Below are 51,681 nucleotides of genomic sequence, written 5' to 3'. Positions count from 1 at the left end.
GTGACCACCAGCGTCAGCCATACTCTGGCGGCCGGGAAAACGGACCTGACCGCCACCGGGTCCGCCTCGATCAGCCTCACGGGCAACACCGGCAACAACACGATCACGGGCAACACCGGCAACAACAAGATCATCGGCAACGCCGGCAACGATACGCTCAAGGGCGGTGCAGGCAATGACAAGCTCTACGGCAGCACGGGCAACGACACGCTCACCGGCGGCACGGGCAACGACGCCTTCGTGTTTCACACCAAACCGTCCTCTGGCAATGTCGACAAGGTTACGGACTTCAATCCAGTGTACGACAGCATCTGGCTTGACAACGCGGTGTTCACCAAAATCGGCAAGGTCGGCTCATCAACCCAGCCTGCGACCCTGAACAAGGCCTACCTGGCTTTGGGCACCAAGGCGAAGGATCAGAATGACTTCATCGTCTATGACAAGGGCACCGGCAAGCTGTTCTACGATGCGGATGGATCGGGTCAGGGAGCAGCTGTGCATATTGCGACCCTGACCAACAAGCCGACCCTGACCAACTTGGACATCTTCGTCATCTAAGTTGGCTCTCTCATGCCCTCCTCAAGCTCCACTCGAGGAGGGCATGTCGATTCCAAAGGGCAGACGCTCACCTGAACCGGTAGAGAATGTTTCCGACCGTCGCTCCCACCGGGTTTGAGCATACCAATGATGCCCAGAAATACGGAAGAGTGTGCGCCACGGGCGCGCTGAAGCGGCGTCTCAGATCGGCCGCATGCCGCCAATTCCCCCAAAGTCCCAAGATGCAAGCGGTCTTATAGGCACGAATGGCCAGGATCTTGCGCAAGAGGGGCTTTAGCTCTTCGGGGCAAGAGCGTTCGATTTCCTCTGGCTCGCTCAAGAAGGGCTCGACGGGGCGGGAAGCGGCCAAATTGCTACTCAGCTCGGATGCGTCTCGATGATACCTGACGGCCGGATTCAAGCTGAAGAAGACCGGCTCGTTCAGGAGAACCTTCAGCCACAGGAACGCATCCTCTCCGTACAGGCATCTGTTCTTTTCGTAAAAGCCTCCGTGCTTGCGCAGAGCATCGATGCGCGCGACCGTCGACCAGGGCGACATATAAGCCAACATGTGGACGGCCAGCATGGGATCCGTCCGGGGGTCGAGGCGGTGAAGCCCCGGGCGGATCCCCCGGTTACGCCACATGGGCTCGGTGGATGATCCGCCCGGCATTTCGTAATAACCGGAGGAGACCGTCGCAGCGTCAGGATTCTCAGTCAGAAGCCGGATGCTCTCGGCCAGATACGATGGGAGCCACTCGTCATCGGCGTCGAGGAAGGCGACAAGCTCACCGCGAGCAGCCTCGACTCCGCGGTTCCTCGCATGCCCAGGCCCGCGGTTCGCCTGCGTCATCACTCTCACGCGGTCGTCGGGAAAACGGCTGACCTGCGCCGCTCCATCGTCCGTGGAGCCGTCATCCACCACGATCACTTCGAAGTCGGTGTAGGTTTGCGACGCAATCGATTCCAGGGTCCGGGTGATATAAGGGCCCTTGTTGAAGAGCGGAATGACCACTGAGACCAGCACGACGGCTCCTCGTCAATCATTGTCTGCCAAATCGCCGGCAGCGCCCTTGCCTTGTCCGGGGCTGCAAGCATGTACGAACCGGAATGCGCAATGTGGGCCTCAGCCCGCGCGATCCGCGGCGCGGGTCTGGTATGCGGGTGAATGAGGCGGCGGAAGCAGCCAGTCCCTCAATTCTCCCGGCTCGCCATCCAGACCCGCCTCGGCCGCTGCGATGAGGTTGTACATCTCCCGGGCGGTCACGTAGTGAAGCCTGAACCGTTCGCCATCATTGTACCGCGCTTCGGCATCCGAAAAGAGAGCTTCGAGGTCCCTGCCCAGCAAGGCTTCGCGATCCCCGTCTGCCGCTCCATGGCACGAAAGCTTGATGAACAGCCAATCGGGACGTCCTTGCACGTGAACCCTCGCCTGAACCCAGCGATCAAGGCGTTCGGGGCTGTAACCGAGATTCGTGGTCAGTGTCCCGTCATCCATCGCCGGACGGGGCAGGCCTCCTTTGCCGGGCTTCCAATGCGGCACGAGGGGACCCTCGACCAGCACGACGCCTGACGCGCGCGGAGACATATGCTGCGCCGGAACGCCTCTGTCGTAGCATTTGGGGCATGTCGGATCGCCCGATGCGTAGTAGATGCTATTCAGCTGGCGAGGTTGAGCCGTCGTCCTCCATGCCGGGAACGTAAAATCCGCATAGCAGCCTTCTTGCTCCAGCACGGCGAGCTCATTGTTCACACCACAGAAATTGACGCCTCCCTCGCACCGGGAATTGGCCAAGGCGAAATTGCCGTGGATGAACCCCCAGGCCGGACGCCCGCTGGGCCATGCGGATAGTGCGCCGTGAGCCTGGAAGGTTTCAATCCCCTGTCGAATCTTTCGATGAAGGGATTCTTCGGTGTCGTCGCGATGATGGAGATGGAATTCGATTTCACCCCATCCCCCGGCGCAGAGCTCCACGAGGCGCGAGAACTCCCATTCATCGAACTCGTCCCACGGATAGAAGAAGCCATGCGCAGGTGGGCGCCCCTCGCAGTCCCGGTGCCTTGCCGCGATAAGCGGATATTCCCGAAGCCATTGCTCAAGCCGCTTCCGCGCGATGTGCTGTCCGGGTTGGTGAACCTGCGGCTCGAAATGATCAGTGATCGCCAAGAAAAGATGAACCGGGCCCTTTCCTGGCGATGCAGGCTGGCCAAACGCCCGCCTCGCAGCCGCACGAAGGGTGATGTCAAGCATATGAAAGCGATTGCCCCCGTTCATGCCTTGGACGCTCTCACGATAAGATGGCGGGATTGATGAGTGGTGAGAGGCTGCAACCCTTCCGCAGCCAGAATGCGCTGCATTCCCGAGTAGGTTTGCACGGTCTCGCAGAACTCACCGATGCGGAACTGCCGTCCCAACATATGAAGCATGAGGCTGTTGACGCCGATGTACCCGCAGACCGCGAGGTCCTTTATTCTTCCTGATCGGACATTTTGGCGGGCCCGGTCCCACAGCATGCTGGGAGGGTGCAGCATGGCCCAGAACTCGCCTCGGGGCCGCAAAACGCGGGCGACCTCGCCAATGACCTTTGGCACGTCCATGTACGGCAGGGCGACGCGAGAGAAAACGAGATCGAAAGACTGATCGGGGAATGGGAGAATTTCACCGGTCGCGACGAGAAGGTGGACATTCTGCGGAACGAACCGGGATCCCGCGGCGATGGCCGTGGCATCGCAGTCGATGCCCCACGCCTCGACCTGGGCTGTCAACGGCAGGGCCATGAGGCTCTGCCCCATGCCGCACCCGATATCGAGAATGTGACGGTAGTCAGGTCGGATTGGCGGCAAGGCGTGGCTGGGATGCGCTGGATCCTTCGCAATATCTAACTCTCCGTAGTGATATTGCAGCACAGGATCCATGGAAGTCTGTGACGCTCCGCTCGTTTCGTTGCAGCCGCTCGTCATTGGCATTCACCCCCTCTTTCCTTCGCGTGCCGCCCCTGCAGGCCATAAGAGCTCACCATCCCGCCGTAACGGCAAAGCTCACGCTCAAGCCGGCGTTGAGACATCACAGCCTCAGGACGATCTGGACCGAGCACAGGGTTCAGCAACCTGTTCGCGGGACAAGCACCATAGATATGCTTTCCGAGATAGCCGCCAATTGAACGAAACAGCCTTGGCGCTTTCTATTGAGAGGTACCCTTTCAGGGCGGTGTCAGGACCATTTCCCCTCACTCGATGCTCGCTGGCCCGGAGGTGCCAGACCTTGCTCATGATGGGTCAGCCAGGCTCGCCTTTCAGCCCATATTGATCCCGCTCGCCTGAAAACCGCAGTCGATTCGAACCATTCGCCCCTGTGGTATGCCCCTTCCCGGAGAGGTTGACGGCTTACCCCCGCAATCCTCAGCCTTTCTTGTCGACTGCGGCTAGCCTTGCCGTTTCCGGCATGATAATTGCAGTCTATTGGTCCATCTTCTCGAACCAAATCTATCAGGCGGGCGAGAGTGATTATTCTCTACGGCGTCCTTGCGATCTGCTCAGGATTTCTCACAGCGGCCTTCCTGTGGACGTCTGGGCCTTATCTTGCTCTCATCGCAGGCATCTTTGCAGGTGCCTTGGCTATCCTCGGAACTGCCATCTTACATTACGTTGCAACGACCGTTTTTGCTCCGCGAAAGACCCTCCCCGGCGCAGCCGTGCATCAGCCTCCTCGAGCAGAACCGGAAAGATACCGGAGCCCCTGAAGCTGGGCAGCAGAACAGCAGGCGACTCCCCGGAGGAGCGCCCCCGCAGTCTCAGATTTAAAGGCGAGGATCGCGTGCAAGCCCCTGACGTGGCGGCGTTCAGGGATCTGGGTTGTGAGGCTGTGGTTGCGGCGCTGTGGTGTTGGAGCGCCGGCAGCTCCGTGGGTTCCGTCGCAAACAATTTGTTTCAGAGTTTCAGCTACTGAGACCGTAGTCACAGGAGCGGAGACAGGGATGTTCAAGGGCAGGCATTTTGATCGTTCGGTAATCCTGCTCTGCATCCGCTGGTACTTGGCTTACAATTTGAGTCTGCGGAACCTTGAGGAGATGATGGCTAAGCGCGGCATCTCAGTCGACCACGCGACCATTCACCGATGGGTCGTTTGGTACTCGCCTGAATTTCTTAAGCGCCTCAATGCACGCAAGAGGGCCGTCACCAGCAAGTGGCACGTCGAGGAAACTTACATCAAGGTCAGAGGTCGCTGGATGTACCTTTACCGGGCGATTGACAGCAATCGGCGACACGGTTGAGTTCTGGTTCAGTGAATGGCGTAACCTAACTGCTGCCAAGCGGTTCCTGCGCAAGGCGCTCAAGCGGCACGGTCGCCCCGAGCGGATCGTGATCGACGGCAGCCAGACGAACCGGGAAGCCATCCTGTGCTGCGGTACCGCTGACCGGCTCCAGGACAGTTCAGGGTGCAGGCTGAAATTTATTAGGATCAGGCAGAGTCAATATCTCAACAACCGCATCGAGCAGGATCACCGTGCCGTCAAACGCCGTGTGCGTCCGATGCTCGGCTTCAAGTCTGCTTGCAGTGCCCGGTTGATCTCAAGTGGCATCGAGTTGATCCACATGATGCGTAAGCAGCAGATGATGCGTAAGCAGCAGGCGAAATATGCTTGCAGTCAGCAGTTGTCGCTGGCCGAGCAGTTTCACCTGCTTGCCGCGTGAGGGCGGCACGATGAACCTGCTGCTTTCTCGTCCCTATCCCGGATTTGCGACAGAACCTGCGGAACAGCACCGCGCCTGATGCATCCGCCCCATGGACTTGGAACACGTTCTTCGCCAGATCCACGCCGATTGTGCTAACCTCTCCCATGGACGGCTCCCTCAAGTGGTGCTCAACACCTCCACTTTGGCACACCAAGGCCGTTGGGGGCGTCCACCCCATCAGAGCCGGTCCCGTGGGGGACGCGGTTGTTCCTGAGTCCGAGGTAGGCCAAGGGCGGACTCCCGAAAGCGCGCCTGAACATGATCGTGAATGCCGCCGGGTTCTCGTACCCTAGATCCATCGCGACCGTGGTCACGGGTTCGCCGGCAGCCAAGCGCGGCATGGCGCACAGCAGGCAGGCTTGCTGCCGCCACGCCATGAAGCTCAGCCCAGTTTCGCGCCGGAAGAGCCGTGTGAAGGCGCGCCGGCTCATACCGATCGCCGTGCTCCAATCGTCGATGGTCTCGTGGACGGATGGCCGCTGGATGAATTGCCGACAGCGCTCCGCCAGGGGGCCGTCGGTGGGATAGTGCAGCGACAACGGCAGGACCGGGAGTTGCTGCATCTCATGCCGGATCAGCTCCATCAGCGCACCGGCGCGACTGTCCAGCTCGTACTCCAAAGGCAGGTTCAGGGCCTCGGTCATGAGGCTGCGCATGAACGGTGAGATGCCCACCACCTGGCAGCGGTCTGACATACCGGGAACCGCATCCGGCTCCGAATACAGGCTCTGCATGCTGACCGTTCCGACCATCCGCACGTGGTGCACGGTCCCGGGCGGGATCCACATCCCCCTCTGCGGCGGCATGACGTAGGTACCCTCCGGCGTCGTCAGCACGATCACGCCTGACGCGCTGGAGATCAGTTGGCCGCGCCGGTGATGGTGCGGCTCGATGATGAACCGATCCGGATAGACGCGGCCGAGGGCAAGGATCGGCTGGGGCACGCGGTCAACCGTGTCAATGCGGAGGTCACGCATTTGGCCCACTCTCGTAGTACATAGGCCCAACAGTGGTGGCAGGCCCTATCTGAGTTCTGTATCGTCGTGTCACATCGGCCGCAAGTGCCTTGCCCAAGCCATCCCATAATCGAGAAAAGAACTGAACGTGTCCAGCCAAGCATTACCCGTGAGCGCGAAACCAAAAGGAACGGTTTTCCCGGTTCTTATCTCTGCCAGCGTCTGCCATATGCTGAACGATATGCTGCAGGCTTTGCTGCCTGCCGTGTATCCGACTTTACAGGGTGACTTTAACCTCACCTTCGCGCAGATCGGGTTGCTGACCTTTATCTATCAGCTCACGGCGTCGATCTTCCAGCCGTTTATTGGCCTATACACGGATCGGCGGCCGATGCCCTACTCGCTGCCGCTCGCCATGGTGTCCTCGATGAGCGGGCTGCTTACGCTCGCCTTCGCGCCGAACTATGAGATCCTGCTCGCCGGGGCCGTGCTGCTGGGCCTTGGCTCATCCATCTTTCACCCTGAAACGTCGCGGATTGCCCGCCTGTCCTCTGGTGGGGCGCACGGCTTGGCCCAGTCGCTGTTCCAGGTCGGGGGCAACTTTGGCTCCGCGCTGGGTCCGTTGGCCGCGGCGTTCATCGTCCTGCCGCGTGGCCAGCACGGCCTCGCATGGTTCGCAATTGCCGCCGTGGCCGGCATTATCCTGCTGACCGGGTTGGCGCATTGGTACCAAGCGAACGGCCACGCGGTGCGCCCGACGAGTAAAGCGCCCGCGCGTCATCCTACCCTGTCGAGGGGACAGGTCTCGCGCGCCATGGCGATCCTGCTCGCGCTGCTGTTCTCGAAATGGGTCTATCTGGCGTTGTTCACCAGCTACTACACGTTTTTCCTGATCGAGCGGTTCCAGCTCCCCACCAAGGACGCACAGATCCTTCAATTCGTGTTCTTCGCGGCTGTAGCGGCCGGCACGATCGCAGGCGGCCCGATCGGCGACAGGCTCGGCCGCAAGATCGTGATCTGGGTCTCGATCCTGGGTGTGCTGCCCTTCACGCTGATCCTGCCGCATGTCGGTCTGACGACGACGGTCCTCCTGAGCGTGGTCATTGGCCTGCTCATGTCCTCGGCCTTTCCGGCGATTGTGGTCTACGGTCAGGAGCTGATGCCCGGCCGCGTCGGCATGGTTTCCGGCCTGTTCTTCGGGTTCATCTTCGGGATCGGCGGCATTGGTGCAGCCTTGCTGGGATGGGTGGCCGACTGGAAGGGGCTGGAGTTTGCCTTCCTGATCTGCTCGTTCCTGCCGGCGATCGGTATCCTAACAGCCTTCCTGCCGAACCTCCACCAGCCCAAATCCAAGCTGTCCTAGACAGGGACGCCAGCGCCCGCGATCGACGCGGGCGCTGGCGGCGGGAGGAACAATGGCTCGGCGGACCAATCACATCCATGACGAGTCGCGGAAGACCGTTCATGGGGCCGGGTTTCCGATCAAGGGAAGTGCCACTCCTCGTCTAGGACGAAGGGTGGCTTTGCACCAGCTTAGGGAACGTTGCCCCTTATCTTTCGCCAGGGCCGAAGGATGACTGCAAAACATCCGCATTGCGTCGCATCGCGCCGGCAGCATGATGGCTGGGCTGCCCAGGTTTTCGCGCTGGACGGCGCCATTGCACTCGAACTGACAGGCTGGATCCATCCATGAACGATACGCTGCTTCTGCTGCTCGCCGGCTTACTCGCGGGCAGCATGAATGCCCTCGCGGGTGGGGGCTCCTTCGTGTCCCTGCCCGCCCTGATCGGCGCCGGGGTGCCTTCGGTCAGCGCCAACGCCACCAGCACGGTCGCCTTGTTCCCCGGTGGTCTCGCCAGCACCTGGGTTTATCGGGACGGCCTGGCCGGCGTGTGCGGCGTGCCTCTCGTGCCGGTCGCGATCGTCACCCTGGTTGGAGGTCTCGTCGGAAGTCTGCTGTTGCTGTGGACGCCTGTCGCCCTGTTCGATCAGGTCCTGCCGTGGCTGCTGCTCGTCGCGACAATCATGCTGGCATTTGGTCGGCGGATCGGGCCTGCGCTGCGCGCTCGCTTTCGGGCCGGCCTTGCAACGATCCTGAGCCTGCAATTCCTGCTCGGCGTCTACGGAGGCTATTTTGGCGGTGCGGTCGGGCTGATGATGATGGCGGCCTGGAGCATTCTCGACGGAGCGGAGGTCAAGGCATTGAATGCGCCGCGCACGTTGATGGTGAGCGCTGCCAACGGCATTGCCGTCTTGTCTTTCGTTGCCGCCGGCGCTGTTGCCTGGACGGCCTGCCTCCTGGTGGGGCTCGGTGCCGTCGCAGGCGGATGGTGTGGGGCCCATGTCGGGCGGATCCTGCCTCCTACGGTGGTTCGGGCCGGGACGCTGTTGCTGGCCGCCGGCACCACGGTGGCGTTCTTCGTATGGGCCTACGTTTGATGCCACTCGCCGCGGTGAGACTGGGCAGTGCTCGGGACAACGACAAGTGTAAGTACTGCAAGTAATGTCGACAACATAGTCTTCTCCATTTAGATGGCTCAACGATGGCAGCACGCGTTCGGCGGGCCGTGGCGCAATGGGTCGGCTCGCCGGTCCTCTCCAAATCTCGTGCCGCCCTTGTGCCAAGCGTTCCCACGCAGTGCCGTCACACTCTGCGAACCGTTACGCCGAAGGTCTCAAGTCGCCGAACCAGATGCGCCGGATCGATCAGCGTTTCCGGAAAGAACAGCCCGGACTTAGGCGCAGGCCTCCCGGACAGGCCCAACAGGCATTCGACAGCGACGGCAACGCCGCGCGCACTCATGGCGGCATATCCTTCCGGGTCTATGAGCTCGTAGCGAAACCGGCCGGACTCACCGGTTGCCCGGGTGCCGGAGATCTCGATAATGACCTCATTGGAGGCGGCCTCACCGCGCTTCGTCGTGGCTGTCGGACCTGCCGCGAGGTCGATGCGCACGCGGTCCGCCCGAGTTGCAGATCCGAGGCTCAATACATCCAGCAAGCCTGCGGCATGCGCCTCATGGGGCGTGCCATCGACGCTGGTCAATCTGCCTTTGGAAAGGGTTTTGTCGGCCCATTGCCAACGGCCGTCATTCTTGACGAGCGGCAAGGGTCCAATCTTCTCGATACGCTCAAGATCCTTCCCTGAGACCGCGCCAAACGGATCGCCCGGATCGAAGAGGATTCCGATCTCGATCGCATCAATCGTCGTGAACTCGTTGGCGAAGTGCAATGTCGCCAGAGTAGGAGAGCCGCCGTTGCTATGCCCCAGCAACAGGATGGGAGCAGACGTTGGATTATGGGCGTAATGAGCGACGATCGGGCCCAGCTCGAAAACGCCATCCGACAACGCGATGTAGGGAATCCCTTGTCCTTGCGCATAGCGCAAAGTGTCGAGGGAGTGATCTCGCAGTGCCGTCACAACGATGCTGTGCTTCTCGCCGGAACCGGAACCAAGCCCGGGGGAGCCAAGGTCAATCTGTGCGGTGTTTGCGTTTCCGACCTCTCGTGCGAGGGCCCCGGCCTTATCCATGTCCCGCGCGGCGATCGTGATGGGCAGCTCAGGATGGAGCTTGCGGAGCATCCTGGTCGTGCGAGAACCAAGACTTCCGGTGGCGCCGAGGATCAGAACAGGGCGGTTAGTGTTCTGGGTCATGTTAGCAGATCCCTTCCTCTGCCACGTCAAAGTGCGTACCGATCACTTTCATCTGCTCCACGAAATACTCGGGCTCAATCAGCAACTCCGGGAAATAAAGACCTGGCGGCGGCGCTTCGCCGCGCAACCCGAGCAAGCGTTCTAGACCTAGAGAGACGCCAAGCGCGGTAAGCGGCGCCTGTCCCTGCGGATGGACGATCTCCAGGTGCGAGGATTCCTCCCGGCCGTCCTTTCTGGTTCCCGTCACGTCAATGACAATTTCGGTCGAATAGCTTTCACCGCGCCGTCGGCTGGCCGACATTCCGTAAGCAAGATTGAAGCGTATTGAGGAAGCACCGGTGGCTGCCCCCAAGCTGAGCACGTCGAAGGGTGAGTAGGCTTGGGCGTCCAGTTCAGTGCCGTCGATACTTTTGACGGTTCCCTTCGCCTCCTCGCCGGTCACCCATGACGCCCCGCCATCCTTGATCGTCAGGGCTGCCGGCGCGACGGAAGTGAGCCGTTCAAAATCATCGGACGCCGCAGGGCCGCCCATATCCTGTTCGTCGAGCACAACGCCGATGCGAATCGATTTGATCGTCTCGTAGTTGGCCGCTGTTTCGAGGACGGGGAACACTGCCGCCCCGGCGAGCCATTGGCTTGCCATCAGGATTGGAGCCCTGTCAGGCTGGTGGATGAAAAGGCCCACCTCCGGACCGATCTCGAAGGTGCCCGTCGATATGCTCAGGTACGGGATCTTGTGATCGAGCGCATAGCGGAATGAGTTGAGTGTGTGATCCTTCACAAAGAGTGCGATCGCCGAGAACGTAGACTCTTTGCCTAGCCCGAGATCGGGACGCGTCAGGTCGATGACAACGGCCGCCGCTTGTCCCACTTCGGCCGCTAATCTCTCGGCGCGGCGAAGGTCTCGCCCGCCGATGGCAAGAGGCAATTCAGGGTGGCGGTAACGGAGCATGCGGACGGCTTGGGAGCCGACGACGCCCGAGCCTCCTATGACCAGTACGGGAGCTGTTGGAAGTGACATTCGTTTCATCCTTTTTGGGCGATTGCCGCTGTAGGGTGCTTCTGTTATATTACCATTAGTAACTTACCGTTGGTAGGTATGCGCGCCGAGACGGTAATAGTCAAGCGGTCATTGTTGACGAGGTGGTGAATGGCAGTAGGGGAAAAACCCGGCTCGAAACGTCGGCTATCAAAGGCCGACAGGAGGGAGCAATTGATCGAGACGGCACTCGAAATTATCCGTGAGCATGGGGCTGACGCGTTGACCCTCGGGTATTTGGCGGAGCGAGCCGGTGTCAGTAAGCCGATCGCCTATGAACACTTCGAGACGCGATCTGGCCTTCTGATCGCGCTCTACCGTCGAATCGACGAGCAGCAGGTCAGAGCACTGCTCGACAGCCTAGCGACTGCCCGACACCAGTTGGATGAAGTTGCACGCCTGATCGCGCGGGCCTACATGACGTGTCACTCCGCTTCAGGACCGGAAGGACATGCCATCTCGGCCGCCCTGAGGGGCGATCCTCAGATGGAGGCCGTTCAGCAAGATCTTATTGACGGCTGCATCGGGATCTTCGCCAACGCCCTAGCGCCGTTCTCGAAGCTCTCCCGTGACGCACTTCAACAGCGCTGTGTTGGAATCGTCGGCGCTGCCGAAGCGCTGTCGCGTGATATGACGCGGGGGAAGCTCGATGAGATGGCAGCAATCAACAACCTTACCGCGCTAATAGTAAGCGGAATCGATCCGCAATGATCCATGCAACTGGCAACGGAACACGCTGGCGTGACCGTCTGGTGCTGTGCGCATCGCTGCTGGCTCCAGTTTGGTTGCCCTCCGACACGCACTCCAACCTAGATCCCGGGCGTCTGGCATAGGACGACCCGCCAGCCGTCTGGATCTTCGAATGTCACGCTCTGGCCGAGCCAATACGGGTTCTCCGGCTCAAAGGTCCATGACCTTGTTGGATCAGCCGGTCGCGGGCGCGAGCCAACTCCACCGCATCGGGGATGTACAGCACCAGAAGATTGTCGCGGCTCGGGGCCGGGCATGGACTTCCATCCCGATGCTGCGTGAACTCGAGATGATACGTGCTGTCAGGGCGTGGTCACATTAACTCGGGTTTGACTGCGACCGTGTAGACGGGCCAGGATGAGTAGATCTATCAGCTACAAACGCCACCGCTTTCCGCCTGAGATCATCACCTATGCGGTGTGGCTGTACTTCAAATCTCCACTGAGCCTACGTCTGGTTGCGGAGATGCTGCTCGAGCGTGGCATTGTCCGTCCCCTCTGAGACAGTTCGCCGGTTGGCGCTGAAGTTCGGGCCGGCCTACACTCGCCGCCTCAGGCGAAAGACGCCGAGCCGCCGCGATGCCAAAGCGGCCAAGCGCTTGCCGAGGCGTCTTTTGAAGAACCAGGGCCGCCCGCCCAAGCGGCTGATCGCCGACAAGCTCGGCTTCTATGCTGCCGCCCGGCGCCAGATCATGCCGAGGACCGAGCACCGCTCGCGTAAGGGCCTCAATAACAGGGTGGGGAGCTCTCACCTGTCGCTGCGGCGACGAGAGCGGGTGATGCAGGGGTTCCGGTCACCGGGAGGTCTGCAGCGGTTCGCCACGATCTTCTCAGCGGTTCGCAACCTATTCGTTCTCCCTCGCTCCCACCGCTCTGCCCTTGCTGCCCGTCTTCATCGCCTGAACGCCATGGCGGAGAGGAACGTCGCGGCTAATGTCGCCACTTGAAGCTGCCAGACGGCGGACTTTGCTCCAACGCGCCTACTGCTGGTTAAAGTGACAACGCTGCTTGGACGTCACTCTCGACTCCTTGGGGATGAACTCGGGGATGACAAGGGCATGGAGACCGGCGACGCACTCCCGGTCTCATCGGAGCATGGTGGCTGGACAGCCTCACAGAGCGTTGCCCGCAGCGCGTCACGGCGGCGCTCAAGGTCGGCGATCTGCCGCTCGACCTCATCGAGCTTCGCGCGATGCGCGGCCGTCACCGCACGGCAATCCGACGCCCGCGCCGCCTCGCCGGAAATCTGAGGCAGGAACAGCGCGATCTCGGACGTGCTGAAGCCAAGGCCGATCATCCGCCGGATCCGACGGACAAGCGCGGCGTCATCCGGTTCGAAGTCCCGGTAACCGCTTGCCGTCCGCGTCGGGCGGATGAGACCCATCGCCTCGTAGTGACGGATGGACCGTACGCTCGCACCGCTTCGCCAGTTCGCCAATCTTCATTCCGTGCTCCTGAACGAACCCTAAACCCTGACGCCAATGTGAGGGTCAAGTGACGCAAGTATGAGACAGGTTGTTGCCGTTCCCACTCAGGGGACATCGAAAGTAGAGCCAAACGGCATGAGCGATGATCTGGGACGGAATCCAGTGGAGCTTGTAGCTGATGGGATTGGTCATGCCGCGGCTCTTAAGCCACAAGCCGCTGACCGAAAGTTACCGTGACATCACCGGTACGACACGCCAATGGCAGGAGCGCGGCGCGCCCCCGCCGGGATATAATCGGCGGACGGGATCAAGTCGAAGTCCTAGGTCTCGTGATGGTTGCCGTTGTACCAGTCGGCGATCTCGCTGCCGGTCGCCAGCCAGACATCGCGGCGCGAGGTAATGTGTGCCAGTGCCTCGGCGAAGTGCTTGCTGCGGTGAGGGTGACCGATCAGGAACGGGTGCAGGCAGATCGACATCACCCGGCCCGTCCCGGCGCCATCTTCGTAGAGAACATCGAACTGATCTCGGAGGGCCTGGGCGAAGTCCTCACCGCTCAGCCCCTGCTCGAGAAAGGCCGTATAGTCATTCATCTCGACCGAGTATGGGAGCGACAGCATCTCACCATTTGCTACCCGCATCCGGTAGGGCTGTTCGTCGTTGACCCAGTCGGCGACATACCGGATGCCGGCAGCGGCCAGGATGTCGAGGGTGCGATGGCTTTCGGTCAGGGCAGGACTCAGCCAACCGCGCGGACGTGCCCCGGTGCTGGCCTCAATGGTGTCGAGCACACCCGTGATGAGGTGTCGTTCCTCGTCCTCCGACTGCCCGTTGATCACCGTGGAATTGTTGGTGCCGTGCCCCATCCACTCCCAGCCGAGCGCCTTGCCGGCCTCGATGATGCGAGGGTAGAGACGGCAGACATCCGCGTTGAGCGCCACGGTTCCCTTGACGCCGTATTTCTCCAGCACGTCCATCAGGCGCCAGATGCCGACCCGGACGCCGTAGTCCCGCCAGGAGTAGTTCAATACGTCGGGAACGAAGCCCATGGTCGACTGGATGATCGAGCTGGAGGGGCGGTCGAACAGGAAATGCTCGATGTTCGGTATCACCCAGACGGCGACACGGGCCCCATTCGGCCAGTGCAGTCGCGGGCGGTCGACAATGGCCGAATAGGGAAAGCGATCATGCTCCTGAGGGGGGATCATAACCTCGAACGACGCAGTGCCGAGGAGGGGCGCAGGGTTGGTGGGGGTCGGCCCGGCAGCGGGAGTTTGCAGGAATTCTCGTGTCGTCATGGTGTCCTTCAGGATCTCGTGAAACCTCGAGGCCAAGTTAGGGCCCTCAACCTGGGCGGAGAATTGGGCTATAATTCATAAGACTTCGGACAATCTTGTCCGCAATCGCGGGAAGCGTGAATGGATCGTCTTGGCTCTCTTAACGCCTTCGTTCAGGCAGCAGACACCCGCAGCTTTACCGTTGCCGGACAACGCCTTGGCGTGTCGTCCTCGGCCATCGGCAAGGCGGTCGCCCGGCTGGAGGAACGGCTCGGCGTCAGACTGTTTCATCGTTCGACACGGACGATAACTCTGACAGCCGAGGGGGAACTGTTCCTTGAGCGGTGCCGGCGCATCTTTGGCGAGGTTGAGGCCGCCGAGCAGGAACTCGCGCAGACGCAGGGCGCGGCAAGGGGGAAGCTGCGGGTCAGCCTTCCCTTGGTGGGCATGTTGATGATGCCGACGCTGAGCGCCTTCATGCACTGCTATCCCGAGGTCGAACTCGACCTCGACTTCACGGATCGGCTGGTGGACGTGATCGATGAGGGCTTCGATGCTGTCATACGTGCCGGAGAGGTGAGTGACTCACGCTTGATGACCCGCACACTCGGGACGTTCCGTTTCAGGCTCGTCGCCGCGCCCGAGTATCTCGCCCGGAGGGGCACACCGCGGAAGCCGTCCGATCTGGCAAGACACGCTTGCCTGCATCATCGCTTTGCGACAAGCGGCAAGCTCGAACCATGGCCCTTACGGATCGGCAAGGCCTTCACGCTGCCGATAGCCACGGTAGCCAACACGATCGAGCCACTGATTTATTTGGCTGAGCAGGGACACGGCATCGCCAGCCTGCCGGATTTTGCAATCCGGCAGCAACTCGAGAACGGCACCCTGGTGCCGATTCTTGATCGGTATATCCATCACGAAGGCATCTTCCGGATGCTGTGGCCGTCGAGCCGCTACCTGTCGCCGAAGATCCGCGTTTTCGTGGACTTCATGGCAGAACGTCTTTTTTCCAACACATGAAGCGCTCCTCGCAGGCAACTCAATCGACCCCGTGAAAGCCATTCACGAGGCATCTGGGATGCTCCTCCCTCATTGACGGCTCTTGCGCGAGGGATTGTCACCAAGGCATAGAAAGTCAATATACCCGATCTCTGTCCCACCAGGATGAGCCCATTTAAGAGCCACGTCTTGGAAGGTGTAGCGGGTGCGCTCTACGAACGGGTTCAGGAGCTAAGCCCACCTCAGAGCATAAGGCGGGCTTAGCGTGCTGCATCAGGCGGCGAGCGCCTGCTGACGCAGAACGTCGTCCAACGTGACTTCGCCCAGGAACCCGCCTCCGCTGACAGCGGTCTCGCCCCGCTCGACCGCGTGCGCGAACCGGACTGCCGGATCCGCCTCCAGCTTCTCGAACAGCCGCTGCAAGCCGGGGTAGTCGCGGCGATCGACAACGTCATGGTACTTGGTCCACCGCGCGATGCCGATAAAGTACGCATCGGCCAACGTGCGCCGATCTCCCAGCAGCCATTCCTTGTCACCCAGCATCCGCTCCAGATCGGCATGGGCCTTGGTGACCTTCGCCGCACCATAGGCCCTGAGGGCGTCCTTGTCGGGGCCTTTAACCCCATGCTCAAGGGCGTACCAGAGCGGGCCGAAGCTGGCGAAGAAGCTCGTGTTGAGGAATGCCAAGACTTGGTTGAGCCGGTCGAACCCGGCCGTGCCCTGGGCGAACGACAGTCCCTTGCCGATCCCCCGAGCTCCGAGGTGGTTGAGGATCGCCATGCTCTCGCTGATCCGCTCGCCCGTGGCAGTCACCAGCGTCGGCGTCTCGCCCACTGGATTGATCCGGCGGAACGCGTCGGTCTGCACGCCCTCCGGCATCTCGATGCGGCAGAGCCGATAGGGCTCCCCCAGCCACTCCAGGGCAACGATCGAGCCGAACGAGCATCCCGACGGGACGCCATACAAGAGGGTCTGAACCATGTGTGTCTCCTTGTGTCTGTGACGACACCAACATGGCACCATGGACTTTGCGGCTGAAGCCGCTACTTTGGAGACCCAAAGTCCACAAACGTGAACAATAGGGCATGAGGTTCAACTTCAACGACCTGCACATCTTCGTCCAGGCGGTCGACAACGGGGGCTTTGCCGCGGCCGCCCGGTACCTGGGTGTTCCCAAATCAACGATCAGCAAGCGGGTCGCTGAACTTGAGGCGGATCTCGGCATCCGCCTGATCCATCGCACCTCTCGCAGCTTTGTGCTGACCGACGTCGGCCGGGACTTCTACGACCATGCCCGGGCAGCGGTCATCGAGGCCGAGGCCGCCGAGAGCGTGGTGCAACAGCGGCAGGCAGAGCCACAGGGTACCGTCAGGATCACGGCCTCTGTGCCGGTGGCGCAGTTCCACCTCGCCGACCGTCTGCCGACTCTCGCCCGCGCCTATCCCAAGCTGGACCTGCAACTCCACGTGACCGACCGCTTCGTCGACCTGGTCCGGGAAGGCTTTGACATTGCGATTCGGAGCCATTTCGCGCCGCTGCCCGATTCCGATCTCATGCAGCGCCGGATGAAGGTCGAGCGGATCATGCTGCTCGCTTCGCCGGACTACCTGGCACGGCGGGGCACGCCCGGATGCCCCGAGGATCTTGCCGGACACGACGGATTGATGACCGGGCCCGCGTCGAGGACATGGTACCTGAGGGACAACGACGGTCGGGAGGTTCAGGTCACTCCGGTGGCACGGATGGTAGCCGACGAGTCCTCGGTGCTGTTGAAGGCGGCGGCTGCGGGACTGGGCATCACCTGCCTGCCAGAAGCCATGTCGGCGCGAGCAACGGACAGCGGAGAACTGATCCGGGTGGTTCCGGACTGGACGGCCGGCAGCGTGACCTCCACGATCCTGACGCCGCATCGACGCGGCCAGCTTCCGGCCGTCCGGGCCGTCATCGATTTCCTGGCGAGCGGCTGACAGCCGGATGAGCGGCCGCAAGCACCTGATCCCTATACAGAGGTAGTGCAGTTTGCCGCGGATGTGGACGAACACCTCATCCAAAAACCACTTGTCGCCGGGCTTCGGCCGCCGCCGTTTGACGCTGTCGGCGTAGCTCCGTCCGAAGCGCAGGCCCCACTCGCGTATGGTCTCGTAGCTGACCTCAATGCCTCGCGCCGCCAGGATCAGCTCGACCTCCCGCAAGCTCAGACTCAAGCAGTGATACAACCAGACGGCCTGGTTGATGATCTCGGCCGGGAAGCGGTAGCCGCGGTACGGGTTGGACGTGGTGCTCATGCCCAGTCCCTGCCACAGATCCCGAACCTTCCAACCTGACAGTACCCTCCGCCGAGCTGGCCAAGCATGGGATTGGCGGCTTTCGGCGTCGAATTCAGCTTTGCTCCGAGCGGCAGCGGTTACAAGCGGACGGGACAGGAGCTGATCGGCCGGCTCAGAGAGAATGAGGTTTCGCGAGTCAGTGCAATATTCTGGCTGCTTGAGGCTTGCGGTTAGAATAGCCCTCATGCTGTCTTAATCGGAAATTCGCTGCATTCTCACCTGCGCTTCACGTCTGCATCAACGCGTTAGCTCAGGTGTGCATGGAAGTCGGCTATAACCGGGAAAATTGGATGGATCTCGCGCTCGCCCTTAGGGCCTTCGTTCGTACGGTCGAACGCGGCTCAGTGACCGCTGCGGCAAAAGACCTCGGCGTATCGCAACCTGCCGTGACAAAGCATCTGCGCAATTTGGAAGCTCACGTCGGAGCACGTCTGGTCGAGCGGTCGTCGCGTATCGTTAGACCAACACGGCTCGGACAGATGCTCTATGAAGCAAGCCAGCCTGCACTTGCTTCCATCGAGGCTGCACTCGAAGGCGTCAGGCGCAATATGGGAGTCATCGAGGGCCTGCTTCGGGTTCACGCTCCAACGTGCATCGGAGCCAAGCACCTTCATCCGATCGTTATGGAGTTTCAGGATCGGCATCCGACCGTTACGATTGATCTGGTGCTCGAAGATCGCGTTGTGGATCTTGTCTTCGAGAACTTCGATCTGGGGATCAAGTATGGGCGCCCCGACGGGCACGGGCTCATCATTAGGAACCTGGGCCACATTCGGCGAATTCTGGTCGCGGCGCCAGCTTTTTTGGCCAAGCATGGGCCTGTCGATACGCTCGCCAGGCTCGCCGAGATCGACATGGTAACAACTGCGGCGGTGCTGTCACCCCACGACACGCTCTTCCTTCAGCGCGGGGCCGAAGAAGCCGAAGTACGCGTTCGCGCGACCCTTAGAACAAACAATTCAAATGTTATCGTGAACTCGCTCATGACAGGGCGGGTCGCAGGGCCAGTCCAGCATCTGCTCGTCCATGACGAGCTGGAGGGCGGCACCCTGGTGCACATCCTCCCCGAGTACGAGGTCAGGTCACACGGTATCTTCATGGCTTACCCATCCGTTCGCTTCATGCGCCCCGTGGTCAGAGCGTTCACCGACTTTGTAGTTCCGCGCTTGAAAGCTGTTGAGGGCGTTGACACAGTCAGGGAGCCACCCGCTCGACACGATGCTGTGACGGTCGAAGTGCGTGAGGATGCGCCTAAGAAGCCATCCACTTTGCTGGTCAGCTCGTAGGAGATCAGAGGAACAGAGATGCATGCGGTCTGAGGCATCATAACTCACAGCTATGATGCCTATAAACGCATAGCTAATGGACACATGTGCGCGATCAACCTTACTTGCAGTCCGGCCTACGGGAACTGACAAGCAATGATGACGAGACGAACTGTATTGCTAATGGGGACGGGAATGCTCGCAGGGTGCGTTTCTCGTCCTGAAACCGCTACGATCGAGCCGGCTACCGCCAAAATCGATACCTTCTACTTGCAGATGTATGCTGCTCTGAATGATGAGCCATTTCCCGTTCAGACAGTCGATCTCACGCAAGTCGACCCGAGGTTCTGGCGCCGCGAGGTCTCCTACTCCAGTGCGGAACCGCCGGGCACCGTAGTCGTCGATCCGGGCGAGCGATATGCCTATCTGGTGTTGGGCGGAGGTCGGGCGATCCGGTATGGAGTTGGAGTCGGCAAGGAGGAGGCATTCAACTTTCAGGGATCTGCAACGATCGGGCGAAAGGCGGAATGGCCGCGTTGGACACCGACGCAAGACATGATTCGCCGAAACCCAGAACGCTACGCAAAGTTCGCGGGCGGCTTGCCGGGCGGACCCGACAATCCTTTGGGGCCGCGCGCCCTGTATCTCTATAGAGACGGACAAGATACGCTCTACCGACTTCACGGCACAATTGAGCCATGGACTATCGGCACGATGGTCTCCTCCGGTTGCATTCGTTTTCTCAACCAGGACATTATTGATCTGTATCGCCGCGTCCCTGTGGGAAGCAGGGTTACCGTTCTGCCGCCATCCGGCAGTCAGGTCTGAGCGGCAAAATCCCATTGATCCATTCGAACAAAGAAACCAAGCAAGGAGGGGTCTGTCATGCAGCGCAACTCAATCGATATCGTCCAACGCTTCTGGAATGAAGTCTGGCGCTCGCCACAAAATCCGCAAGCTATAGACGCACTGGTCCATGAGGAATTCGTGATCACATCGGGGGGGCACGACATTCGCTCACGTGATGCGTTCAAACAATGGGTCATAGGTTTCCAGTCTCAGGTGCGGGACCTGGAATTCGAAGTTCTCGATATCTTCCAAAGCGACGACGGAAGACGCGTTGCCACGCGTTGGCAGCTGACTGGCCGCAACAATGGATTTCTTGCGACCGAGGCGGATGGGACGCCCTTCACAATGGTCGGCAACGCGATCATTGCTGTCGGTGAGGACGGCTTGCTCCGTCATAACTGGGTTGATCGGAACGCTTATGAGGTTCATGGCCATCTGACCGGAAGCCGGCGCACCGTCTAGAGATTGGATGACTACCAATAACGCAGCGGCGATGGATATTTCCATCTTTGCCTTCACTTGGCGGTGGAGCGAATGGAGGGATTCGCCGCATACTTGAAGCATAGGCATTTTCAGCGCTATATTGGCTTTGAGACAGCATCGCTAAGCGGTTGATTTTGCAAAGCGCCGTTGCGGCGGGTCCGCAGGTATAGGCAAATACAAATCAGTTTGTGACAGAACCTACGGACTCGCTGCTACACCGTCCAAGCCCATTAGTGTTGCGTGCTACTCACGCAAGGCGCTTGACCTTCGCTTGCACCCCGGAGGCAAGCCATGCAGCCAAGGAACCGATGGCGGATGCACCGCCGAGCTCAGCGAAGGATTCCAGCGTCGGCGCCGCATGGGCAGCGAACACGCTGATGACTCCAACAAAATAGCTTGGGATATTGCTCAGCGTCGGCAACGCCCGGAGCGACACAATCAGCATGCCGACACTGAACACAACGACTGGCAGCGTGAAGGTGGTGAGAACCGGGCCGAGCACGGCCAATGCCGCCGCCGCCGCGAGGCCAATGAGAAGGCCGAGCGCGAGACATAGATAGTTGACCAGCCCATCGCGGGCCGAATGCCCCCGCGTAAAGTAGGCGACCCAGCCCATGAACATTGCCCAGACCGGAACTGCCGCGAGCGTGCTGAGATAGGCGGCAGCGGCCGCCACCACACCGGCTATTGCGCTTACGGCGAGAAACCGGCCAATTAGGGTGATGCCGTTGGGCGTCGCCGGATTGCGGGTGGCGGTGATCTGCTGCGAGCCCCCGTGAGGCACTGTCACGGCTGCTTGGATAGGTTTGACTGACATATTTCAACTCCTCTGTTTGCCTGCCCCGACATCGCTGCTGCCGGGATGTGGATGTGGTTGAGAACAACCCGGCCTAGACCTCGCGGCCGATCAGACGATCGGCGGACCACTTGCCGCCGCCGTGGATGGAAATCAGCAGCGCGACGAAGCCCAGGATCAGCGGATATTCAAAGCCGCGATCGATCCAGGGATAGGTCGGGCCAAGGGCGATGCAGATGAAGGCCATCTGGATCGCCAGCATCGGCGCGACTATCCGGGTGGCAAAGCCGAGCGCCACCGCCAGGCCGCCGAACGTCTCCAGCAGCGCGACGAATAGGGCGAGCTGCGGCGCGAACGGCAGGCCAAGCACCTCGCCAATCATGCGTGTTGATCCCGCCATCGGGTCGGCCATCGAGCCGTGGGCCGTTCCCAAAAGCTTCGGAATGCCGTGGGTGACGATCGTTATGCCGAATGCGGCCCGAAGAAGGGTGTAGGTCAGTGGCCCGGTGGTCACGTAGAGCCGTGCCAGGCCGGGAAAGATAAGGGTGGTTTCATTCGACATTGGATGCTCCTGTTGCTCTGGGTCATGCCAGGAAGGCAGGCCCGCGCTGATCGCGGGCACTGCCGTTCGTTGGCGTCAGACAAGCTTTGCGGGCTTCAGCAGGTCCGCGAGGCCGACGCGGTGCAGGAACTCGGAACGCACGCGATCGAGGACCGCGAAACCGACGCTCGCGCCGTCTTCGGCCGGGTCGTAGTGGATCCGGAAGGGGCGCGCGCCAAAGGGCGCATCGACCGCCGCAACGATCCGCTCGGCCACGCCGGCAGGGTCAGCGTCCTCGGGAACGGTCGCCGCCAATTTCGGCGGCAGCTCGGTCATGAAGCCCTTGTAGGGACCGGCCTCGTATTCAGCGACGCGCGCGGTGTCGGCCGGGCTGCCGGAATGCGCGAAGTGGTTGGTGCCCTTGGTGAAGGCGCCGGGGACCACAATCGTTGTCTCGATGCCCCAGCGGGCCAGCTCACGGGCATATTGCACCGCCAGCGAGTCCATCGCCGCCTTGGCCGCGAAATAGGGCGAGAGATAGGGCGGCGTCCCGCCGGCCGAGCTGGAACTCGACACCCAGACCAGGAGCCCCTGCCGCTGGCGGCGCATGTGCGGCAGGGCGGCCCGATTGACTCTCTGAGTTCCGAGCACATTGACATCGTACTGCTGAGCGAACTGCTCCGGGGTGAAGGCTTCAGCCGGGCCGAACATCATGTGTCCGGCGTTGTGAACCAGCACATCGATGCGGCCGCTCTCGGCAATGATCTTCGCGACCGCTTCATTGGCCGATGCGTCCGACTGAACGTCAAGTTCAGTCGGGCGAATGTCTCGGCCTTCGATAGCAGCCAGCTCGCCGGCGTTCTTTGCGTTGCGCCCGGTGATGTCGCGCATGGAGGCATAGACCGTGTGGCCGGCCTGAGCCAGCGCTTCGGCGGTCATGCGGCCGAAGCCGCTGGACGCGCCCGTGATGAGAATGATCTTCTTGGACATGACGAACTCCTTCCTGCGACTTAGGTTGGTTTCAGATGATCCCGCCGTTGGCGCGCAGGACCTGACCGTTGATCCAGGCTCCGTCGGGGCCGGACAGGAACGCGACGGCCGCGGCAATGTCCTCAGGCCGGCCGAGACGCTCCAGTGGGGCGAGCTTGGTGAGCCGCTCAATGGACTCCGGCGTATTGGCGTCCAGAAACAGTGCGGTCGCGGTTGGTCCAGGGGCCACGGCGTTAACGGTGATGTTGCGTCCCCGCAGCTCCTTGGCCAGGACGTGGGTCATTGCCTCGACGCCGGCCTTGGTAGCGGCATAGACAGCGTAGTTCGGGTGATAGAGACCCACGACGCTGGACGAGAGGTTGATGATCCGGCCACCCTCGCGCAGTCGACGGGACGCCTCACGCAGGGTGTTGAAGCTGCCCTTCAGGTTGACGGCCACCTGGCTGTCGAACAGCGCGTCGTCGCACTCCGCAAGCCGCGCCACCTTCATGATACCAGCGTTGTTCACCAGCACGTCCACGCCGCCGAACGCGGCCTGCGCGGCGTCGAACATACGGGCCACGGCGTTTGCGTCGCTCACGTCCGCCTGCGCCGGAATGGCCTTGCCGCCCGCGGCTTCGATCTTCGCAACCAACGTCTCTGCATCGGCCGCGCCGCCGGCATAGTTGATGACGACCGTGAAGCCGTCCGCCGCCAGGCGCTCCGCAATCGCAGCGCCGATGCCCCGTGAGGCGCCGGTAACAATTGCTACTTTGTTCGTATCTCTGTTCATCTCGAAAGCTCCTTGTGGTCACCACCCTGCCGGGCTGGTGCAAGCAAGATGCCTCCTGGAGTCGCAGAAATAATTATGCTAACTACAGTTAGACTGTTCGTCCTGATGGAACAATCGAGCGAGCCATGGACAGACTTGACGCGATGCGGCTGTTTACCCGGGTTGTCGATCGCTGCAGCTTCACCGCGGCGGCGCACGACCTCGACATCCCGCGTTCCACCGCCACCCAGGTGATCCAGGAGCTCGAAGCCCGGCTTGGCGTGCGGCTGCTCCAGCGAACCACACGCGCCGTGCGGCCTACTCTCGACGGCGAGGCCTATTACCGGAGATGCCTCGCGATCCTTGACGACGTCGAGGATGCGGAGGGCGCTTTCCGCGGCGCGGCACCCAAGGGCATGCTGCGGGTCGAAGTGCAAGGCACGATCGCGAGGCATTTCCTTTTGCCGGCCCTGCCGGAGTTCCTCGCACGCTACCCCGATGTCGAAATCGCGATGAGCGAGAGCGACCGCTGGGTTGACGTGGTGCGTGAGGGCGTCGACTGCGTGCTGCGCTATGGGGCGCTCCCAGACAGCGAGCTTGTGGCGCGGACGGTCACGACGCTTGATCGCATCACCTGCGCTGCGCCCGCCTATCTGGAGCGATACGGCTGCCCACACACGCCGGACGATCTAACCCATCATCATGCCGTGGGCATCCGTTCCATCACGACTGGCGCGCTCACCCCGTTTGAATTCGTGCAAGCTGACAGCATGAAGCGAATCGAGCTGCGCGCTCCCCTCTCGGTCACCGGAACAGAAACCTTCCGCAGCGCAGTCCTGCTGGGACTGGGGCTTGCCCAAATGCCTGTCTTTCATATCGATCGCGATCTGGCAGAGGGACGCCTTGTGCGTGTCATGGCTGACTATCCAACGCCATCGGCCCCGGTCTCAGTACTCTACCCCCGCAGCCGGCAGCTCTCCCCGCGAGTGCGGCTCTTCATCGACTGGGTGGTTCAGCGCTTCCCCGGCACGCGGAACTTGTCGTGAACCAGCAAAGCCGATGGCGGAATTGTCACCTGAAGTCCCATTCAGATTTCGCTTGACCTCGCTCCGGCGTTGCAACGGAACCTGTGGCGTGCCATTTTGGGTGGGTGGACTTGACCAAAGCAGCTCCAATCTTGGATTTCGTGACTGAGGCCGGACTCTGTGGTCTCAGTGAAGTCGAGCTCGTTCATGGTTTTTGCGAGCGCCTCCGAACTTCTGGCATTCCAGTTGCCCGTGTGCTCGTCCTCATAGATACACTGCACCCGACCCATGAAGGCCACGTTTTTCGGTGGCGGCACTCCGGTGAGTTCACACCTTTCAACGAATACGGACGTGTCAGCGACGGGGGCGACGCTGCTCAAAAATGGGCAAACAGTCCGTTCAACTATATGCTCGGCACTGGAGCCACAGAATTGAGGCGCCGTCTCGCTCAAGGTGAGACAGCCGAGTTCCCACTTCTTCAGGAATTGCGGTCAGAGGGGCAGACCGACTATATCGCACTAACCCACCGGTTCGGTAAGGGTGCCCTTGGTGAGATGGATGCGGTCCACTCGTCCTGGGCGACGGACACGCCAGAAGGCTTCGAAGAGTCCCAGCTCGTCTTTCTGCGCCAACTGTTGCCGACATTTGCACTAGCCTTGAAGTGCATTTCACTGGGTCGCGTAGTGGAAACAATCGTTGAAACCTACCTCGGCCGCGATGCCGGTCAGCGGGTGCTGTCTGGCCGCATCGCACGTGGCGTAGCTGAGCGCATCAGCGCAGTGATTTGGTATAGTGACCTACGAGGCTTCACGCGCATCACAGATGCTGCGCCGCACGATGTGATCCCGTTTCTGAACGATTACGCCGACGCGATCATCTCCTCGGTGCATGAGGCCGGCGGTGACGTCTTGAAGTTGATTGGAGATGGCGTCCTTGCAATATTCAAGGCTGATGACCCGAGCACAGCATGTGCATCCGCCCTTCGCGCTGAGGCGTTGATGCGGGCCGAGGTTGATACCGTAAACGCGAGACGCTCATCTCAGGCTCTGCCGACCACGGATCCGTATCTGAGCCTCCACATAGGAGAGGTCTTTTACGGGAATATCGGAAGCAAGGACCGGCTTGATTTCACGGTCGTGGGTCCCGCCGTCAATGAGGCAAGCCGCATCGCAGCTTTGTGCCGGTCTGTTGAGAAGGACGTTCTAATTTCCTCCGCCTTCGCGGCTGCGACTCAAGCTGAGGATCGGGCTCGCTTTGTTGGAGTCGGCCGGTATGCGCTGCGAGGGGTCGAGAAGGCGCAGGAGTTTTTCACGCTGGAGCGGGTATAGCAGCTGCCACCGGGTATTCACGACTCACGATTGGCACCTGCGTACGCGAGCGTCGCCTCCGCGGTCAAGGAGGCACGATGCAAGGCTTCGCAGCGATCCGAGCGCGGCGTTCTCATCGCCTGTGTCCAGGCTTCCGAGGCGGCGTTGCGCAGCCGCAGGTACTCCTGGCACGGTGTCCGCGCTTCGGCCTGCACCGTCAGGCTAACCAACGCGGCCGTTGTGAAGGCCGCCACTCCTTGAAGGGTCATGGTCTGTCCTCGCACGCGTTCGGTTCACCGGATACGCGACAATACGGGAGAAATTGATCTCATCAGAAACGGGCGCATATACGGCCACACCTGGTCACACGGGCCGCCAATTACCTACCGGGTGGCTTCAGCGGTTTGGCTGCATCAGCTCGATCCGATTGCCGAACGGGCCGCTCACATACCTGCGCTCAAACCCCTCCAGAGGCTGATCCTCTTTCAGCTCGTAGCCGGCCTCTTCCAGCCGCCGTGACACGGCCGCCAAGTCCCGGACAATGAACGCTGGATGAGCCTTCCTCGCCGGGGCAAAAGGGTCTTCCACTCCCAGGTGAACCTTCACGCTCCCGCTCTCGAACCAGCAACCGCCTCGGGCAGCCAGGTGAGGAGGCCTTGCGACCTCCGGGATGCCCAGGAGGTTGTCGTAGAAGGCTCGGGCATCATCCTCGCGCCCAGCCGGCATGGCTAACTGGACGTGGTCCATTCCGACAATGTGCATCGTGTTCCCCATCGACTGGCTCGACTTTGCATCAAGCTGACGGGCTTTTTCGCCGAACAGGAGTTGTGGAACAAGGCCCCATAGTCCGGAACGGTCGAGATCCCAGGACATTCGTTAAACTTCACGTTGATCGGCTCAGGCGAGCCGTGGAAAACCGTCGATGTCATCAAAGGCGTGAACTGGCTTACCTTCGAGGGTGGAAAGTTCTCAACGTGCGAGCGGCGAGGCATCTTCCTTGATCAGGCGCTCGATCTGCTGCCGGCGGACAACTGGCGTTGGTGGCTGGCCGCAAATGCTCCCGAGGGGAATGATACCGACTTCACCTTCGACCGCTTCGGGCGGGACGTGAACAATGATCTCGCCGATACGTTCGGCAATCTGGTCAACCGGACGCTTACCTTCGTCGCCTCGCGCTTCCAGGGGACGGTGCCCGAGGACGGAGTCCCGTCCGAGCCGGAGAGCGGGTTGGAGCGGGAGTTGGAGCAGCATCTCAATGCTCTCAGGCGCTATCACGCAAGCTGCTCCTTGCGAAAGGCGGCGGACGAGGTGCGGGCGATCTGGCGGCTTGCAAACGGCTATCTTCAGGTAGGGTTCGATCAGCTCGGGTTCGGTGAGCATGAACCCATCCGACTGCACGAGGCCGTCGACCCGGGCATAGGTCGGCAGCTCCGGCGCTGCGCAGAGGTATTCGCGCGCCGCGCCGATGACCTCGTCGGGAACATCGATGCGTTCGGCACGATGCCGTATCGCTGATGGGCCCGCCACTTGCCGGGCGCGAGGTTCCGGCGGACGGCATGGGAGAACTCACCGTCGATGAAGGTGAGGGTCGTCTCCCCGAGTGCACCGATGTCGGCCAGGTACTCCTGGAGCAGAGTGTCTGCGGTGCCCTCGTCGTCCAAGGACCACCCCAGACGCTGGGCAAGATCCACCTTTCGAACGCCGTATCCGCTCTGGCCCATGGCAGGCTTCAGAACGGCCACGTCCCAGCCCCGGTCCCGCATGTGCCGCTCGATGGTCCCCTCATCCGCCGTCGGCAGGTGGATGGCGGCCGGAACGGCGAGCCCGCTTTGGGCCGTCCCGAGCAGGTAGGTCTTGCGCAGATTCCACCTGAGGGTCACGGGTGGATTCAAAAGCTGCCCTCCCATGGCCTCCAGATCGCAGATCCAACGAAGGAACCGCTGTGGATCCGCATGGTAGTCCCAGCAGCAGAGCGGCAGGACCATGTGAGCCGATGCGAAGGTCTCCATCGGGGTATCCGTCCAGATCCGATGACCGGACCGAACACCTTGGGTCTCAAGAGCAGCGAGCAGCGCCTCCAGGCTCGGGGTAGGATCGGCGTATTCCCGGCAGGTGGCGACCAGGACAACGGGGGCAGACGGCCTCACGACCTGAGATGCCCCACCCAATGGTCCTCGCCGATGATGGAGATCGGGACGCCGCCCGTGCGCATGTCCACCGCCTTCTCGATCTTGCGGCCGAAGGACGAGTGCGCCCAGCTCTCGGTCGCATAGGCGCCGATCACGAGATAGCGGGTCGTCCGGGTCAGCGATCCGGGAATGCCGCCGAGATCGATGATGGCCTTCTCGCAGTCCTTGCGCGAGCCGAAGGCGAAGGTGCCCGTGAAGCAGAAGGTCGATCCACCGACGCTCACGGCTGGCGCCGGATCGCACAATGGGAGCGAGGTGGATTTCTGGGTCTCGCCGATCTCGAAGTCGCCGGCGCAGAAACGGGTCAGCGTCTCAAGCAGGTCGGCGGCCTCCTCGGGATTGAGGACGCCGTCAGCGAGCACGGTCTCGACCCGGCCGTAGAGGAGCCTGAGCACCGGATCGTCGGTCTGCTCCGCGTTGGCCACGATCCACTTGAACAGGTACTCGGCCTCGGCCTGGTTGACCGCCCCGTCGGCAAGGATGCCGTGCGCCAGGCCGATGAGTTCGTTCACCAGGCGATCATCCATCCTGGCCCGGTCGAACAACCGGTGCAGCCCCGTCTCCGACATGCCGTCCCCCATTCATTGGCAGGACATTCTTACAGGGCTCGCAAAAAGCTTCCCAGCAGGCCTTCGGGGGATCCCGAACGGCTCCAGTCCCAGTAGTCAAGCGGGAAGGCGGCTTTGGGTGAAACCGCCCTCCTGCCCGATGGTACTGGAACTGACGGATTAGATCGTGTTCTGGCCCATCTGACGGGACGGTCGCGTCGGAAGAGGCGATCCCGGTCGGGATGGACCAGACAAGAAAAAAGCCGGGCCAAGGGCCCGGCATGAAGTGAGGTCCGACAAATCAGTCAAAACCTTCCAGAGGGAACGGCCGATACGGCAGCGTCGGGAGGAAGAAAAGCGCTGCCGCGTTGAAATCGGCCACTGCTGATTTCAGTCACATTCGACCGATATGCAATGCAACATGCCTCATAAAAAGACTGCGTCACCGACATCGCATGAAAGCCGATGATGCCATGACGCTGTCTGGTTCAGCGTCGCGCCCGCGCCGCCAGTCGGTCCTGCAGGGTCAGCCAAGCGAAGACTGCGGGCATAAACCAAGCCTTTCCGCTGAACAGCGGCACGGCGGCGGGCGGCCTGAAGTCGAGTGCGGAGCCGCCCTCGTCTAGCCCGAGCACCTGCATGGCGGCCTTCTGCCCGGCCCATCGCGCCCACACGACCCCTGAGCCGCAATAGCCGGCAGCATACCGGACACCACGCCGGGAGAAGATCCGGGGCACCATATCGCGGTTCATGGCCACATGCCCATACCAGCTATGCGTGATCTCGGTACTGGCGAGTTCCGGGAACAGGTCGACGAGAGTGCGGCGGAGCGCTTCCGTAGGCCAGCTCGGCTCCCGAGCGATGGTGCCGTCCCGCCCACCGAAAAGGATCCGCTGGCCGTCCGGAGACGGACGGTAATAATAGCTGAGTTGGCGCGTGTCGCCACACATCATGCCCCGCGGCATCAGTCTGGCCATCAGGTCCGACGGAAGCGGAGCGGTGACGATAATCCGGCTGCGCACGGGAACCAGACGGCGCCGAAGCCACCGGTCCGATGCGTCCGTATAGCCGTTCGTCCCCGCGATGACGTCCCGCGCACGGACCTTGCCGCGCGCAGTCGTAACCTCGTAGACGTCGCCCTGCGAGGTGAAGCCGAGAACGGGCGTCTCCGCATGGATCACGGCGCCCGCTTGCTGGGCAAGCCGCAGCATCCCTGCATGCAGCTTGGCCGGATGCAGGCCACCCATATCCATCCGGACGTATCCACCATGGTACAGATCGGTGCCGAGAACGGTGCGCTGCTCGCTTCTCGGCACGGCATAGGCTTCGATCCCGAACGTCCGCCGAAGCTGCTCGACTCCCCGGGCGAGCCCCTCGTAATCACGCCGGGATGCCGCTCCCGTAAAACGACCGACCAATCGGAAATCGCAATCGATGTCCTCGTCGGCGATGAACCGATAGAGATCCTCACGCGCGACCTTCGCCTCGGCCTCGAGCGCGGTGGCCCTTGCTTCGCCAAAGCGCCGGGCCATCTCCGCATGGCTGAGGCGAAGATTCCCGCTTGTGATTCCGCCGTTGCGCGTCGCGGCCCCCTCACCTGGCCGGAGCTTGTCGAAGACCTGCACGGAGCGTCCGGCCCGCGCGAGAGTGATCGCGGCGCTGAGCCCCGTATAGCCGGCACCGACGATGACCACGTCGCTTGCCGGTTCGACCGCTCGATGCTCCACGACGCCGAGCGGCGCCGTTTCCCACCAGAGCGGATTGCTGTGTCCCATCATGGCCTCATTCCGGTTCGATGTCTTCGGTCGTTATTCCATGGAGATCCAAACGCTGATCCGTCCAGCGAGGCGGATGTCAGCCGACAATGCAGAAAACCTTGCGGATCGTCTCGTGGCTCGACCATTCATTCGTCGCGCCGGCCGGCACGATGACGGTCTCGCCGGCACCTATCGTCCAGGAGCGGCCGGATGGATGTGTGAATGTGACGGCGCCCGTCAGAATGTGCATCAGTTCACAATATGTGGGCTTCAGGGCCTTTCGAGAATAGGGCGTGCACTCCCAAACGCCGATCTGAAGGTCCCCCGATGCGTCCTCGAACCAGACCCGACTGTGCGCGACGGGCGGTGGGCTGGTGAGAAGCAGCTCACGGGCGGGTCCCTTCGAAGCGTGAAGATCCGACCCGGGATCAATTTTGACGATTGCGGATGACGATCCGTTCCGCAGCCCGGGGAAGATCATGAAGGTGCGGCTGACGGCCCCCGATTGCGTCCAACGCACCGAAAGCCCTGCGGGAAGGACAGCGCAATCTCCCGCCACAAGGGTCACGGATGTCCCGTCGCTTTGAAGCAGCGACACTTCTCCGTCGTTGATGACGGTGAATTCCGTGTATGCAAGCCTCACGTCCTCGTTGCATGGTCCGGAACGACTGACGCCTGCGCGGTAGCCGAGGGTTTCGTCGGACAGATGATAGCTGCGCTCATCAGCCAGCGCATCTCCGTCGAGCGCCGGAATGAGCAACGGCGTCGCTGCATCCGCAGGGACGCCCGCGCGCAAGTGAAGGTAGGACGGATTCGAGTCGTGTGTCATCGCGATATGGCTCCTCGTTTGAGCGGCCTTCAAGAGCGGATGAAGCGCCTCTGCGCCCTTCCGGCGCGTGGGGCATGGGAGGGGTCCCGAAAGTGCAGGTCCACGTTCGGGGCCGATGCTCTAGAGGCCGCCATCGTTGAGGCGGTACCAAGCAATGACTGCCGAGACGTAGAGCTTATGAAGCGCATGAAGTGGCAGGGGTCGGATCGGTGAAAGCGGAACCGGAAGCACCTCCGCATCACCAGTGGCGATGTAGTTCGCCATGGCCTGACCCATCGCGGTCTGCATGCCGACACCGCGTCCCTGGCAGCCGATGTCGATCAGGAGGCCCGGCGCGGGTTCGTGAAGATGCGGCAGGAAATCCCGCGTGATCGCCACGCGGCCGCACCAGCGAAACTCGACCGGCACGTCTTTGACCTTCGGGAACAACTTGCCGACGATCCGCTCAAGATGCGCCCAGTCCTCCGGTCCCTTCGGCTCGCGGAACGGTCCGCGGCCGCCCATGAGCAGGCGCCCTGTGTGATCGAGCCGGAAATAGAGCAGTAGCTTGCGGGTGTCGGAGCTAACATGCCCCTCGGGCAGGATGGAGCGCCGCAGGTCTTCCGGCAACGGCGCGGTCGCGATCTGGAAGGAGTTCGCCGGGATGATCGTTTCGTGCAGCCGCGGCCAGAGTCCCCTGGTGTATCCGTTGGTGCAGAGAACCACGCGGTCCGCCGTGGCCGTTGCTCCTGACGCGGTTCTCACCGTCCAGCGCCCGCTGTTTTGGGCAATACTGATCGCCGGACTTTGGGTATGAATGGTCGCTCCCGCTGCCTGTGCGGCTCGCGCGAGCTCCCGGGCATAGCTCAGGGGCTGAATCCCGCCTCCCCGTCCGTCGATCCAGCCACCGACATACCGCCGGGACCCGAGAAGACGTCCAGCCTCGGATTCGTCAAGGACGCGAACCTGGACACCGCGCCTGCCCCATTGCTCAGCACGGCGGCGAACCTGTTCCAGGCCTTCCGGCGTATGCGCGCCCTGGATCCAGCCGTTACGCACATAGGGTACGTCCATGGCGTATTTGTCGATCAGGCCGAAAACCGCGTCGGCCGTGCCGCCGCCGAAGGCAGTCAGCCGCTCGCCCCGCTCGCGGCCGAACTTTGCGATCAGTTCATCGGGGTCGTATTTCAGACCGGGGATCACCTGGCCGCCATTGCGGCCCGAGCCGCCGAAGCCGACCTCCCGCGCTTCAAGCACGATCGGCTTGAAGCCGCGTTCGGCCAGATGCAGCGCTGTCGACAAACCCGCATAGCCACCGCCGATCACGACGATCTCGGTCGAAACCGAGGTCACCAACGGCGAGGTTTGGGGTGGTGCGACAGCAGTCGCTGCCCAGAGGGAGGGCTCAAGGGGAAAGGGGTCGGCCATGGGGCTTCTCGCAGGTCTGGAGCGTTCTTGGAGAAAAGCCTGGTTCGACTGAAATCGAACCAGGCCTAGAGCGGATGCAGGACGCGCCGCAGGAAATCCTGCGTACGCGCGTGCTGGGGCTGATTGAGAACATCCTTCGATGGGCCCTGCTCGACGATGACGCCGCCATCGATGAAGAGCACCCGGTCGGCGACCTCTTTCGCGAAGCCCATCTCATGGGTGACGACCACCATCGTCATGCCGTCGTCCGCGAGCTTGCGCATGACGCCAAGAACTTCCCCGACCAGTTCCGGATCGAGAGCAGAGGTCGGTTCGTCGAAGAGAATGGCCTTGGGCTGCATGGCAAGTGCGCGGGCGATGGCGACCCGCTGTTGCTGTCCGCCGGAGAGCTGCGGCGGATAGGCATCCGCCTTTTCGGCCAGCCCGACCTGCGCTAACAGCAGCCGGGCTCTCTCGATGGCCTCCCGGCGGGGCTCCTTCTTCACGAAGACCGGTCCCTCGATGACGTTCTCGAGCACGGTGCGATGCGGAAAGAGATTGAAGCGCTGGAACACCATCGAGACCTGTGTCCGGATGGAAATGATGGACCGCGCGTCGCGATCGACCCGCTGCCCTTCGACGAGGATGTCGCCGCTGTTGTAGCTCTCCAGGCCGTTGATGCAGCGCAGAATGGTCGATTTGCCCGAACCGGACGGGCCGATGATGCAGACCACCTCGCCCTTCTCGACAGACGCCGAGATCCCTTTCAGCACCTCGAAGCTGCCGTAGCTCTTGCGTACGCCCTTCAGCTCGATCATGGGCGGCTTCCCTTCTTCTCAAAGTGACGGACGAAGAGGATCAGGGGAATGCTCATGACGAGGTAAAGAAGCGCGACGAGGGTGAAGACGCTGGTGTTCTTGAAGGTGGAGGAGGCGATCAGCTTGCCCTGGAGAGCGAGCTCGGCGACGGTGATGGTGGATGCTTGAGACGAATCCTTCAGCATCATGATCATGGTGTTGCCATAGGGCGGCAGAACGAGCCGCACGGCTTGGGGCAGCACGACCCGCCGCATAGTCATCCACCAACCCATGCCGATGGACTGGGCTGCCTCGATCTGTCCCTTGTCGATGGCCTCGATGCCGGCACGGAAGTTTTCCGCCTGATAGGCCGAATAGGCGATCCCAAGGCCGATGATCGCGGCCTGAAGGGCGGTCAGCGACACGCCAAGATCCGGCATCACGAAATAGATGTAGAACAGCTGGACGATGATGGGGATGCCGCGGATCACGTTGATGATGCCCGCACTCGTCTGAGAGATGGCCTTGATGCTCGAGACACGCATCATGGCCCATACGAGACCGAGGAGAGTGGACAGGATGAGCGATCCGATGGTGACTAGGATCGTCAGCCTTACGCCTTCTAAGAGAATCGGCAGAAATTCGGCGGCATCGCGCAGAAAGGCTTGCATGAGCGCGGGTATCCGAGAGGGTCAGAAAAAGGTGGGAAGCGGCGGCACGCAAACCGCGCCGCCGGGGCTTTCAGGGTTAGGAAGCCTTGAGGCCCCACTTCTCGAGAACCTTGTCGATCGTGCCGTTCGCCTTCAGCTTGACGAGCGATGCGTTGACCTTTGCAAGAAGCTCCTGATCCTCCTTGCGGGCTCCAATGCCGACCGAGCCGAGCATCGTGGACTTGTAGCTCTCGACGAGGCGCGCCTGCGGGAACTGGCCCTGCTTCAGACTGTAGGCGACGACCGGATAATCGGCGAAGCCGGCCTGAAGGCGGCCCGCATTCACGTCCCGCATGATGTCCGGGATCGTATCGTAGATCTTTACCTCGGAGAACAAGCCAGTTTTCTTCAGCGGCTCGACGAAGGCCGTGCCGACCTGAGCGCCGACGGTCGCGCCTTTCAGATCGTCAAAGCCGACATAGTTCTTCGTATCGGATTTCGGAACGAGCAGACCCTCGCCGTAGGTGTAAACCGGGTCGGAGAAGTCGATGACTTCCTTCCGCGCGGGCGTGATGAACATTGCCGCCGAAATGAGGTCGATCTTCTTAGAGGTCAGAGCGGCGATCAGGGACGAGAACTGCATCGGCTCGATCTGAATCTGAAAGCCTGCATCCTTACCGACTTCCGTGATGATATCGACCATTACGCCTTGAATGGAATTCGTCTTCGTGTCGAGGAAGGTGAAGGGTATGCTCGTCGGCGTTGAGCCGACCTTGACAACCTGTTGGGCAAGAGCGGGCGCTCCTGCGGCGACGGCAAGCGAGAGACAGGCCGCTTGCAGGAAGGATTTGAACATGATGATCTCCCTCAGCAGTCACAACGCGAGAAGGTCCCTTACCTCTGCAACATTGATCGCGTTTGACACAATTTCACATATATGAAAAAAGAGTGCATAATCTGTAGCGAAATGCAAGCGGATTCACGTAAGTGAAAAAATCAGCATCGATCAAGGCAGTTTCTGCGTGAGCAGCACCAGCACACCATCCCCGGAGAGCGCGGTCGATCATGCGGTCGGGCGACGGCTTCGTGATTTGCGACGCATGCGCGGCCTTTCTCTCGAAGCCGTCGCGGCGCGCGCGAACCTCTCGGTCGGCTTCATCAGCCAAGTCGAGCGTGGTCTTTCGTCCCCGTCATTGCGCGTGCTCGCAACGCTCGCCGACGTGTTCGACGTGAGCATCGCCGCATTGTTCGATGCGACTCCTCAGGAGAGCAGCCCCGAGCAGATCGTGAGGCGGGAACATGAGCGCGCGGAACTCAATCTGTGGCGCACGGGCATCTCGAAGCAGCTCTTGAGCCCGGCGGGCCAGGATGGTCGCCTCAACCTGTTTCTGATCTTTCTTGAGCCGGGGGGCAACACCGGAGACGAGCTATACACTCACGACGGCGAGGAAGCAGGCTTCGTTCTCGAAGGCGAGATGGTGCTCACCGTCGGTGCCTCCACAATGATTCTCAGAAAAGGTGACAGCTTCCGCTTCGCCAGCCGCAGGCCGCACCGTTTCGGCAACCCGTCCGGCACCGACAAAGCGATTGTCCTGTGGGTGAACTGCGTCTGAGCCGCACCCTAGGCGTGGCCGTGGAAGCCACGCTCCTTCGCACCGCAGCTTAATGCCGGATCGGCATCCGGCCTAAATCTGTCTCGGAACTGTGCACGGCATGGCCTCTGAACGACGCTTTGCAGATGGGAATGTCACGGCAGGTTTGAGGCAACGGCCCGGCTCGGGAACCGCGGCATGAGCAGATCCGTCATCTACAGGCGCCATCGCCTTTCGTCAGAGATCGCCGATCACACCGGATGGTTCCATCTCAGGGTTCCATCGAGCCTGTGGCTGGCCGAGGAGTGGCATTCTTCTCCGATGAATGCCTTGGCTGATTAGCCTTCGATCAAAGCCGACGATGCCCTGCATCGTCCACCGCCTGATTAGCTTGCGCGCTTTGGCCGGTAGACCCGATTGGTGTTCCTGCGGGAAGTGCGGAATGATGGGCCGTCAGCGCCCTTCCCTCTTCTGGTGAAACGACAGTGCTGCCGCTCCGAACGCCTGGAAGAGACGGCGGGAGAGTTCATTTTCGGATGCCTGGAACTCGGGATGCCGCTGAACACCAATGCTGAACGTGCAGCCTTGAACGCTGACGGCCTCGATCGTTCCGTTCGGCGCGCGCCTCGATTGTCAGGCCTTCACCAAGCCTGTCGATGGCCTGGACGTGAAGCGAGTTGACCGTGAAGGGTTCACCCTGAGACAACATCTCCATGTGTCCGCCGGGCGTGACGAGCAGTTCATGAGCCGGTCCGTATAATTGATCGAGAGGAGCACCGGATACCCAAGTGGTGTGACAGTGATGCTCGTCGTCGACCGCGATGTTCGCGTAGAGGCTTCCCCCGAATGCAACATTCAGTTGCTGAATGCCGCGGCAAATCGCCAGCATCGGAAGATCTCGGTCGCATGCCGACCGGATAAGCCTCAACGCAGCGTCGTCACGACCGGAATTGCCCGACCACTGGAAGGTCTCCTGTGGGTCAAACTGGGAAGGTTAGGTGACCCTGAGGAAGGTCTGCTCTGGCTGTATCAGCTGTCCTGCACCAAACTTCTCAGCAGTGCCAAGAAGAGACCTTCCTGGAGGTAGCGCCTGCCAGCAGCAGAATAGCGCTAAATCTTGAACGCGGACCCCGTGGGCAGTCACCACCCCTTGATCACGAACCGAATGAAGTTGCGAAGCTCTGTTAATCTGCAATCCACCTCAGTGACCTGCTCATTCAGCCCAAGAACCCAAGCGAGATCCTTGCGGTCAGGAGCTTGGTGGAGGGCGTCCACCATGGACGCATACGTCTCGAGAGCCTCAGGACTGCTCGCATATCCCTCGCTCACCAGGTCCTCACACTGACGCCGCAGGGCTCCCGCCACCTCATACAGGTCAAGCTCGGGATGGTACTGCACGCCCCAGAACACTCCGGCTCCATGCCGGATCTCAACCGCTTGCACAGCGGTCACGGTGTTGAAGGCCAGTAACGTCCCTCCCTCCGGCAGCGTCTCAACCTCGTCGGAGTGAAAAGCCGGAGCGTCGAATGAAGCCGGCCTCCCTGCAAGAAGCGGATGTCGATGCCCTGCTTCTGTCAGCGTGATGCGGCGGGCAAACCCTGCTTCCCGCCCATTGCGGCTCGGGCGAACCACTCCGCCGGCCGCCACGGTGGCGACTTGCAATCCGGCACATGAGCCAAAGGAAGGGACACCCGCGTTGAATACCGCTCGCATCAGATCAACCTCGCGGCGTGTCTCGGGTGTTTCCTCGTAGAGATGAAGCGGCGAGCCAGTCACGAACACTGCATCATAGCTCCGAAGCTCTGCTCGACCGGGTAATGATGCCCCTCTGTCCGCAGGCTTCACCCGATGGCAAACAGCCCCAGGTGCAAGAAAGCGCAAGGTGTCGACGTAGGTCTCGCCGGAACTGCGCCCCACGCTCTCACGACGGCTTTCTCGGGCCTGCGGCGGCTCACTCTCCGCAATGAGGAAACGCAACCGGTTTGGCAAAGGACACTTCCAAGAAGGAGGGGCTGAGTTGGCAGGAAGGACGAAACACCTCAGCCCCTCCCCTAGTTCCCGCTAGTTATTGCTGAGGAGGCTGTCCGGCTACCGGACCACCGGCGGCCGGCCAAGTGGTGGTCCTGCTTCTACAGGAGCGGGGTTCCGCCCGTCACGGCGTAGATGCCGCCCGTCATGTAACTGCCCTCCTCGGAAGCGAGCAGAACATAGATGCCGGCAAGTTCTTTGGGCTGACCGGCACGGCCCAGCGGCGTGTCCTGGCCGAAGCTCTTCACTTTCTCGTCCGGCATGGTGGACGGGATCAGTGGCGTCCAGATCGGCCCTGGAGCAACGGCGTTCACACGAATGCCCCTGCTTCCCAGCATCTGGGCCAAGCCCGCCGTGAAGTTCGAGACAGCTCCCTTGGTCGAGGCGTAGGCCAGGAGCATGGGACTGGGCTTGTCCGACTGGATGGACGTCGTGTTGATGATGGATGAGCCCGGCCGCATGTGGGGAACGGCAGCCTTGGCCAGGTGAAACATCGCCTCGATATTGGTGCGGAACGTATAGCTCCATTCCTCGTCTGGGATGTCCTCCAGGTTCTCGTACGTGCGCTGGAAAGCAGCATTGTTCACCAGAATGTCGATGCGGCCGAACTCGCTCACCGCCCGATCAATGATGGCGCGGCAATGCGCGGCCTCGGCAATGTCGCCCGGCACGAGCACACAGCGGCGTCCCGCTGCCTCGACGTGGCGCGCGGTCTCACGGGCGTCCTCGTCCTCCTGCTCGTTCAGGTAGCTGATCAGGACGTCCGCCCCTTCACGGGCATAGGCGATCGCCACCGCCCGGCCGATCCCGCTGTCGCCGCCGGTGATCACCGCCACGCGACCGACGAGCTTGTCACAACCCTTGTAGCTCGTTTCACCATGATCGGCCTGGGGCGTCATCTCGGCTTCAGTGCCAGGCGGCTCGATTTGTTCCTGGTCGGACTGGCTCATGCGGGGCTCCTGTTTGCGAGAACCCGTCAATTGCTGGGTCCTTGCAAAGTTCCCCTACTCTCAGGATCAGGTTGGCAGGCTAGGACTACAGCCTTACGGTTGATCTTCTTCCCTTCCAGCCTCTCCCTGTAGTCTTTCATCGTACCACTCGGCCAAATCGGAGGCGAAATCCTCATCCTGATCCAGGCGCACGAGGAAGGCTGAGGCCAGGAAGTAATGGAACGGGATGTCGGACTGCTCATCGTCGAGCATGGCGTCGACCTCCGGACTGGCAAAAAGCTGGCGGCTGATCTGGCCATCTTCCATGCCCAGAACGACAGCGACCTGTCCGGGCTCCAGGGTAATCGTGGTCTTCTGGTCCTTGCTGTCGGTCATGCTGACGGCTCCCACAGGCGATGCTCGGCCTTAAGTCCTGAAACATGAAGATAGCCGTACTGTTCCTGTCGGGGATCGGCGGCTTACCTCCGCCCGAATGCCCATCAGGCAGCAGGGCGGTCAGGGCTGACCGTGAAATGGGAACGACAGCCTCCGTTCCAGGTTGGCTCAATCAGGCCCTGGTTCCCTACTGGAGCCTTAAGGACCGTCACAGCGCTCAAGCCGGCGAACCCGACGATGGCGCATCAAGCATAGAGGTGACCCATGACCACTCGGAACCACAACAACCGCAGTGAAAAGCAAAAGGGGCACGTGCCGGACCGAAGCGACGAGGCTGTTCCCAAAGGCCACAGCAAGGATGCCGGCCACCATCCGCATCATGGCGATGGCGGTGGTGGCGTCCCTAAGACGCAAGGCCAGGGGCAGGCGAACGAGGGGGTGGACAACCGCAAGCAGAACCGCGGTCACGGCTAGCAACCATTCCAGTGGCCTGACCACCCGAACCACGGAGACCTCACATGCCGAATCCAGCCAATCCGAATTCCAATCCCTCTCCCGCTGATGAGCCAAAAGAGCCTGCACAAACCGGAGGTGACATCCCGAACCTTGGTCCGACTTCGGATCCGTCCGGACGCGACTTCGGCGACTCGGCCGGCTATGGCAGCGGCGGGTCGACCCGCGACTACCAAGAAGTCGTCGGTGAAAACCCGGTGACGACCGGGAGGCCCAATCCCCTCGATGAGGTGATCCCATCGAAGCCGCAAGGATCGGAGCAAGAGCGGACTTGACGTTCACCCTGGAGATTGGCGGCCATCCTGGCCGAGTCACTGATTGATCCAGTCCTGGGCTGCATCCAGATCGGCAAAGGCAGGGTGGCTGATCTCATCGAGCCGGCCAAAACCAGCCTACATGTGCCGCTGCCATGGTGCTACCTCGTTCTGGTTCGAGAGGCGCACCAGCACCGGTACAAGCCGCTGCTTCTAAGCAGGCGAAGATTGGCCGGAATCGATCCTGAAAGGATCAGCTGAGGCAACTTGGCCAAAGCATCCTTCTGGAACCAGACCCAGCCGCTGTGCTTTTCCAGCCTGCCTGCTATGACGGCGCCAAGCGCAAGAAGGGTTCCAAGCTGCATATGGCGGTGGACCCCTCGGGCATCTGCTGGCGGCCCACGTGACGCCGGCCACCGCTGATGATTGGGCCGAGGTGGGACAGCTCGCACAGGCGGTGCAGGTCGCTAACGGTGAGAGCGTTGATCTGGCCTATGTGGAGCAGGGCTGTACGGGCGAGAGGGCAGCCGATGGGGCCCGAAATTCCATAGAGGATACCTGATCCAACAGGACGAAAACCAATTAGCTATGAAGAGTCCTGCTATTTCCGCGTGCCGTAGTGATGCCTGAGAACGACTCTTATCTAAAGCTGTTGTCCAAAGCCGGGGTACGGGAACCGCTCCCTTTCCCGGCCCAGGCACAGTGCTCTGGCCTCCCGGACCTGCTCATGTTCTGCACAGGAGGATCTTATGTCCCGTTCTGGATCAAGCTTAAACTTGAGAAGGCATGTGCTAGCCGGAGTTTTTGCTCTCCTGGCATTCACCGCGCTACCGGCAACGGCCCAGCAGGTGCCGACTGACTTCACGGCCATCGTGAAGCAGAAGATGCCGGCCGTCGTCGCGATCACCACCAAGCAACGCGTCGAGGAACAGGAGCAGGCGCAATCGTTGCCGGACGACCTGCCCTTCCGCGAGTTCTTCCGCCGCTACTATGGCGAGGGCCCGGAGCCCCGCCAGCAACAGCCCCGGCAGGCGCTCGGGTCAGGGTTTGTGATCAGTTCAGACGGACACATCATCACCAACAACCACGTGGTCGAGGACGCAGCCGAAATCCACGTTGTGCTCGGCGACAAAACCAATGTCCCTGCCACGCTCGTCGGTCGGGATCCAGCCACTGATATTGCCGTGCTAAAAGTCGATTCTCAGCCCAACATGGCCATCGCCACCTGGGGTGACTCGGATGCTGCCGAGCCGGGCTCCTGGGTGATTGCCATCGGCAGCCCGTTCGGCCTCGGCGGCACGGTGACGGTTGGTGTCGTCTCGGCCCGCTCGCGTGACATTCGCTCAGGCCCGTATGACGACTACATCCAGACCGACGCCTCGATCAACCGAGGCAACTCCGGTGGACCGCTGTTCAACGCCCGCGGCGAAGTGATAGGCGTCAACACGGCGATCTTCTCGCCCTCCGGCGTCAACATCGGCATCGGCTTTGCCGTTCCTTCGAAGACCGCTCAAGTAGTGGCGGACCAGCTGATCCGCACCGGGCGAGTCGAGAGGGGCTATGTGGGACTGCGCCTGCAGGAGCTCACGCCGGCCATCGCTCAGGCGCTCGGCCGCTCTGATGACAAGGGCGTGCTGGTGGCCTCGGTGGAGCCTGGCGGACCAGCCGACAAAGCGGGCTTCCGGTCAGGTGACTTGATCACGCAGTTCGACCAAAAGCCGGTGGAGAGCGGTCGCGATCTCTCCCGTGCGGTCGCCGCCATGAAGCCCGGCACCCAGGCGTCGCTGACTGTGATCCGGGACGGCAAGCCTCAGGAACTGACCGTCGTCATCGGCCAGCGCAGCGACGAACAGACCGCCCGCTCGGCGGCTCCCGACGGAACGGACGGTGGCAAGCGGCTCGGGCTGGCGCTCAGCCCGATCCCTGAGGCGGCTCGCGGTCAGCTGGGGCTGGAGCCGGGCACGTCGGGCGTGCTGATCCAGCGGGTTGATCGGAACAGCCCCGCCGCGGAGGCCGGTCTCCGGCAGGGCGACGTGATCGTCTCGGCGAACAACCAGCCGGTGAGTGCTCCGGCGGATGTGGCGAAGGCCTGGACGGAGGCCCAGGCTCAGAAGCGACCGCTCCTCCTGCGCGTGAAACGTGAGGATCAGTATATGTTCATCGCCATCGAGGGATAGCAGCAGCGCAGCCGCGGCACTCCCGCGGCTGCAGCTTGCGATAGCCTGATGCGAAACTCACTCAGGGCGATCGCCTCTGTTCTCCGTTGAGTGATCCCTCATGGTTCGAGTGATGCTGCCGGTCGCCTCGATGTCAGGAGCCTGGCCCGGCACCACCATGGGCCCACTCATGCCGAACGTGACCGCCCCGCTGCACCCATCATGAAGGGCGCCGGCCTGTCCTTCCTGTGGCAGGCATCGGGCTGGCATATCCTGAGCGAAATCGGGGAGCGAAGCTCCTGAGGCGGCAACACCCATGACCGCAGCCGCCAATGCACCGGGGAACGTGCGCTTGAGCATGTCGACCTCCTCTGCATATTCGACGTCATGGCCTATGCTTCAAAACAGCCGACCGTGTTCTGGGTTCCTGAGGGATTGCACGAGCCTGGTGGCCCATTCCAGAAGTCTCTCCAAACCTTGAAGCGAGGGGATGCTTTCTTACCTCTTCCGGCAGCAGAGCATCGACTCTATCGACGGGTCGCTGAAACCCCAGTGTGTTCTTTCATGATCTGACTTTAGTTATGACCATGAAACGGCTCCCTATTCCTGCGACAGGCGAGAAGCGCCGCATCATCAGTTGTCTGCCCGGGTGGCTCATGGCCATGGCACTTACATGGTCCGTTGGCCCGGCTCACGCCATCGAAGGCGGCACCCTCGCGCAGGCTAACGATCTACTCGCCCGTGCCACTGTTGCTGTCGGCACCCTCGTTCAGCCGGATGGCTCTCTGCGGTTGAGCCGCTGTTCAGGAGCACTCATCGCTCCAGATCTCGTGCTCACCGCGGCGCACTGCATCAGGGGGAACCCGGTGGGGGCAGTGGTTGGCCTCTATCAGGGGAGCAGGCGAATTGCCTCCACCCATCGGGTCGCCGCGGCGGCTCGTCATGCTGTCGGGTCTGGTCACCTCGCGTCCCGCGATCTGGCGGACATGCTCAACGAGATCTCCCTCGACGTTGCTGTCTTGCGCCTGGAGACGCCGGTCAGGGGACGCAAGCCCCTGAGGCTCGCCGACCGTTCGCAGGGCATTCCATCGACCTTGCAGCTGGCCGGCGTTGGCCTCTCCGGACGGGCGGCCGGATCCCTCAAAACAGCTACCTTGAGACCTCTTGCGGTAACTGAAACGGGGCTGATCATCGCGCGTACGGTCGGTGCCCGCGTCTGCATGGGCGACTCGGGCGGCCCTGTCGTCATCCCGAGCAGGAGCGGCCCGCGGCTTGTGGGCTTAGCGAGCGCTGTCATCACCCCACAGGCGCCGTGCGGCAACATCCTCATGATCGCGCCTGCTACGATCGGCAGCCCGCAGTTGTGAGTTGAAAGACAAGCCTTTCATGGGGCTTCGGGGCCCAGATTGCCGGAAGTACCGGGGCAGCTGATCCCCTCCCCAGCCTCAGGAGGAAGATAACTGTCCCGGCACTCACGGTAGGACAGAAGGTTCGGCTACTGTGCTTTAGCCCCAACCAAGAGGACTATGGGCAGACCTCGACACGGCGCCATTCCCCGCGAATACGCTCGCGGGCAAGATGGCAGCCCGGCTGGACCATCGTATTGGGATCATGGCTGATCTGGGGCTGAACCGGGGTACCCGGGGGTGCGGAAAAGATCGATCCTGTGGTCTGTGCCTGGGCGGAGCTGATCCCCGCTCCAAGGGCAATTCCACCAACACCGGCGGCGGCAATGGCCGGTATGACCCAGCCCGGATAGGCCGAAGCCGGTGTCGGAACGGTGACCACAGAGGCCGCGATAGTGAGTGCTGAGGTAAGACCAATCAGGGTTTTTCTCATGACCATTCCTCCAAAATAGGGTGCGGAAGGCACCCTGCTTTTTCAGTTTCGTCACAAGGGATGCGATCGCCTCGTCTCACGGAGTGGACGATCTATGACTGTGCGGGGAGTTGCAGGAGCGTGCGAGAACGTCCTGCTCCCGCCCGTGCCGCACTAACTCTGATGGGGCGGGAAGGTTCCGGCCGGCCGCTTGCATCGCAGCGGGAGGCCCTTGTGTCGACGGATCGAGAAATCCCGAACCTGATGTGCTCGATTCGGGAGCCGAGCTGTCAAAGGTGAGGACGGTGTCCTGACCTGGTGGCAGTGCTGTTTCGGTGTCCTTTCGATCGCCCATTGTGATCTGGATGCGCCCCAGGATCAGGGATCCGGACCAGCCGAACCGGCGTTTTGCACCTGCAACAGGAACGCATGTTGCGTTCGCGAGGACCTCGAACGCTCGGTTGAATGGAGGGAGGTCGTGGCCGAGTCCCCTTACGAATTGCTTGGCGTGAAGCCCACCGCGTCTGCGGAGGAGATCTAGAAGGCCTATCGGAAGCTGGCCAAGAAGTACCATCCGGACCTGAACCCGGGCGACCGCACGGCAGAGGACCGCTTCAGGGCGGTCTCGGCGGCCTACGATCTGTTGAGCGACCCTGAGAAGCGGGCCCGCTTCGACCGTGGCGAGATCGACGCTTCCGGCGCCGAGCGGCCCCAGCGGCGGTACTACCGGGACTACGCGGCCGAGGACGCTGAGCCGTCCTACCACAGCGATTTCGGCTTTGCGGATTTCATGGACCAGGACATCCTGTCGGAACTGTTCCGGCGCGGCGCACGAACCCGGTTCGCGATGCCCGGGCAGGATCTCCGGTTTCGTCTCGCCATCGATTTCCTCGAGGCAGTGAACGGGACCCGCAAGACAGTGACCCTGCCGACCGGCCAGTCGCTCGACATCAGCATTCCAGCCGGCATCCGGGACGGCCCGGTGGTGCGCCTCGCGGGCAAGGGGGAACCAGGCATCGGGGGCGGCTCGCCCGGCGACGCCTTGATCGAGGTCCACGTGCGCCCGCACCGCCTGTTCACGCGACAGGACGACGACATTCGCCTCGACGTGCCGATTTCGCTGCGCGAGGCTGTCCTCGGAGGCCGCATTCAGATCCCGACGCCGACTGGTCCCGTCATGGTCAGCGTTCCAAAGGGCAGCAACACGGGACGGATCCTGCGGCTCAAGGGAAAAGGCGTGCCACGGCCGGACGGTACGCACGGCGACCTGCATGCCATCCTGAAGGTCGTTCTGCCTGACCGTCCGGATCCAGAGCTCGAAGCCTTTGCGGAGCGGTGGACGGGCGGCGCGTCCTACAATCCCCGAGACGGCATGGAGGCGTAGATGCTGACTATGGAGGAGTTCCAGCTGCGTCTGGGCGTCGATGCGGGCACGGTTCAGGTCTGGATCGAGGAAGGCTGGCTTCTGCCGCGGCAAGACCAAGCTGGCCCCGCCGTTTCCGAGTTGGACATGGCGCGAGCCCGGCTCATCCGGGACCTCAAAGACGGGATCGGGGTCAACGACGAAGACATCGGCGTCATTCTGAACCTCATCGACCAGGTTCATGGCCTACGCACTGTGTTGCGGGAGCTCCTTCGCACCAACAGCAGTCGGCCGTGAACATCGGGGCCTCACAGGAGGGCGGAGCTAGGGCTCCTCAGTTTCGGGAGTGCCATGCGTATCCGCTTTGTCTCCGAATACGCATGGCATGTTGCCGCGATCGCTTTGGGGCGGGAGATTTCGGATCCGCTTAGCCTTTACGCGTAAAGGGACCCGCTGGCGCGATGATCTCCAGATGGGTTCCGTCCGGATCGTCGAAGTAGGCCACGGCCGTGCCAATCCCGTCCCTCGGACCGTCGCTTGCTTCGAAGACAATCGGCTCGCCCTGAAACGTGATGCCAGCTTCCCTCATGCGCCTATAGATTGCTTGGAGATCATCGACCTCGAAGCACAGATGCATGGCCCCGATCTCGTTGCTGGCATAGCTCGCCTTCTTGGGAGCTGGCTCCTCATACTGCAACAGATCGATGTTGATGTTGTCGAGAGGGACGTTGGCGTAGCGGATAAGCACTTTGTCAAGACCCTGAACCGAAGCCATCCGCGGCCCGCCGATGGCATCCTTGTTGGTGATCTTTGTACCGGTCAGCGCCTCATAAAAGCGGATGGATGCCTCCAGGTCAGACACGACGATACCCGCGTGGTTAGCACGTCTGAGCCCAATCGGCTTGGATGGCACCTTTTGCATCATCGGCTTATCTCCCAGTTGGGTTGGTGAACTGAGTTTGGATGAGTTTGGGATAAGGGACTTCAGGCGGCGACATCCCAACTCGGCGCCAGACCTGCCGGGCTGACAATTCGGCCCGTCGGCTTCGCCAGGGCATGGATCGCTGCCATGTCCTCGGCCGAGAGCTCGAAGTCGAAAATGGCCAGGTTCTCGGCTGCGCGCGTTTCACTGACCGTCTTTGTCAAAGCGACAATGCCGTCCTGCTGCACCAGCCAGCGCAGCACCACCTGCGCGATCGTTTTGCCGTGGCGGGCGCCGATGTCCTTCAGAGTTTCATCCTGGAACACCTTGCCGTCGGCCATGGCGTAATAGGCGGTTACGGCAAGACCAGCCTTGCGTGCGGCCTCAATCACGACCTTCTGGTCGAGATAGGGGTGGTACTCAATCTGGTTGGTCACAAGGGGAGCATCGCTGAGCCGAATCGCTTCGCGCATGAGACCGACTGTGAAGTTGCTCACCCCGATATGGCGCGCCTTGCCGGCCCGCCGCACCTCATTCAATGCGCCGATCTGCTCAGCAAGCGGCACGCCGCTGTTTGGCCAGTGCAGTAGGAGCAGATCGATACAGTCTGTTCGCAGCTTCGACAGGCTCTCGTCCACCGAGTGGAGGAACGCGTCGTGCCGATAGTTGTCGACCCAGACCTTCGTGGTCAAAAAGACCTCGGACCGGGTGATACCCGAGGCTATGATCGCGTCACCGACCGCCGCCTCATTGCCGTAGATCTGCGCCGTGTCGATATGGCGGAGCCCGAGCTTCAGGACGTGAGGGACCATGCGCAGGACATCGGCGTCTGGCATGCGGAAGGTGCCGAAGCCGAGAGCAGGTATGGCTGCGCAATTGGCGGTGAGAGTGTGCATTTTTATTCTCCTAGTTCGGGTGCAGCATTCGGGTGCTGCGGGAGGCGAGGGGTCGAGATCGGCAGAACTGGCATTAATTCGTTGACCAGCCACTGAGCGTCAGCGGGACCTTCAGGCCGGCTGGCAGGCCGCGGCTGCGCTCTGCCGGTCGAGGGCACTGCTCCACATCGTCAGCAGGAGCGCCACGGCTACCAGGATGGCTCCCACCCAGGGGGTTGCGCCGAGCCCGAGCGGCGATGCGACCACCAGACCGCCCACCCAGGCGCCAAAGGCGATGCCGAGATTGAAGGCGGCAATGTTCAGAGCGGAGGCCACATCCACCGCACCAGGACGGTAGCGCTTGGCAAGCTCCACCACATACAGCTGCAGCCCCGGCACGTTGGCGAATGACAGGAAGCCGAGGGCGGCGAGCGTCACCAGCGTCCAAGCCGGCGAAACGGCCGTGAAGGTAAACAGGAAAAGCACGGCAGCCTGCAGGGCAAAGAGCCCGATAAGAGCCTTGACGGGGTTTTTGTCAGCGATGCGCCCCCCCACCAGATTGCCGGCGGCGATGGCAGCTCCATACAGCACCAGGATCAGGCTGACGCTGGAGGGAGCAAAGCCGGTAACCTGTTCAAGGATCGAGGCCAGGTAGGTGAACGTCACGAAGGTGCCGCCATAGCCCAGCGCCGTCATGGCGAACACTAGGAGCAGGCGCCCGCTGCCAAGAACCCGAACCTGCTCCGTCAGGCCAGCCGGTGCAGCTCGGGAGAGCTTCGACGGCAATAGCCATGCGATCCCAGCAAAGGCCGCCACCCCCAGAGCGGCCACGGCCCAGAAGGTTGCGCGCCAGCCAAAGGTCTGGCCGATGAGGGTGCCGAGAGGCACGCCCGTGACGATCGCGACCGTCAGACCCATGAACATCATGGCGATGGCCGAGGCGCGGCGGTTCTCCGGCACCAGATCGGCCGCGATCGTCGAGCCGACGGAGAAGAACACACCATGCGCGAAGGCTGAGAGCACCCGGGCAACCAAAAGTAGTTCGTAGCTTGGGCTCAGCGCCGCGGCGCTGTTGCCGACCACGAACAGGGCCATGAGTCCGAGGAGCAAAGGCTTGCGCGACACATGCCCAGTCACAGCCGTAATGATCGGCGCGCCGAAGGTGACGCCAAGGGCGTAGACGCTGACGATCAGGCCTGCCAGCGGCAGCGTGATGCCAAGGTCGTCCGCTACGGTCGGCAGCAGGCCGACGATGACGAACTCGGTCGTGCCGATCGCATAGGCTGCGATCGTCAATGCAAACAGGGCAAGAGGCATAACAGCACCTATTCCGACTGAAAGTTTCGGCCGTGGGGTTCGGACGGGATGCCTGTCCGAGGGTTGGATTGTTCACGCCGGAATATGAGCCTGGTTGACATCGCTGATTAGCCGGACCAGAGGACAAATGCTTTTGAACCAAATTCAAAACTCGACGGCCAATGGACAATCGCGCAGGGGAAATGGAAGTCTTCGTTCAGGCTGCCGGACTGGGCAGCTTCTCGGCCGCGAGTCGCAAGCTGGGGCTTTCTCCCTCTGCCGTGAGCAAAGCCATTACCCGCATCGAGCAGCGCCTCGGCACCCGCTTGGTCGTGCGCTCGACCCGAGCGCTTCAACTCACCCCTGAAGGCGAAACCTACCTGGAGCGGGCCCAGCGGATCCTAGGAGAGATCGATGAGACGGAACGGATCGTTGCCGGCGGAGCCCAGGCAGAGCCGCGCGGCAAGCTCCGGGTCAGCGCCTCTGTGGGCTTTGGCGTACGGTATGTCGTGCCGCTGGTGCCGGATTTTCTGCGCCGATACCCTCAGGTCGAGCTCGACCTGTCGCTGACCGACGGGGTGATCGATCTGCTAGAAGAGCGGGCCGATGTGGCGATTCGTTCCGGCGCGCTACGAGACTCGAGCCTGAAGGCCCGCAAGATCCTTGAAAGCCGCCGGGTCATCGTTGCGTCACCAGGCTATCTCGCCACACACGGCACGCCTCAGGCGCCCGACGATCTCGATCAGCACAATTGCCTGACGTTCAACTTCCGCAGCGTGAATGCCTGGCCCTTCCGAGACCCTCAAAGCCGAACGGTCTACACGAAGGAGGTCTTCGGCAATCTCCAAGCGAACAACGGCCCGACGGTACGCCGGCTCTGCCTGGAGGGACTGGGACTGGCCCGGGTGGGGCAGTTTCACGTTCAGCCCGATATCGACGCCGGTCGCCTTGTTCCGGTTCTGGAGCCATTCAACGCGGAGGACATCGAACTGATCCATGCGGTCTTTGTCGGGCATGAGCACCTGGCCACCCGCATCAGGGCCTTCATCGACTTCCTGGCCGAACGGATTGGACGTCGTGGTTCCTGATACGGGGGTAAGAAGGCTCCCCTAGGAGAGGCTCCAGACCTGCCGTTCCTGGAGGGCGAAGCTTGCCAGATCCTTGGGCGATCACCCTGTCACGGCTTGCACCTCATCGGTCACCCGATCTTCAGCGCCATGAGCAATAGCAGTGTCCATGGCTGCAAGGGTCTTGGCATAGGCCTCATTCAACCCAAGCGCTTGGTGCCGTCGGGCGAGTTCCGCCCCGCTCAAACGGACATGCTCGACCCTGCGCCCGATGGCTTGCCCAATGATGGCAGCCGCCTCGTCATAGGAGAGAGCCTGAGGTCCAGTGATGATGTCACGGTTGAAGGCCGTGCCACTGGTCAGAGCTGCCACGGCGACAGCGGCGATATCGTCCGCATCGATGAACGGCACCCGCCCGTCCCCTGTGGCCGAATAAATCCTGCCTTCGTCCTGGATTGTCGGCAGATGCTGCTGTTCTGAAAAGTTCTGCATGAACCAAGTCGGCCGCAGCACGGCCCATTCGGGCGCGTTCCACTTCAGATGGGCATGCACCTTGCCCATCATGGGGCCATCCTCCTCCAGGGAGGAGGCGCTCAGCAGAACGAACCGGTGCACGCCAGCATTCAATGCCTGATCCAGGAAGGGCTGCATGGCCGGCAAAGGCTCGGCAACGCCTGCGGGCGCCAACAGGTAGACGGCCGAGATGCCGGCCAACGCAGCGGCACGGGTGCTCTCATTGAGCCAATTGAAGCGTACTCCTTGATGTCCGGCGGTTCCCGCTCCTGTAGGAGATGCAATTCGGGCCGAGAGGCCCTTGCCAGCCAGCTGAGCGGCGATGCGTCGGCCGGTCTTACCGGTACCGCCGGTCAACAGGATGGATGGATTGCTCATGAGCGCCCTCCCGTGCCAAGAGTCGCTGCTAGGGCGTCCATCCCGCCAATGGCCTCCAAGGCAATCAGCGGGTTCCAGTAGTCGACATACCGGATGATTGTCCCGCCTCGGACGGTGATCACGGAAATGTACCGTTGGTTGTAGGGGCGACCGGTCTTCACTCCTCGGCCGATGCAGCCGAACTCGAGAATGATGATCTCGGGATTGTCCGTCCGGTGCACCGTAGGCTCGGTCATGCGTTCAATGGTAACGGTGATGCCGGACACCGGGAGCCTGCGGAGCGACGTCGCGATCTTGCTGCGTCAGCTCCGCCGCATCCTGCGTCACCCCCGTGGTCGCGCGCATCCTGCCCGATCTTCATGCCGAGATGCGGCGTACGCCTGAACTCGCTAGGGCTGTCCGTTCCAAGCTCCAGTCCTACCGACGCTCGCGGGCGGAGGAGGTTCTTCGTCGAGCTATACGCCGTGGCGAACTATCAAAAGAGGTTGACCTCGACTTGGCGACGGATCTGCTGGGGGGCATGATTTACTGGCGCATGATCGTCACGCGCCTGCGCGCCGACAGGGCGTATCCTGACCGGCTGACGGATCTAATCGTCGGTGCTCTGAAGACTTGTCCCGGTCGAGGAAGGTAAACGCCCGCTACTGGGCGAATTCATTAAAAACGTTTGTGTCGGAGCTGAGGTGTGAATTTGACCGAGGGGCCACCAAACCTCGTTGGAGCGAGCCGCGGGATGACTTTGCTTCGATGGTATAGCGAGTGCTCCTTGTTCGATACATTTCACCGGAAGGTGTCAGGACGAAACTGTGGGGCAAGCACATATCATGGTGCACAGCGATCGAGGGCTGGCTCTCGCCCTTGACCTCAGCTTCGTCCTTGTGCGCCTCAGACGGTAATCTCGACCCGCACGTCGCCCGTCCGGCGTAGAACGTGCGCCGCAACCTCGCCGCCTGCGCGGCGTACGGCGAGATCAAGACGGCATCCGTCGACCGCAAGATTGCGCAATACGACCTCGTCGAGAAAGTCCGGCAGAACCGGCCGATCGAGCCGCACCGTCCGGGCCTGGGGATCGAAGTCAAGGCCGAGGCAGGCCTGAACCAGGCTCAGCGGCGTTGCGGCCGCCCAGGCCTGTGGGGCGCAGGCGACCGGGTAGAATGTCAGTCCTTGGCCGCGTCGGCGCGGAAAGCCGCAGAACAGTTCCGGCAGCCGCCGCAAATCGATGTAGACAGAGGCGTGGAACAGACCGTCGAAGATCCGGGCTACCTCCCGCTTGAAGCCGTAGCGGGCGAGGCCCAAGGCGATCAGCGCGTTGTCGTGCGGCCAGACCGAGGCGTTGTGGTACGACATAGGATTGTAGCGCGCCTCGGTCGACGCGATGGTCCTCCCGCCCCAGCCCGAGAACGACGATGCATCCATGAGCATTTCGGCGACCAAGTTGCCCGCTCAGGCAGCGCGATGCCAGTGAACAGGGCATGTCCCGCATTCGACGGACGGATCCGGCAGGGCCGCATGTGGCCGTCCAGCGCAAGAGCGTAGGTGCCCAGGTCCCCGCACCAGAACGCCCTGTCAAACCGCTGCTTCTTGCGACAGTACTGCTCCTCGGGGTAGCGCGGGCGTGTGATCGGGCCCCTGATACGCCAAGCCCCCTGACGCGGGTTGCGTTCAGGGGGCTTTGGTGTGTTGGTTGCGGGGACAGGATTTGAACCTGTGACCTTCAG

The 51,681-nt window shown here is 61.8% G+C and carries 56 protein-coding genes and 6 pseudogenes; 25 read left to right on the top strand and 37 right to left on the bottom strand.

Translation table 11 applies throughout. The annotated features are described in order from the left end of the window. Nucleotides 1-558, top strand: a 558-nt coding sequence (locus tag E4K09_RS17250) for a calcium-binding protein (protein ID WP_166802371.1), incomplete at its 5' end; no start/stop codon positions are given. A gap of 67 nt (nucleotides 559-625) precedes the next feature. On the opposite strand, the gene E4K09_RS17245 is transcribed toward E4K09_RS17250, so the two are convergent. Beyond that, the gene (locus E4K09_RS17245) at nucleotides 626-1,564 is read right to left on the bottom strand and encodes a glycosyltransferase family 2 protein (RefSeq protein ID WP_134499019.1); all 939 of its coding nucleotides are present in this window, start codon (nucleotides 1,562-1,564) and stop codon (nucleotides 626-628) included. 99 nt (nucleotides 1,565-1,663) lie between these two features. Beyond that, entirely contained in the window at nucleotides 1,664-2,272 is a 609-nt protein-coding gene (locus E4K09_RS17240) for a hypothetical protein (protein ID WP_134499018.1), read from the bottom strand. Nucleotides 2,273-2,395: 123 nt separating this feature from the next. Here E4K09_RS17240 and E4K09_RS17235 point away from each other — a divergent pair, with 123 nt between their 5' ends. Then, on the top strand, nucleotides 2,396-2,848 hold the full coding sequence (locus E4K09_RS17235; RefSeq protein WP_134499017.1) for a hypothetical protein: 453 nt from the start codon (nucleotides 2,396-2,398) through the stop codon (nucleotides 2,846-2,848). Here E4K09_RS17235 and E4K09_RS17230 read toward each other — a convergent pair. After that, nucleotides 2,809-3,504, bottom strand: a complete 696-nt coding sequence (locus E4K09_RS17230; RefSeq protein ID WP_134499016.1) for a class I SAM-dependent methyltransferase — start codon at nucleotides 3,502-3,504, stop codon at nucleotides 2,809-2,811. The genes E4K09_RS17235 and E4K09_RS17230 overlap by 40 nt on opposite strands. A 1,007-nt stretch (nucleotides 3,505-4,511) precedes the next feature. On the opposite strand from E4K09_RS17230, the gene E4K09_RS17225 reads away from it, so the two are divergent. Then, a protein-coding gene (locus E4K09_RS17225) for an IS6 family transposase (RefSeq protein WP_193557306.1) occupies nucleotides 4,512-5,229 on the top strand; the annotation gives its coding sequence in 2 pieces (ribosomal slippage) (nucleotides 4,512-4,793 and nucleotides 4,795-5,229; 717 coding nt in all). A 34-nt stretch (nucleotides 5,230-5,263) separates the two neighbouring features. Here E4K09_RS17225 and E4K09_RS30285 read toward each other — a convergent pair. Together E4K09_RS30285 and E4K09_RS17215 are read right to left on the bottom strand one after the other, a co-directional pair. Beyond that, nucleotides 5,264-5,377: pseudogene (locus E4K09_RS30285) on the bottom strand (IS110 family transposase); the annotation flags it as partial. A gap of 22 nt (nucleotides 5,378-5,399) precedes the next feature. Next, nucleotides 5,400-6,248, bottom strand: a complete 849-nt coding sequence (locus E4K09_RS17215) for an AraC family transcriptional regulator (protein ID WP_134499014.1) — start codon at nucleotides 6,246-6,248, stop codon at nucleotides 5,400-5,402. Nucleotides 6,249-6,369: 121 nt separating this feature from the next. Here E4K09_RS17215 and E4K09_RS17210 point away from each other — a divergent pair, with 121 nt between their 5' ends. Together E4K09_RS17210 and E4K09_RS17205 are read left to right on the top strand one after the other, a co-directional pair. Further along, a complete protein-coding gene (locus tag E4K09_RS17210; RefSeq protein ID WP_244610557.1) occupies nucleotides 6,370-7,590 on the top strand; it encodes an MFS transporter in 1,221 nt (406 codons plus the stop codon). Nucleotides 7,591-7,916: 326 nt separating this feature from the next. Beyond that, nucleotides 7,917-8,666, top strand: a complete 750-nt coding sequence (locus E4K09_RS17205; protein WP_134499013.1) for a sulfite exporter TauE/SafE family protein — start codon at nucleotides 7,917-7,919, stop codon at nucleotides 8,664-8,666. A gap of 205 nt (nucleotides 8,667-8,871) precedes the next feature. On the opposite strand, the gene E4K09_RS17200 is transcribed toward E4K09_RS17205, so the two are convergent. Beyond that, the gene (locus E4K09_RS17200) at nucleotides 8,872-9,810 is read right to left on the bottom strand and encodes a hypothetical protein (RefSeq protein WP_134499012.1); all 939 of its coding nucleotides are present in this window, start codon (nucleotides 9,808-9,810) and stop codon (nucleotides 8,872-8,874) included. 73 nt (nucleotides 9,811-9,883) lie between these two features. Beyond that, the gene (locus E4K09_RS17195; protein ID WP_134499011.1) at nucleotides 9,884-10,903 is read right to left on the bottom strand and encodes an SDR family oxidoreductase; all 1,020 of its coding nucleotides are present in this window, start codon (nucleotides 10,901-10,903) and stop codon (nucleotides 9,884-9,886) included. Between the two features lie 192 nt (nucleotides 10,904-11,095). Between E4K09_RS17195 and E4K09_RS17190 the strand changes: the two genes are divergently transcribed. After that, nucleotides 11,096-11,632 carry a TetR/AcrR family transcriptional regulator gene (locus E4K09_RS17190; protein ID WP_244610555.1) on the top strand — a complete coding sequence of 179 codons (537 nt, stop codon included), beginning with the start codon at nucleotides 11,096-11,098 and terminating at the stop codon, nucleotides 11,630-11,632. Between the two features lie 98 nt (nucleotides 11,633-11,730). Here E4K09_RS17190 and E4K09_RS31105 read toward each other — a convergent pair whose 3' ends face one another. Then, the gene (locus tag E4K09_RS31105) at nucleotides 11,731-11,928 is read right to left on the bottom strand and encodes a hypothetical protein (RefSeq protein ID WP_425293855.1); all 198 of its coding nucleotides are present in this window, start codon (nucleotides 11,926-11,928) and stop codon (nucleotides 11,731-11,733) included. Between the two features lie 100 nt (nucleotides 11,929-12,028). Between E4K09_RS31105 and E4K09_RS17185 the strand changes: the two are divergent. Beyond that, nucleotides 12,029-12,617, top strand: a pseudogene (locus tag E4K09_RS17185) (IS6 family transposase). A 68-nt stretch (nucleotides 12,618-12,685) separates the two neighbouring features. Here E4K09_RS17185 and E4K09_RS17180 read toward each other — a convergent pair. The 3 genes and pseudogenes from E4K09_RS17180 to E4K09_RS17170 all read right to left on the bottom strand — a co-directional run bounded on the left by E4K09_RS17180 (nucleotide 12,686) and on the right by E4K09_RS17170 (nucleotide 14,428). After that, nucleotides 12,686-13,108 (bottom strand): MerR family transcriptional regulator, encoded by a 423-nt coding sequence (locus E4K09_RS17180; RefSeq protein ID WP_204985748.1) that lies wholly within the window; start codon nucleotides 13,106-13,108, stop codon nucleotides 12,686-12,688. A gap of 91 nt (nucleotides 13,109-13,199) precedes the next feature. Beyond that, nucleotides 13,200-13,289, bottom strand: a pseudogene (locus E4K09_RS17175) (IS6 family transposase); the annotation flags it as partial. Nucleotides 13,290-13,417: 128 nt separating this feature from the next. Beyond that, nucleotides 13,418-14,428, bottom strand: a complete 1,011-nt coding sequence (locus E4K09_RS17170) for a polysaccharide deacetylase family protein (protein WP_244610554.1) — start codon at nucleotides 14,426-14,428, stop codon at nucleotides 13,418-13,420. A gap of 84 nt (nucleotides 14,429-14,512) precedes the next feature. Here E4K09_RS17170 and E4K09_RS17165 point away from each other — a divergent pair, with 84 nt between their 5' ends. Next, complete coding sequence (locus E4K09_RS17165) at nucleotides 14,513-15,394, top strand: LysR family transcriptional regulator (protein WP_134499009.1); 882 nt, start codon at nucleotides 14,513-14,515, stop codon at nucleotides 15,392-15,394. A gap of 252 nt (nucleotides 15,395-15,646) precedes the next feature. Here E4K09_RS17165 and E4K09_RS17160 read toward each other — a convergent pair whose 3' ends face one another. Beyond that, on the bottom strand, nucleotides 15,647-16,354 hold the full coding sequence (locus E4K09_RS17160) for a glutathione S-transferase family protein (RefSeq protein WP_134499008.1): 708 nt from the start codon (nucleotides 16,352-16,354) through the stop codon (nucleotides 15,647-15,649). A gap of 104 nt (nucleotides 16,355-16,458) precedes the next feature. Between E4K09_RS17160 and E4K09_RS17155 the strand changes: the two genes are divergently transcribed. The 4 genes from E4K09_RS17155 to E4K09_RS17135 all read left to right on the top strand — a co-directional run bounded on the left by E4K09_RS17155 (nucleotide 16,459) and on the right by E4K09_RS17135 (nucleotide 20,276). After that, the gene (locus E4K09_RS17155; protein WP_134499007.1) at nucleotides 16,459-17,340 is read left to right on the top strand and encodes a LysR family transcriptional regulator; all 882 of its coding nucleotides are present in this window, start codon (nucleotides 16,459-16,461) and stop codon (nucleotides 17,338-17,340) included. Nucleotides 17,341-17,990: 650 nt separating this feature from the next. Beyond that, nucleotides 17,991-18,986 carry a LysR family transcriptional regulator gene (locus E4K09_RS17145; RefSeq protein WP_134499006.1) on the top strand — a complete coding sequence of 332 codons (996 nt, stop codon included), beginning with the start codon at nucleotides 17,991-17,993 and terminating at the stop codon, nucleotides 18,984-18,986. Between the two features lie 174 nt (nucleotides 18,987-19,160). After that, nucleotides 19,161-19,793, top strand: coding sequence for a L,D-transpeptidase (locus tag E4K09_RS17140; protein ID WP_244610553.1), 633 nt, complete (start codon nucleotides 19,161-19,163; stop codon nucleotides 19,791-19,793). A 57-nt stretch (nucleotides 19,794-19,850) separates the two neighbouring features. Beyond that, a complete protein-coding gene (locus E4K09_RS17135) occupies nucleotides 19,851-20,276 on the top strand; it encodes an ester cyclase (RefSeq protein ID WP_134499004.1) in 426 nt (141 codons plus the stop codon). Between the two features lie 268 nt (nucleotides 20,277-20,544). On the opposite strand, the gene E4K09_RS17130 is transcribed toward E4K09_RS17135, so the two are convergent. The 4 genes from E4K09_RS17130 to E4K09_RS17115 form a co-directional block, all read right to left on the bottom strand. Next, nucleotides 20,545-21,114 carry a DUF1097 domain-containing protein gene (locus E4K09_RS17130; protein WP_134499003.1) on the bottom strand — a complete coding sequence of 190 codons (570 nt, stop codon included), beginning with the start codon at nucleotides 21,112-21,114 and terminating at the stop codon, nucleotides 20,545-20,547. A gap of 73 nt (nucleotides 21,115-21,187) precedes the next feature. Further along, a complete protein-coding gene (locus E4K09_RS17125) occupies nucleotides 21,188-21,655 on the bottom strand; it encodes a DoxX family protein (protein WP_134499002.1) in 468 nt (155 codons plus the stop codon). Between the two features lie 75 nt (nucleotides 21,656-21,730). Next, nucleotides 21,731-22,624 (bottom strand): SDR family oxidoreductase, encoded by an 894-nt coding sequence (locus E4K09_RS17120; protein WP_134499001.1) that lies wholly within the window; start codon nucleotides 22,622-22,624, stop codon nucleotides 21,731-21,733. A 31-nt stretch (nucleotides 22,625-22,655) separates the two neighbouring features. Continuing rightward, entirely contained in the window at nucleotides 22,656-23,396 is a 741-nt protein-coding gene (locus tag E4K09_RS17115; RefSeq protein ID WP_134499000.1) for an SDR family oxidoreductase, read from the bottom strand. Nucleotides 23,397-23,521: 125 nt separating this feature from the next. Here E4K09_RS17115 and E4K09_RS17110 point away from each other — a divergent pair, with 125 nt between their 5' ends. Further along, on the top strand, nucleotides 23,522-24,421 hold the full coding sequence (locus tag E4K09_RS17110) for a LysR family transcriptional regulator (RefSeq protein ID WP_134498999.1): 900 nt from the start codon (nucleotides 23,522-23,524) through the stop codon (nucleotides 24,419-24,421). A 104-nt stretch (nucleotides 24,422-24,525) separates the two neighbouring features. Continuing rightward, nucleotides 24,526-25,728: an adenylate/guanylate cyclase domain-containing protein gene (locus E4K09_RS17105; protein ID WP_134498998.1), complete on the top strand. Its 1,203-nt coding sequence runs from the start codon at nucleotides 24,526-24,528 to the stop codon at nucleotides 25,726-25,728. A gap of 17 nt (nucleotides 25,729-25,745) precedes the next feature. Here the strand turns inward: E4K09_RS17105 and E4K09_RS17100 are convergent, their stop codons facing one another. Together E4K09_RS17100 and E4K09_RS17095 are read right to left on the bottom strand one after the other, a co-directional pair. Beyond that, nucleotides 25,746-25,976 (bottom strand): hypothetical protein, encoded by a 231-nt coding sequence (locus tag E4K09_RS17100; protein ID WP_134498997.1) that lies wholly within the window; start codon nucleotides 25,974-25,976, stop codon nucleotides 25,746-25,748. A 127-nt stretch (nucleotides 25,977-26,103) separates the two neighbouring features. Further along, complete coding sequence (locus E4K09_RS17095) at nucleotides 26,104-26,469, bottom strand: VOC family protein (RefSeq protein ID WP_134499027.1); 366 nt, start codon at nucleotides 26,467-26,469, stop codon at nucleotides 26,104-26,106. A gap of 126 nt (nucleotides 26,470-26,595) precedes the next feature. On the opposite strand from E4K09_RS17095, the gene E4K09_RS17090 reads away from it, so the two are divergent. Further along, nucleotides 26,596-27,222 (top strand): class I tRNA ligase family protein, encoded by a 627-nt coding sequence (locus tag E4K09_RS17090; RefSeq protein ID WP_244610552.1) that lies wholly within the window; start codon nucleotides 26,596-26,598, stop codon nucleotides 27,220-27,222. A 628-nt stretch (nucleotides 27,223-27,850) separates the two neighbouring features. Here E4K09_RS17090 and E4K09_RS17085 read toward each other — a convergent pair. From E4K09_RS17085 to E4K09_RS17055, 7 genes are all read right to left on the bottom strand, one after another. Next, complete coding sequence (locus E4K09_RS17085) at nucleotides 27,851-28,465, bottom strand: BRCT domain-containing protein (RefSeq protein WP_134498996.1); 615 nt, start codon at nucleotides 28,463-28,465, stop codon at nucleotides 27,851-27,853. A gap of 467 nt (nucleotides 28,466-28,932) precedes the next feature. After that, a complete protein-coding gene (locus E4K09_RS17080) occupies nucleotides 28,933-30,219 on the bottom strand; it encodes an NAD(P)/FAD-dependent oxidoreductase (RefSeq protein ID WP_244610551.1) in 1,287 nt (428 codons plus the stop codon). A gap of 79 nt (nucleotides 30,220-30,298) precedes the next feature. Then, the gene (locus E4K09_RS17075) at nucleotides 30,299-31,030 is read right to left on the bottom strand and encodes a cupin domain-containing protein (protein WP_134498994.1); all 732 of its coding nucleotides are present in this window, start codon (nucleotides 31,028-31,030) and stop codon (nucleotides 30,299-30,301) included. A gap of 120 nt (nucleotides 31,031-31,150) precedes the next feature. Further along, on the bottom strand, nucleotides 31,151-32,437 hold the full coding sequence (locus tag E4K09_RS17070) for an NAD(P)/FAD-dependent oxidoreductase (protein ID WP_134498993.1): 1,287 nt from the start codon (nucleotides 32,435-32,437) through the stop codon (nucleotides 31,151-31,153). A 65-nt stretch (nucleotides 32,438-32,502) separates the two neighbouring features. Continuing rightward, entirely contained in the window at nucleotides 32,503-33,234 is a 732-nt protein-coding gene (locus E4K09_RS17065) for an amino acid ABC transporter ATP-binding protein (RefSeq protein ID WP_134498992.1), read from the bottom strand. Continuing rightward, a complete protein-coding gene (locus E4K09_RS17060) occupies nucleotides 33,231-33,884 on the bottom strand; it encodes an amino acid ABC transporter permease (protein ID WP_134498991.1) in 654 nt (217 codons plus the stop codon). Before E4K09_RS17060 ends, E4K09_RS17065 begins: the two co-directional genes overlap by 4 nt. Nucleotides 33,885-33,960: 76 nt before the next feature. Further along, complete coding sequence (locus E4K09_RS17055) at nucleotides 33,961-34,719, bottom strand: ABC transporter substrate-binding protein (protein ID WP_134498990.1); 759 nt, start codon at nucleotides 34,717-34,719, stop codon at nucleotides 33,961-33,963. Nucleotides 34,720-34,885: 166 nt separating this feature from the next. On the opposite strand from E4K09_RS17055, the gene E4K09_RS17050 reads away from it, so the two are divergent. Next, nucleotides 34,886-35,476 carry a helix-turn-helix domain-containing protein gene (locus E4K09_RS17050; protein ID WP_244610550.1) on the top strand — a complete coding sequence of 197 codons (591 nt, stop codon included), beginning with the start codon at nucleotides 34,886-34,888 and terminating at the stop codon, nucleotides 35,474-35,476. A 505-nt stretch (nucleotides 35,477-35,981) separates the two neighbouring features. On the opposite strand, the pseudogene E4K09_RS17045 reads toward E4K09_RS17050, so the two are convergent. The 4 genes and pseudogenes from E4K09_RS17045 to E4K09_RS17030 all read right to left on the bottom strand — a co-directional run. Further along, a pseudogene (locus E4K09_RS17045) lies at nucleotides 35,982-36,395 on the bottom strand (gamma-glutamyl-gamma-aminobutyrate hydrolase family protein); the annotation flags it as partial. A gap of 200 nt (nucleotides 36,396-36,595) precedes the next feature. Then, entirely contained in the window at nucleotides 36,596-37,300 is a 705-nt protein-coding gene (locus E4K09_RS17040) for a type 1 glutamine amidotransferase (RefSeq protein WP_280177471.1), read from the bottom strand. A gap of 284 nt (nucleotides 37,301-37,584) precedes the next feature. Then, nucleotides 37,585-38,433 carry an SDR family oxidoreductase gene (locus tag E4K09_RS17035; protein WP_134498988.1) on the bottom strand — a complete coding sequence of 283 codons (849 nt, stop codon included), beginning with the start codon at nucleotides 38,431-38,433 and terminating at the stop codon, nucleotides 37,585-37,587. A gap of 93 nt (nucleotides 38,434-38,526) precedes the next feature. Continuing rightward, nucleotides 38,527-38,808 (bottom strand): hypothetical protein, encoded by a 282-nt coding sequence (locus E4K09_RS17030; protein ID WP_134498987.1) that lies wholly within the window; start codon nucleotides 38,806-38,808, stop codon nucleotides 38,527-38,529. A 264-nt stretch (nucleotides 38,809-39,072) separates the two neighbouring features. On the opposite strand from E4K09_RS17030, the gene E4K09_RS17025 reads away from it, so the two are divergent. The 4 genes from E4K09_RS17025 to E4K09_RS17005 all read left to right on the top strand — a co-directional run bounded on the left by E4K09_RS17025 (nucleotide 39,073) and on the right by E4K09_RS17005 (nucleotide 41,752). Next, nucleotides 39,073-39,282, top strand: a complete 210-nt coding sequence (locus tag E4K09_RS17025) for a hypothetical protein (RefSeq protein ID WP_134498986.1) — start codon at nucleotides 39,073-39,075, stop codon at nucleotides 39,280-39,282. A gap of 44 nt (nucleotides 39,283-39,326) precedes the next feature. Next, nucleotides 39,327-39,596: a hypothetical protein gene (locus E4K09_RS17020; RefSeq protein WP_244610548.1), complete on the top strand. Its 270-nt coding sequence runs from the start codon at nucleotides 39,327-39,329 to the stop codon at nucleotides 39,594-39,596. A 382-nt stretch (nucleotides 39,597-39,978) separates the two neighbouring features. Further along, nucleotides 39,979-40,137, top strand: a complete 159-nt coding sequence (locus tag E4K09_RS29830; protein WP_204985745.1) for a hypothetical protein — start codon at nucleotides 39,979-39,981, stop codon at nucleotides 40,135-40,137. Between the two features lie 226 nt (nucleotides 40,138-40,363). Further along, complete coding sequence (locus E4K09_RS17005; RefSeq protein ID WP_244610547.1) at nucleotides 40,364-41,752, top strand: DegQ family serine endoprotease; 1,389 nt, start codon at nucleotides 40,364-40,366, stop codon at nucleotides 41,750-41,752. Between the two features lie 57 nt (nucleotides 41,753-41,809). On the opposite strand, the gene E4K09_RS17000 is transcribed toward E4K09_RS17005, so the two are convergent. After that, nucleotides 41,810-42,091, bottom strand: coding sequence for a hypothetical protein (locus E4K09_RS17000; protein ID WP_134498983.1), 282 nt, complete (start codon nucleotides 42,089-42,091; stop codon nucleotides 41,810-41,812). Between the two features lie 227 nt (nucleotides 42,092-42,318). Here E4K09_RS17000 and E4K09_RS16995 point away from each other — a divergent pair, with 227 nt between their 5' ends. After that, nucleotides 42,319-43,098 (top strand): trypsin-like serine protease, encoded by a 780-nt coding sequence (locus E4K09_RS16995; RefSeq protein WP_134498982.1) that lies wholly within the window; start codon nucleotides 42,319-42,321, stop codon nucleotides 43,096-43,098. A gap of 157 nt (nucleotides 43,099-43,255) precedes the next feature. Here the strand turns inward: E4K09_RS16995 and E4K09_RS16990 are convergent, their stop codons facing one another. Next, nucleotides 43,256-43,570, bottom strand: coding sequence for a hypothetical protein (locus E4K09_RS16990; RefSeq protein WP_134498981.1), 315 nt, complete (start codon nucleotides 43,568-43,570; stop codon nucleotides 43,256-43,258). A 457-nt stretch (nucleotides 43,571-44,027) separates the two neighbouring features. Here E4K09_RS16990 and E4K09_RS16985 point away from each other — a divergent pair. Then, a pseudogene (locus tag E4K09_RS16985) lies at nucleotides 44,028-44,933 on the top strand (DnaJ C-terminal domain-containing protein). Next, the gene (locus E4K09_RS16980; protein ID WP_193557305.1) at nucleotides 44,934-45,209 is read left to right on the top strand and encodes a MerR family transcriptional regulator; all 276 of its coding nucleotides are present in this window, start codon (nucleotides 44,934-44,936) and stop codon (nucleotides 45,207-45,209) included. Between the two features lie 130 nt (nucleotides 45,210-45,339). On the opposite strand, the gene E4K09_RS16975 is transcribed toward E4K09_RS16980, so the two are convergent. The 3 genes from E4K09_RS16975 to E4K09_RS16965 form a co-directional block, all read right to left on the bottom strand. Next, nucleotides 45,340-45,837: a VOC family protein gene (locus E4K09_RS16975; protein WP_244610546.1), complete on the bottom strand. Its 498-nt coding sequence runs from the start codon at nucleotides 45,835-45,837 to the stop codon at nucleotides 45,340-45,342. Nucleotides 45,838-45,896: 59 nt separating this feature from the next. Then, entirely contained in the window at nucleotides 45,897-46,730 is an 834-nt protein-coding gene (locus tag E4K09_RS16970; protein WP_134498980.1) for an aldo/keto reductase, read from the bottom strand. 111 nt (nucleotides 46,731-46,841) lie between these two features. Next, nucleotides 46,842-48,026, bottom strand: coding sequence for an MFS transporter (locus tag E4K09_RS16965; protein ID WP_134498979.1), 1,185 nt, complete (start codon nucleotides 48,024-48,026; stop codon nucleotides 46,842-46,844). 161 nt (nucleotides 48,027-48,187) lie between these two features. Here E4K09_RS16965 and E4K09_RS16960 point away from each other — a divergent pair, with 161 nt between their 5' ends. Then, complete coding sequence (locus tag E4K09_RS16960) at nucleotides 48,188-49,093, top strand: LysR family transcriptional regulator (protein ID WP_134498978.1); 906 nt, start codon at nucleotides 48,188-48,190, stop codon at nucleotides 49,091-49,093. An 81-nt stretch (nucleotides 49,094-49,174) separates the two neighbouring features. Here the strand turns inward: E4K09_RS16960 and E4K09_RS16955 are convergent, their stop codons facing one another. Continuing rightward, nucleotides 49,175-49,963, bottom strand: a complete 789-nt coding sequence (locus tag E4K09_RS16955; protein ID WP_134498977.1) for an ergot alkaloid biosynthesis protein — start codon at nucleotides 49,961-49,963, stop codon at nucleotides 49,175-49,177. Beyond that, entirely contained in the window at nucleotides 49,960-50,229 is a 270-nt protein-coding gene (locus E4K09_RS16950; RefSeq protein ID WP_134498976.1) for a nuclear transport factor 2 family protein, read from the bottom strand. The genes E4K09_RS16955 and E4K09_RS16950 overlap by 4 nt, the downstream gene beginning before the upstream one ends. Before the next feature lie 101 nt (nucleotides 50,230-50,330). Between E4K09_RS16950 and E4K09_RS31100 the strand changes: the two genes are divergently transcribed. After that, a complete protein-coding gene (locus E4K09_RS31100) occupies nucleotides 50,331-50,597 on the top strand; it encodes a TetR-like C-terminal domain-containing protein (protein ID WP_425293856.1) in 267 nt (88 codons plus the stop codon). A 251-nt stretch (nucleotides 50,598-50,848) separates the two neighbouring features. Here the strand turns inward: E4K09_RS31100 and E4K09_RS16940 are convergent. Beyond that, nucleotides 50,849-51,609, bottom strand: a pseudogene (locus tag E4K09_RS16940) (amylo-alpha-1,6-glucosidase); the annotation flags it as partial. Nucleotides 51,610-51,681 lie beyond the last annotated feature (72 nt).

It is taken from the genome of Microvirga pakistanensis, assembly GCF_004458765.1.
GTDB lineage: Bacteria > Pseudomonadota > Alphaproteobacteria > Rhizobiales > Beijerinckiaceae > Microvirga > Microvirga pakistanensis.
The sequence above is the reverse complement of the archived record's forward strand: the minus strand, read 5'-3'. Positions and strand labels throughout refer to the sequence as shown.

Coding starts and splice junctions, on each gene's coding strand:
- E4K09_RS17075 (WP_134498994.1), bottom strand. CDS start 31,030: ATGACACACGACTCGAATCCGTCCTACCTTCACTTGCGCGCGGGCGTC.
- E4K09_RS17165 (WP_134499009.1), top strand. CDS start 14,513: ATGGATCGTCTTGGCTCTCTTAACGCCTTCGTTCAGGCAGCAGACACC.
- E4K09_RS17125 (WP_134499002.1), bottom strand. CDS start 21,655: ATGTCGAATGAAACCACCCTTATCTTTCCCGGCCTGGCACGGCTCTAC.
- E4K09_RS17100 (WP_134498997.1), bottom strand. CDS start 25,976: ATGACCCTTCAAGGAGTGGCGGCCTTCACAACGGCCGCGTTGGTTAGC.
- E4K09_RS17025 (WP_134498986.1), top strand. CDS start 39,073: ATGACCACTCGGAACCACAACAACCGCAGTGAAAAGCAAAAGGGGCAC.
- E4K09_RS17060 (WP_134498991.1), bottom strand. CDS start 33,884: ATGCAAGCCTTTCTGCGCGATGCCGCCGAATTTCTGCCGATTCTCTTA.
- E4K09_RS17030 (WP_134498987.1), bottom strand. CDS start 38,808: ATGACCGACAGCAAGGACCAGAAGACCACGATTACCCTGGAGCCCGGA.
- E4K09_RS17095 (WP_134499027.1), bottom strand. CDS start 26,469: ATGCACATTGTCGGAATGGACCACGTCCAGTTAGCCATGCCGGCTGGG.
- E4K09_RS31100 (WP_425293856.1), top strand. CDS start 50,331: ATGCGGCGTACGCCTGAACTCGCTAGGGCTGTCCGTTCCAAGCTCCAG.
- E4K09_RS16960 (WP_134498978.1), top strand. CDS start 48,188: ATGGACAATCGCGCAGGGGAAATGGAAGTCTTCGTTCAGGCTGCCGGA.
- E4K09_RS16975 (WP_244610546.1), bottom strand. CDS start 45,837: ATGATGCAAAAGGTGCCATCCAAGCCGATTGGGCTCAGACGTGCTAAC.
- E4K09_RS17065 (WP_134498992.1), bottom strand. CDS start 33,234: ATGATCGAGCTGAAGGGCGTACGCAAGAGCTACGGCAGCTTCGAGGTG.
- E4K09_RS17135 (WP_134499004.1), top strand. CDS start 19,851: ATGCAGCGCAACTCAATCGATATCGTCCAACGCTTCTGGAATGAAGTC.
- E4K09_RS16995 (WP_134498982.1), top strand. CDS start 42,319: ATGAAACGGCTCCCTATTCCTGCGACAGGCGAGAAGCGCCGCATCATC.
- E4K09_RS17205 (WP_134499013.1), top strand. CDS start 7,917: ATGAACGATACGCTGCTTCTGCTGCTCGCCGGCTTACTCGCGGGCAGC.
- E4K09_RS17055 (WP_134498990.1), bottom strand. CDS start 34,719: ATGTTCAAATCCTTCCTGCAAGCGGCCTGTCTCTCGCTTGCCGTCGCC.
- E4K09_RS17215 (WP_134499014.1), bottom strand. CDS start 6,248: ATGCGTGACCTCCGCATTGACACGGTTGACCGCGTGCCCCAGCCGATC.
- E4K09_RS17070 (WP_134498993.1), bottom strand. CDS start 32,437: ATGGCCGACCCCTTTCCCCTTGAGCCCTCCCTCTGGGCAGCGACTGCT.
- E4K09_RS17155 (WP_134499007.1), top strand. CDS start 16,459: ATGAGGTTCAACTTCAACGACCTGCACATCTTCGTCCAGGCGGTCGAC.
- E4K09_RS16955 (WP_134498977.1), bottom strand. CDS start 49,963: ATGAGCAATCCATCCATCCTGTTGACCGGCGGTACCGGTAAGACCGGC.
- E4K09_RS17035 (WP_134498988.1), bottom strand. CDS start 38,433: ATGAGCCAGTCCGACCAGGAACAAATCGAGCCGCCTGGCACTGAAGCC.
- E4K09_RS17000 (WP_134498983.1), bottom strand. CDS start 42,091: ATGCTCAAGCGCACGTTCCCCGGTGCATTGGCGGCTGCGGTCATGGGT.
- E4K09_RS16970 (WP_134498980.1), bottom strand. CDS start 46,730: ATGCACACTCTCACCGCCAATTGCGCAGCCATACCTGCTCTCGGCTTC.
- E4K09_RS16965 (WP_134498979.1), bottom strand. CDS start 48,026: ATGCCTCTTGCCCTGTTTGCATTGACGATCGCAGCCTATGCGATCGGC.
- E4K09_RS17140 (WP_244610553.1), top strand. CDS start 19,161: ATGCTCGCAGGGTGCGTTTCTCGTCCTGAAACCGCTACGATCGAGCCG.
- E4K09_RS17160 (WP_134499008.1), bottom strand. CDS start 16,354: ATGGTTCAGACCCTCTTGTATGGCGTCCCGTCGGGATGCTCGTTCGGC.
- E4K09_RS16980 (WP_193557305.1), top strand. CDS start 44,934: ATGCTGACTATGGAGGAGTTCCAGCTGCGTCTGGGCGTCGATGCGGGC.
- E4K09_RS17200 (WP_134499012.1), bottom strand. CDS start 9,810: ATGCTCCGCAAGCTCCATCCTGAGCTGCCCATCACGATCGCCGCGCGG.
- E4K09_RS17230 (WP_134499016.1), bottom strand. CDS start 3,504: ATGCCAATGACGAGCGGCTGCAACGAAACGAGCGGAGCGTCACAGACT.
- E4K09_RS17020 (WP_244610548.1), top strand. CDS start 39,327: ATGCCGAATCCAGCCAATCCGAATTCCAATCCCTCTCCCGCTGATGAG.
- E4K09_RS17085 (WP_134498996.1), bottom strand. CDS start 28,465: ATGTCGGAGACGGGGCTGCACCGGTTGTTCGACCGGGCCAGGATGGAT.
- E4K09_RS17130 (WP_134499003.1), bottom strand. CDS start 21,114: ATGTCAGTCAAACCTATCCAAGCAGCCGTGACAGTGCCTCACGGGGGC.
- E4K09_RS17120 (WP_134499001.1), bottom strand. CDS start 22,624: ATGTCCAAGAAGATCATTCTCATCACGGGCGCGTCCAGCGGCTTCGGC.
- E4K09_RS17195 (WP_134499011.1), bottom strand. CDS start 10,903: ATGTCACTTCCAACAGCTCCCGTACTGGTCATAGGAGGCTCGGGCGTC.
- E4K09_RS17110 (WP_134498999.1), top strand. CDS start 23,522: ATGGACAGACTTGACGCGATGCGGCTGTTTACCCGGGTTGTCGATCGC.
- E4K09_RS17145 (WP_134499006.1), top strand. CDS start 17,991: ATGGATCTCGCGCTCGCCCTTAGGGCCTTCGTTCGTACGGTCGAACGC.
- E4K09_RS31105 (WP_425293855.1), bottom strand. CDS start 11,928: ATGCCCGGCCCCGAGCCGCGACAATCTTCTGGTGCTGTACATCCCCGA.
- E4K09_RS16990 (WP_134498981.1), bottom strand. CDS start 43,570: ATGAGAAAAACCCTGATTGGTCTTACCTCAGCACTCACTATCGCGGCC.
- E4K09_RS17115 (WP_134499000.1), bottom strand. CDS start 23,396: ATGAACAGAGATACGAACAAAGTAGCAATTGTTACCGGCGCCTCACGG.
- E4K09_RS17080 (WP_244610551.1), bottom strand. CDS start 30,219: ATGGGACACAGCAATCCGCTCTGGTGGGAAACGGCGCCGCTCGGCGTC.